We start from the raw sequence: 55131 nt of genomic DNA, 5'->3' as shown, positions 1-55131 counted from the left end.
TGCCAGGTCTCGGTGGTGAAGTCGGCGCTGCGCGCAATGTGCCGGATCGCCGGCACGGGGTAGCGCAGCGCCATCAGCATCTTGCCCTCGACGTTCGCCACGTAGACGCTGTCGAGTTCGGGCGATTGCTGTAGCAGCGTCCACAGGAGCTCTGCCGTGCGTTCGACGTTCTCGCCCGCGGGCGTGAGGCTGGGCGAGCTGCCGATCGCGCCGACCGCCGACTCGGCCTTGGCCAGGAAGGCCAGCACCTTGTCCTCGATGCGGTCGTGGTTCGACTTGTGCGCGGAGGTACCGATCGTCGTCACCAGCCGCTGCGAACCCCAGTAGCCCAGCGTGACCAGCAGCAGCGACTGCGCGAGCGCTACGGCACTGACGATGGACCCGACATCGACCCGGAAGCGACGGGGGCGCCGGGGCGGTGGAATTTCAGCGGAAGAGGGTGACGGAGACGGTGGCAACGGCGTGGTGACGTGCGCGAAAGACGGGCGACCCGCCGCATCCGGAGGCCCGGACGATTCCTTGTACATACAGCTCCCTGACGACAACTCGGAACGGACCCCGGCTCCTCCTCACGAGGTCGTGGTCCGGCGTCCGGAGGGTGTTGCGGGGCCGATCGTGTGCGCCGGCCATCCTGGCAATCCCCCGGATGCGCGCGGGATTTTCGCCTGTATTTGATACATGTGTGCAACTTTGCACGCTTGGTGCGATGTTGCTGCGCCCGAGGGCTTGATTGCGAACGGACGTTCGTTCTATTCAGCGCGCGTCGTGAAAGATCAGGCCCAGCGTGTGGCGCTGTCCGCTGCGCACGCGGCTCACGCCGTGGCGCATCGTCACGCGGTAGCTGCCGCGCGTGCCTGCCACGGGCCGCTGGTTCACCGCGAAGATCACGGCCTCGCCCTGCGCGAGCGACACCACCTCGGCGCGCGACTGCATGCGCGGGCGTTGCTCGGTCAGCACGAACTCGCCGCCCGTGAAGTCTTCGCCGGGCCGGCTCAGCAGCACCGTGAGCTGCAGCGGAAATTGCAGGTCGCCGTACAGGTCCTGGTGCAGGCAGTTGTAGTCGCCCTCGCCGTAGCGCAGCAGCAGCGGGGTGGGGCGCAGCTGGCCCGCCGCATGGCAGCGCGCGAGGTAGGCCGCATGGTCCGGCGGGTAGTCGGCCGGCTGGCCCATCGCGGCGGCCCAGGCATTGGCCAGCGGCGCGAGGCGCTCGTACAGCGCGCTGCGGAACGCGACCAGCTTGGAAGGCAGCGGGTTCGCGAAGTACTGGTACTCGCCCTGGCCGAAGCCGTGGCGCTGCATGACCACGCGGCTGCGAAAGCGCGCGCCCTCGTCGTACATGGCCGTGAGCGCGGCGCATTCCGCGGGCGTGAACAACGCCCCGGTGACGGCACAGCCGCGGGCGGCGAGGTCGGCATCGATGCGGGGCCAGTCGAGGGCGTGGATGCGGGCGGCGACGGAAGAACTCATGCGGGCAGTGTCGCGCGGCGGCGGGATGGGGGCTGGCCGTTTTCGGACGCGGGTTTCGGTGAAGCTGGTCCCGGCTTGAGCGATCATCCCGGAGACCCAGCCCGAAAGCATCCAATGAGCACCCAGAACCCCACCCCCCAAGACACCGCCAGCGACTGGCAACTCCCCTGGACCGGCGGCTGCCGCTGCGGCCAGGTGCGCCTGCGGATCACCGCACCGCCGCTGCTGGCCATGGCCTGCCACTGCACCGGCTGCCAGCGCATGAGCGCCAGTGCGTTCTCGCTGTCGTTGGCGATCCCCGCGCCGGGCTTCGAAGTGGTGTCGGGCGAGCCCGTCATCGGCGGGCTGCACGGCGAGGAGTCGCACCACTTCTTCTGCCCGCACTGCAAGAGCTGGATGTTCACGCGCACCGAGGGCATGGACTATTTCGTCAACCTGCGCGCCACCATGCTCGACCGGCACGAATGGGTCGTGCCCTTTGCGGAAACCTGGACCGACGAGAAGCTGCCCTGGGCCACGACGCCTGCGAAGCACAGCTTCGGCACCTTGCCTGCGATGGACGCCTTTCCGGCGATGATCGAAGCCTATGCGCGGGAAGGCGCCCGGCCCGCGAAGGGCTGATCGCGCCGCGCTGGCCAGTTGCCGGCCCGCGCCTTTCAGAGCGGTGCGATCGGAATGCAGATGTCGCATTCGAACGCGTTCGTCTTCTCGTCGAAGGCCATGTCGGGGGCGTAGTACTCGAACGCGGGCCGGCTGTCGAACTGGAAGCCGCTCGCGGGCAGCCAGTCGCGCATGAGGCGCGTCCATGCGTCGTTGATCTCCTCGGGCAGGCCCTGGAACCGCAGCGCGGCATAGCGTCCGCCCGGCAGCACCGTCTTCTGGAAGCCGCCATCGGGCACGAAATCGTCGGGCACTTCCACGCAAGCGTCGTAGCGCGAGTGCTCGGGCGCGGTGATGCTCGGGTCGTCGTGGCTGATGCCGTAGCGCGCATGCGACCACAGCTTGTGCGCGCCGATCCAGGGCGCGGCCTTCTCGGCCCAGAACGCGCCCACCGGCGCGCCGAACGGGCCGGTGTAGCGCAGGTAGGCGATGGTGACGGGAGAGCGGGTGATCAGCTGGACATTCACGGGTGGCTCCTGATGATGCGCGGCGTTGCGCGTTGGAGATCCATTCTTCGTGAAGCCGTGCAGGGCGATCTGATCAGGATTGCTCTTGCGTGCGGGATCGTCGCAGGGCAGCGCCCAGTCGTGCGATGCACGCCACGCGCTGGGCGCGCTGCCGAAATGCGCGCGGAACGCGCGGGTGAACGCCTCACCCGAACCGAAGCCCACCGACACCGCCGCCTCGAGCACCGACAGGCGCGGCTGTGTCGCGAGCCGCAGCGCGGCCACCTCCACGCGGCGGCGCCGGATGTAGTCGCCCAGCGTCTCGCCGGCCCAGGCCGCGAAGAGGCGATGGAAGTGGTACGCCGAGAAATGCGCCACGTCGGCCAGCGCCGCGAGATCGAGTGCCTCGTCCAGGTGGTCGTCGATGTGCGTCAGCACCTTGTGCATGCGCCATTCGTACTCGGAGCGGCTGTCGCGCGGCATGGCGCGCATTCTCAACCTTGGCGGGCCTGCGCGAGCAACCAATCACTGAACAGCTTCAGCAACGGCCGCTGGTCCGCCCGCTCCGGCGTCACGAGGTAATAACTGCGCTCCGCCGACAGCGCCCGCGGGCAGGCCACCACCAGCTCGCCGCGCGCCAACTCGTCGGCCACCAGCATGGTCGGCATCAGCGCCACGCCCAGGCCGTGCGAGGCGGCGGCGGCGAGGATCGAGAACAGCTCGTAGCGCGGGCCGCCGCGGGCGGTGGGCGCGTCGACCTGCTGCGCGTCGAACCACTGGCGCCAGCCGTCGGGGCGCGTGCTCTGCTGCAGCAGCGGCATCCGCGCGATGGCCGCGGGGGACACGGCCTTGCCGTGGGGCAGCAGCGAAGGGCTGCACACGGGCACCACGTCTTCATGCATGAGCAGCAGCGCGCGCGTGCCGGCCCAGTTCTCGACCTGCGCGGGCGTGCCGGCGTACAGCGCGGCGTCGAACTCCGCGTCGGCGAACAGGAAGGGGCGGGTGCGCGTCTCGATGTGCACCACCACGTCGGGTTGCAGCGCCGCAAAACCGCGCAGGCGCGGCACCAGCCAGCGCGTGGCGAAGGTGGGCACCGCGGCCAGCGACAGCGACCCGCCTTCGCCCTGGTGCGCCATGGCGTCGAGCGTGTCGCGCTCCATGGCTTCCAGGCGGCGGGCGATCTGGCGTGCGTAGGCGGCGCCGCTGGCCGTGAGCGCCACGCCGTGCCGCGTGCGGCGAAACAGCGCCACGCCCAGGAAGGCCTCGAGCGCCCCGACCTGACGCGACACCGCGCTCTGCGTGAGCGCCAGTTCCTGCGCGGCGCGCGTGTAGCTCTCGTGGCGCGCGGCGGCGTCGAAGCACACGAGGGTCTGCAGGGGTGGGATCTTGCGGCGCATGTATGCCGGGAGTGTATGACTGGCGGATTGGTTTCACCAGTAAATCAACAAGATGTATCTCTCAAGATGTGCGCAGGACGCATATCTGGGTGAGGATTCATCGTTTGCGCCGGGCCTCCTGCGTGGCTACGATCGACCGCATTCCCCCTTCTTTTGTTTCTTCTTCCTTTTCCGGAGACATCCACATGGCCGCCAAAGCGCAATTCCACTGGGACGACCCCCTTCTTCTCGACCAGCAACTGACCGACGAAGAACGCATGATCCGCGACGCGGCCAACGCCTACTGCCAGGAGCGCCTGGCGCCGCGCGTCATCGAAGGCTTCCGCACCGGCGAAACCGACCCTGCCATCTTTCGCGAAATGGGCGCGCTCGGCCTGCTCGGCCCGACGATCCCCGAGCAGTACGGCGGCCCCGGCCTGAACTACGTGGCCTACGGCCTGATCGCCCGTGAAGTCGAGCGCGTCGATTCGGGCTACCGCTCGATGGCCAGCGTGCAGAGCTCGCTGGTGATGGTGCCGATCTTCGAATTCGGCACCGAAGCGCAAAAGCAGAAGTTCCTGCCCAAGCTCGCCACCGGCGAATGGATCGGCTGCTTCGGCCTGACCGAGCCCGACCACGGCTCCGACCCCGGCAGCATGGCCACGCGCGCCAAGAAGGTGCCGGGCGGCTACTCGCTCAGCGGCTCGAAGATGTGGATCAGCAACTCGCCCATCGCCGACGTGTTCGTGGTGTGGGCCAAGGAAGTCAGCGAAAGCGGCACCGTCGGCCCGATCCGCGGCTTCGTGCTCGAGAAGGGCATGAAGGGCCTGAGCGCCCCCGCCATCCACGGCAAGGTCGGCCTGCGCGCCAGCATCACCGGTGAAATCGTCATGGACGGCGTGTTCTGCCCCGAAGAAAACGCCTTCCCCGAAGTGCAAGGCCTCAAGGGCCCGTTCACCTGCCTGAACAGCGCCCGCTACGGCATCTCGTGGGGCGCCATCGGTGCCGCCGAAGACTGCTGGCACCGCGCCCGCCAGTACACGCTGGACCGCAAGCAGTTCGGCCGCCCGCTCGCCGCCAACCAGCTCATCCAGAAGAAGCTGGCCGACATGCAGACCGAGATCACGCTGGGCCTGCAAGGCAGCCTGCGCCTGGGCCGCATGAAGGACGAAGGCATCGCCGCGGTCGAGATCACCTCGATCATGAAGCGCAACAACTGCGGCAAGTCGCTGGACATCGCCCGCATGGCGCGCGACATGATGGGCGGCAACGGCATCAGCGACGAGTTCGGCGTGGCACGCCACCTGGTGAACCTCGAAGTCGTGAACACCTACGAAGGCACGCACGACATCCACGCGCTCATCCTCGGTCGTGCCATCACCGGCATCGCAGCTTTCGCCAACTGAACGAACGCATGAGCACCAAGCCCGCAGCACTCGACGGCATCAAGGTCCTCGATCTGTCCCGCGTGCTCGCGGGCCCGTGGTGCACGCAGATCCTTGCGGACCTGGGCGCCGACGTCGTCAAGATCGAACGCCCCGGCGTCGGCGACGACACGCGCACCTGGGGCCCGCCGTTCGTGAAGGACGCGAACGGCCACGACACCGACCAGGCCAGCTACTTCACGTCCTGCAACCGCAACAAGCGTTCGGTCACCATCGACATGGCCACGCCCGAAGGGCAGGCGCTGCTGCAGCAGATGGCGGCGCAGGCCGACATCGTGGTCGAGAACTTCAAGACCGGCGGCCTCAAGCAGTACGGCCTCGACCAGGAAAGCCTGCGTGCGGCCAACCCGCGCCTCATCTACTGCAGCGTGACCGGCTTCGGCCACGACGGCCCCTACGCCGAGCGCGCCGGCTACGACCTGATGATCCAGGCCATGACCGGCATGATGAGCATCACCGGCCGCCCCGACGGCGAGCCTGGCGGTGGCCCGCTGCGCGTGGGCGTGGCGCTCACCGATCTCTTCACGGGCGTGTACGCCAGCACCGCCATCCTCGCGGCGCTGCAGGTGCGCGACCGCACCGGCGAAGGCCAGCACATCGACATGGCGCTGCTCGACGTGGGCATGGCCATCCTCGCCAACCAGGCGAGCGCCTTTCTCAACACCGGCAAGGCGCCGGGCCGCCAGGGCAACACGCACCCGAGCCTCGCGCCCTATCAAGACTTTCCGACGCAGGACGGCGCGATGCTGCTGGCCATCGGCAACAACGGCCAGTTCGCGCGCTTCTGCGAAGCCGCCGGCCACGCCGAATGGGCCGCCGACGAACGCTTTGCGACCAACACGCTGCGCGTGAAACACCGCGGCGTGCTGATCCCGATGATGGAAGAACTCACGCGCACCCGCACCACCGCCGATTGGGTGGCGCTGCTCGAAGACAAGGCCGTGCCCTGCGGCCCCATCAACGACATCGCGCAGGCCTTCGACGACGCGCAGGTCCAGGCGCGCGGCCTGGCCGTCACGCTGCCGCGCGATGCGGGCGACGGCATCGCCAGCATCACCGGCGTGGCGAGCCCGTTGCGCCTCACGGCCACGCCGCCCGTGCTGCGCCGCGCACCGCCCGCGCTCGGGCAGCACACGCAGGAGGTGCTGGCCGAGATGGGCGTCGACGCCTCGCGCTTCGAGGCATTGCGCGCGGCCGGGGTGGTCTGACACACTGGCGGGCATGACGCGCCCGCCTGCTTCGTCTCCTGTTGCTTCCGCTGCCGATGCGGCCCCGTTCGCGGTGCTGCGCATCGACCATGTCGTGCTGCGCGTGCGCGACGCCGCGCGGTCCATGGCCTTCTACTGCGACGTGCTCGGCTGCACGCTCGAGAAGCGCCGCGACGACCTCGGCCTCGTGCACCTGCGCGCCGGCAGCAGCCTCATCGACCTCGTCGCGCACGACGGCAAGCTGGGCCGCCAGGGCGGCGCACTGGCCGGGCGCGAAGGCCGCAACGTCGATCACCTCTGCCTGCGCATCGAGCCTTTCGACGAAGCGGCGATCCGCGCGCGCATGGCGCGGCACGGCGTGCCGGTGCAGGGCGAGGTGCAGAACAACTTCGGGGCCGAGGGCAACGGGCCTTCGATCTACCTCGAAGACCCCGACGGCAACGGCGTGGAGCTGAAGGGCCCTGCGGCCTAAGCGCCGCGCCCCAACACCGCCACCGCGAACACCACCACGCCCAGCGCGAGGTTCAGCGTCACCAGCTGGCGCACGGTGTTCAGCCGCGCGGCCGCCACGGGCCAGGCGCTGTCGTCCACCGCGCGGCGCAGGGCGCGGAACACCGAGGCGCGGATGTAGACGTAAATCGCCGCCATCACGAGCGCGATGCCCATCATGGCCTCGACGCGCCAGTGCACCGCGCGAAAGCCGCCGGTCGCGAGGATCATCGCGAAGCCGCTCACGAACAGCAGCGTGACCGACGCGTCCACCCCGATGAAGAAACGTCGCAGCGTCGCGGCCATCATGCGCAGGCGCAGCGGCGGCTCCAGCGTGGCGACGGCGGCGGGGCGCACCGCGAAGTGCATGACGGCCATGCCGCCGACCCAGAAGGCAGCGCACAGCAGGTGAATGAAGAGGGGAGCGAGGTAGGACATGGGCTCCGATCAGAACACCGAACCGTGCGCGCACGCAACGCAAGCCCCCATGCCCTTCAACCCGTCGCGCCGCGCCCGCGCGTGCTCGCACGGGGCTTGCCGATGCCCGTGCCCGCGATCGAATCGGCATAGCGCGTCATGTCCGCCACCACCTGGCGCAGCAGCGTCGCCGCGGCCGGCGGCAGCAGGCGGCCGTGGCGCGACACGATGTGCGAGCGCCCCTGCGACAGCAGCGGGTTCTTCATCGGCAGCTCGACCAGCGACGGGTGGTCGGCATTGGGCGTGAGCGAGATGCGCGTGCCCAGCGTGTAGCCCAGGCCTGCCGACACGAAGTGGCCCAACGCGCTGAACGAGGTGGTGGTCAGCAGCGCGGGCAGCCGCACGCCCTCACTGATCTCGGCCGCCTCGATGTGCTGGCGCACGCCGAAGTTGCGGTGCAGCGTGGCGCCGGGGTAGGGCAGCAGGTCGGCCAGCTTCAGCGGGCGATCGAGCTGCGCGAGCGGGTGCGAGCCCAGCACCATGGCCTGGATCGGCTGCGCGTGCGACTGGTGCGAGGTGAGCCGCTCGTCCTTCGGCGGCTGGAACAGCATGCCGATGTGGGCGCGCTCCTCGATCACGCGGCGCACGATCTCGTCGGTGCTGGCCACGTCCAGGTTCACCGTGATCTTCGGGTGGCTGGCCATGAAGATGCGCAGGCTGTGCCGCATGAGCCAGTCGACATAGCCTTCGCCGGCCACGATGTCGATGTGGCCGCTCTCGATCTTGCGGATGCTGTCCATCTGCGCCAGCAGGTGCTGCTTCTGCCCCTGCTGCCTTCGCACGTAGCCGGCCAGCAGCTGGCCCGCGTCGGTGGGCACCACGCCGCGTCCGTGGCGCTCCAGCAGCGGCAGGCCGCATTCGGTTTCGAGGATGCCGATGGCGCGGCTCACGGCCGACGGGTCCATGTCGAGCACGTCGGCCGCGCCGCGCACCGAGCCGCTGTCGAGCACCTGCATGAAGTAGCGCACCCGGCGGGTGTCGAGCTTGTCGTCCATGGCGGTCGTCTCCGAGTGTTGCATTCAATGCAACGAATATCCTTATTTGCGGTCATTGATGCAAGAGGCTCGCCGCCTGAAACTCGCCGGCACCCCTCGAAAACGCCCACCCATGACCTCCGCTGCCTCCACGATTGCAGCCGTCGCGCCTTCCAGCGCCGCCGGCAAATTCAAGCTCCTCGTCGTCACCCTGGTCCTCGTGGCCGTGGCCGAACTCATCGGCCCGACGCAGTTCAGCGTCGGCCCCGGCAAGGTGGTGCTGCTGCCGATGCTGTGGGCACTGCTCATGGCCGCCGCCTGGGGCATCGCGCACCGGCGCGTGCCGGGCGTGGTGCGCGTGGCCACGGCGCAGCAGTCGCTGGCCGGCGGCCTGCTCAACGCGGGCCTGCTGCTGTTCGTGGTGAAGCTGGGCCTCACGGTCGGCGCCGCGCTGCCGCAGGTCAAGCAGGCCGGCTGGGCGCTGCTGTTCCAGGAGTTCGGCCATGCGCTGGGCACCCTGGCGCTGGGCCTGCCGCTGGCGCTGCTGCTGGGCATCAAGCGCGAGGCCGTGGGCGCCACCTTCTCGGTGGGCCGCGAGGGCAACCTCGTGATCATCGGCGAGAAGTACGGCATGGCCTCGCCCGAAGGCCGCGGCGTGCTGGCCGAGTACATCACCGGCACCGTGCTGGGCGCGCTCTTCATCGCGGTGCTGGCGGGCTTCATCGCCAGCCTGCACATCTTCGATCCGCGCTCGCTGGCCATGGGCGCCGGCGTGGGCTCGGGCAGCCTGATGGCGGCGGCGCTGGGCGCCATCGCCGCGCAGAGCCCGCCCGAGATGCTGCCGCAGCTCACGGCGATTGCCGCCGCGTCGAACCTGCTGACCACCGTGGCCGGCTTCTACTTCACGCTGTTCCTCTCGCTGCCGCTGTGCTCGTGGCTCTACGGCAAGCTGGAGCCGGTGCTGGGCCGCTTCTCGAAGCATGGCGCACAACAAGGCGCCGCCGTGGACGCAGGCGCGAACGTCTCGAGCGCCGACGTGGCCCACGCCGCGCCGACCTCGCTGCGCGACACGCTGCTGGCCTGGCTGGTGGTGGGCGGCGGCGTGCTCATCGGCAATGCCGTGACCTACAAGGTGCCGGTGCTGGTGTCGCTCGAAGGCGTGCTCGCCGTGGTGGCGATTGCCGGCGCCGTCGAAGCCATCAAGCGCTTCGTGCCGCGCCTGCCGATGGTGCTGGTGCTGTCGGTGGTGGCCACCGTGGTCGGCATCCCGGGCCTGTTCCCCTTCTCTGACGCGCTGATCGCGATCACCGCCAAGCTCAACTTCCTGGCCTTCACCACGCCGGTGCTGGCGCTGGCCGGCTTCTCGGTCGCGAAAGACCTGCCCGTGTTCCGCCGCCTCGGCTGGCGCATCGTGGTGGTGTCGCTCACCGCGACGGCCGGCACCTTCCTCGGCGCGACCTTCATCGCCGAGTTCTTCCACTAGAAATAGAGCTCGCCCCCAGGCTACGCGCACTTCGTGTCGCTTCGCCAACCCCCTACCGGGGGCAACACCAGCGGCCCGGCAAAGCCGGTTCCGCGGTGTTCCCCGAAAAGACCGTTTCGTTTCATCCCACTCCACGAGATACACGCCATGTACCGCGACCCCGAGATTGCCGAAGACACCCGTGCCCGCATGCTCAGCTGGCGCCGCGACATCCACGCTAACCCCGAGACCGCCTTCGAGGAACACCGCACCGCCAACGTGGTGGCCAACGCGCTGATGCTCATGGGCCTGCCCGTGCACCGCGGCCTGGCCGGCACCGGTGTGGTCGGCACGCTGAAGAACGGCGAGGGCCCCAGCATCGCGCTGCGCGCCGACCTCGACGCGCTCAACATGCAGGAGCTCGGCACGCAGGCGCACGCCTCGAAGTGCGTCGGCAAGATGCACGCCTGCGGCCACGACGGCCACACGGCCATGCTGCTGGGCGCGGCCGAGCACCTGTCGCGCCACAAGCCGTTCCAGGGCACGGTGCACTTCGTGTTCCAGCCCGCCGAGGAAAACGAAGGCGGCGGTCGCGTGATGGTGGAAGAGGGCCTGTTCGAGCAGTTCCCGGCCGACGCCGTCTACGGCATGCACAACTTTCCGAGCCTGCCGCGCGGGCGCTTCGCGATCCGCAAGGGCACCATGACGGCCTTTCTCGACACCTTCGAGATCGTCATCACCGGCAAGGGCGCCCACGGCGCCATGCCCGAGACCGGCATCGACTCGGTGGTGATCTCGGCCCAGCTCATCAACGCGCTGCAGACCATCGTGAGCCGGCGCACCGGCGCCACCGACGCGGCCGTGGTCAGCGTCACGCAGATCCACGGCGGCGACACCTGGAACGTCATTCCCGAAACCGTGGTGCTGCGCGGCACCGTGCGCACGCTCGACGCCGCCATCCAGGACAAGACCCAGGCGGCGATGCAGCAGATCTGCGACGGCGTGGCCGCCACGCACGGCGCCAAGGTGGCGCTGGAGTACCGGCGCGGCTACCCCGGCGTGGTCAACACGCCGGCCGAGACCGACGCGGCCATCGCGGCGGCGGCCAGCCTGGTCGACCTTGAGCAGGTGCACACCGACATCCCGCCCGCCATGGGCTCGGAAGACTTCGCCTTCATGCTGCAGAAGCGCCCCGGCGCCTACATCGGCATCGGCGCGGGCGAGGGCCCGAACGACCCGAACGTGCACAACCCGTACTACGACTTCAACGACAACATCCTGCCGCTCGGTGCGGCCTACTGGGTGGCGCTGGTCAAACAGCAGCTTCCGGTCGCATGATGCGCTGATGCTCTCCGCCTTCGACATCTTCAAGATCGGCATCGGGCCGTCCAGCTCGCACACCGTCGGGCCGATGCGCGCGGCGCTGCTGTTCGCGCAATCGCTCGAACGGCGCGGCCTGCTCGCGCAGGTGGCGCGGCTGCACGTCGACCTGTTCGGCTCGCTCGGCGCCACCGGCCATGGCCACGCGACCGACCAGGGCGTGATCCTGGGCCTCTTCGGCGACGCGCCCGACACCGTGCGGCCCGAGACCGTGCAGCCGCGCCTGGACGCGCTGCGCCGCAGCGGCCAGCTCGCGCTGCTGGGCACCACGCCCATCGCCTTCGACCGCGTGCGCGACATCGCCTTTCGCGGCGAAGAATCGCTGCCCGAGCACCCGAACGCGATGCGCTTCACCGCCTCCGCGGCCGACGACGCCGTGCTGGCCGAAGGCACCTACTTCTCGGTCGGCGGCGGCTTCGTCGTCGAGGGCGGGCAGGCCGTGGCGCAAACGGCAGCGGCGGCAGCGGCCGTGCCGCATCCCTTCACGACCGGCGACGAACTCATGGCGCAGTGCCGCGCGCACGGCATCTCCGTGGCCACGCTGGTGCTGCGCAACGAATGCGTGTGGCGGCCCGAGGCCGAGGTGCGCGCGGGCCTGCTGCGCATCTGGGGCGTGATGCAGCAGTGCGTGCAGCGCGGCTTCGGCATCGACAACCCGCTGGCCGCGCAGGCGCTGCCCGGCCCGCTGCGCATGCGCCGCCGCGCGCCCGAGCTGCACCGCGAGCTGCTGGCGCAGGCCGGCGCTGCCGATCCGCTCGCGGCCATGGACTGGGTCAACGCCTTCGCGATGGCGGTGAACGAGGAGAACGCGGCCGGCGGCCGTGTCGTCACCGCGCCCACCAACGGCGCGGCCGGCGTGGTGCCCGCCGTGATGCATTACTACCAGCGCTTCGTGCCGCAGGCCAGCGACGAGGGCATCGTCGACTTCCTGCTCACCGCTGCGGCCATCGGCATGCTCTACAAGACCAACGCCTCGATCTCGGGCGCCGAGGTCGGCTGCCAGGGCGAGGTCGGCGTGGCCTGTTCGATGGCGGCCGGCGCGCTCGCCGCCGTGCTCGGCGCCACGCCCGCGCAGGTCGAGAACGCGGCCGAGATCGGCATGGAACACAACCTGGGCCTGACCTGCGACCCGGTCGGCGGCATGGTGCAGATTCCCTGCGTGGAGCGCAACGCGATGGGCGCCGTGAAGGCCATCAACGCCTCGCGCATGGCGCTGCGCGGCAACGGCAGCCACTACGTCTCGCTCGACGCCGTGATCCGCACCATGAAGCAGACCGGCGAGGACATGAAGTCCACGTACAAGGAGACCTCGCTCGGGGGGCTTGCGGTGAACGTGGTGGAGTGCTGAGGCAGCAAGGCTGGCGTCGCTGCGTCAGAATGCGAAGCTCGTCGCGCCGGGCCCCGCAGCCCCCAGGTTCCCACGTCGTTTCCAAGGCGCACGACTTTCAGGAGTCGAGATGCCCATGGCCGGTCTTCCGCGCAGTCTCTTGCCCGGCGTGTTGCGCACCGCGCTGTCTGCCGTGCTGCTGCTGTGTGCCGCGCGCGCCGTGCCCGCGGCCGGCGTGTTCCCCGCCGCGCAGTGGGCCACCCCGAGCGTGGCTGAACCGAGCCACTGGTCCGAAGCGAAGCTCAAGGTGGCCGATGCGTTTGCCGCATCGATCAAGTCCGACGCCTACCTCGTGATCGACAAGGGCGTGCTCGTGCATGCCTACGGCGACATCGACAAGCCGATGAACCTGGCCTCGGTGCGCAAGAGCGTGCAGAGCGTGCTCTACGGCATTCACGTCGGCCGCGGCGAGATCGACCTGGACCAGACGCTGGGCCAGCTCGGCATCGGCGACAAGGACGGGCTCAGCGACACCGAACGCACGGCCACCGTGCGGCAGCTGCTGCAGCTGCGCTCGGGTGTCTACCATCCGGCCGCCTACGAGACCGCCCAGGCCAAGGCCGAGCGACCGGCCCGGGGCAGCCATGCGCCGGGCGAGTTCTGGTACTACAACAACTGGGACGCCAACGTGCTGGGCACCATCTTCGAACGCCGCACCGGACGCAGCGTCTTCGAGGCGCTGAAGACCGACCTGGCCGAACCGCTGCAGTTCCAGGATTTCCGCTACCCGCAGGACACCGAGTCCCGGCTCGAACGCAGCTCCGAGCACCCGGCCCAAGTGATGCATCTGTCGGCGCGCGACCTGGCCCGCATCGGCCTGCTGATGGCGCGCGACGGCATGTGGCACGACAAGCGCATCGTCCCGGCCGGCTGGGTGACCGAAAGCACCACCTCGTACACGACCGTCGGACCCGGCTGGAGCGGCTATGGCTATCTGTGGTGGGTGCCGCTCAAGGGCTTCCCGTTCTGGCAGCGCGGGCCCAACCAGCTGCTTCTGGCCGTGGGCGCCGGCGGCCAGTTCATGATGGTCGATCGCAAGCGCGACCTCGTCGTGGTGCACCGTGTCGACAACAGCAAGGGCTGGTTCCAACGCAGCGAGGTCCGCACCGACCAGTTCGCCGTGCTCGCGGCACACATCCTCGCGGCTGCACCGGTGGCCTCACCTGCGGCCGCCACCCCTCCCTGAACCCCGAAGGAAAGATGAGGCTCTCATGACCCGCTCCATCGCGCAGAAGCGCGCAGACTTTCGCGCGCTCCACACCCAAGGCTGCTTCGTCATTCCCAACCCCTGGGACACCGGCAGCGCGCGCTACCTCGAAGGCCTGGGCTACCAGGCGCTGGCCACCACCAGCTCAGGCTTCGCGTGGTCGCAGGGCCATGCCGACGGCGCCCTGTCGCGCGACCAGATCCTCGCGCACCTGCGTGAACTCGTGGCCGCCACCGACCTGCCGGTGAACGCCGATTTCGAGAACGGCTTTGCCGCTGACGCACAGGGCGTGGCCGAGAGCGTGCGCCTCGCGGTCGAGACCGGCGTGGCGGGCTTGTCGATCGAGGACTCGACGGGCAACCCCGACGACCCGCTGTTCCCCATCGACGTGGCGGTCGAGCGCCTGCGCGCCGCGCGCCGGGCCATCGACGCGGCGGGCGGCGACACGCTGCTCGTGGGCCGCGCCGAGAACTTCTTTGCCAACCGCCCCGACCTGGACGACGCCATCGCACGCCTGCGTGCGTACGCCGAGGCCGGCGCCGACTGCCTCTACGCGCCCGGCATCAAGACGCGCGAGCAGATCGCCGCCGTGGTGGCTGCTGTCGCGCCCAAGCCGGTCAACCTGCTGGTCGGCGCGACCAGCGATCTCACGATGGCGGACATCGCCGCGCTCGGCGTGCGCCGCGTGAGCGTGGGCGGCGGCATGGCGCGCGCGGCCTGGGGCGGTTTCATCCGCGCCGCGCGCACGCTGGCCGAAGAGGGCCGCTTCGACGGCTTTGCCGATGCCACGCCGGGCACCGAGCTGAACGCCTTCTTCCGCCCGTTCGCTGACTAGCTCCAACGTCGTGGATGCGCTGCTCGCCGAGATCCGCGCCTGCCGCGCATGCGAGGCGCACCTGCCGCTCGGGCCGCGCCCGATCGTGCAGGCCAGTGCGAGCGCGCGGCTGCTGATCGTCGGCCAGGCGCCCAGCCTCACGGTGCACCAGACCGGCGTGCCGTGGAACGACAAGAGCGGCGACCAGCTGCGCCGCTGGCTCGGCATCGACCGCGAGGTGTTCTACGACGCGACGCGCATCGCGATCGTGCCCATGGGCTACTGCTACCCAGGGCGCGGCAAGAGCGGCGACCTGCCGCCGCGCAAGGAATGCGCGCCGCTGTGGCACGACCGCCTGCTGGCGCAGATGCCGCACATCGCGCTGACCTTGCTCATCGGCCAGTACGCGCAGCGCCACTTCCTCGGCAAGGCCGCGCGCGGCGGCGTGACGGAAACCGTCGAGGCCTTTGCGGACTACGCGCCGCGCTTCGTCCCGCTGCCGCATCCGTCGCCGCGCAACACCGCGTGGTTCCAGCACCATCCGTGGTTCGAGCGCGACGTGTTGCCGGTGCTGCGCGAGCGCGTGCAGCAGGCGCTCAGCGCGCCTTCTTTCTAGGGGCCGACGGCCGCCGCGGCGGCTTCGCTTCGAGCACCAGCTCGGCCGGCAGCGCATCGTTCCACGACTCGGTGAAGTAGGCGCGGTCGCTCGGCACCAGCTGCGGCAGCACCTCGCGCAGCAGGCCCAGCGAGTGCTCGGCCGCCTTCAGGTCGCCCGCATGCGCCGCGTACCACGCGTGCTCGAACAGCAGGCTGCCCTGCTGCAGTCCGGGGTAGCGGCGTCGCCCGGCCTGGTGGTCGGCCAGCCGCGCCTGCGCCACGTCGACCCAGCGTACGGGCCAGTTCGCGGTGTCGAAGGCGTCGGCGAGCGGGCCTGCGAGCTTCGACATGGCGGCCGGGTCGAGCGGCTTCTGCGCGCGGAACTGCGCGAGCGTGGGTTGCGCGTCGGGCCGGCAGTGGCCGCGCGCGATGCGCATCAGGTAGATCGCGTTCCATGCCGAGCGGCCCTGGCCGTCGGTGTGGCCGCACAGCCATTCGCTGAAGGCGATCCACTGCACCGCGCGGCGCGTGGTGTCGGCCCGGTGGCCGTCGTGCGCGAGCGCCGGCAGGTCGCCCAGGCCCACGCGGTCGAACAGCCACGCGGCCATGCCCATGTTGGCCGCCACGTGCTGGGCGGCATCGAAGGAGTGCGACTCGAAGGCCGCCGCCAGTGCCTCGCCGAAGCGCTGCAGCGACTCTTCGGCGAGTGCGGCGGCGGCCGGGCGGTCGTCGGCGGCCAGTGCAAGAGCGCGCGAGCGGCAGGCCAGCGCCCACAGGTTGCACCACTCGAAGCGCACGTCGGGGTGGTGGCGCAGCACCAGCGCGCGCGCCGGGTCTTGCGCCATGCCGCCCAGCAGCGACTGCGCCAGCGGCAGGTCGCGCGCGGTGTAGGCGCACCAGGCCGAGACGATGCACTCCATCGCGCCCAGGTAGTCGTTGCCCGCCACGTGGTGCGCGAGCCGCTGTTTCTTGAGCGCCTGCAGCCGCCGGCGCGCCTGTTCGTTGTCGCCGAGCCGGCGCCACAGCATGGCCTCGTTGAGCGTGACCAGCGCGCGCTGGAAGTCGCTCGCGGCCAGCGTGCCGGCCAGGCGGATGGCTTCGAGCGCGCTGCCGTTGCCGTTTCCGCCCGCCACCGGCGACATCAGCCGGCCCTGGCGCGCGGCCTGCTGCGAGGCGACCAGCTGCTTCCAGAAAGCGGCGTCCTGCAGGTGCACGGCGTCGGGCGGCGTGATCGTGCCGACGGCCTGCGCCTTGCGGGCGCGCAGGCCGAGGAACGACGCCACCTCGGCGGCGGTGGCCGGTCGGTTGTCCACGAGCAGGCGCAGGCGCTTCGCTTCAGAAGCCGGCAACCAGAACGGCCCCTGGCTGCGCCGTTCGGCGTTGAGAAAGCGCGGCTCGCGCTGCAGGTCTTCGCCCCAGCCGACCTCCAGGCCCCAGGCCTTGAAGTCGCGAAACGCGCGGCTCACGACCATGCGCAGCGTGCTGGCGTCGGACACCTCGCCGCGCAGGTCGGCCAGCCGCACGACACCGCTGCCGCCGCCGTGGGCATGGGCGTGTTGCATGCGCACCAGCAGCCACAGCGACTGGAAGGCCGCACGCCGTCCGTCGACGGACTGCGGCGAGGTGAGTTCGATGGAAAGAAGGGCAGGGGAGGCGGTGGAGGGCACGCCCCGGATTGAACCTCAAATCGCCCGCGGCTTCCTGAAGAAACCGCAGGCGGGGGCCAGCGGGTCAGTAGCGGCTGCGGTCGACCAGCTCGGGCACTTCGCTGCGGCCGATGCCCAGGTCGCGCAGGTCGTGGTCGCTCATGCCGGCCAGCAGCAGCGCGTCGTCGCGGGCGCGGCGGCGTGTCACGGCGCGGCGGCGCCAGTCGTGCAGGGCATGCAGCAGGCGTTGATGAAAAGACGGTGGCTTCGGCGCGGTCACGGTGGGCTCCTGGTAGGGGAGCGCTCATCTTCCGGCGGCGCGTGATATTGTGGAAGTTGAGATTTCTGACACCTTCAATCAGCATTCCTGATGCGACAGCTCAACCTCGACCAACTGCGCACCCTCATCGCCATCGCCGACCTGGGCACCTTCTCGGCGGCGGCGCAGGCGCTGCACCTGGCGCAGCCCACCGTGAGCCTGCACATCAGCGAGCTCGAATCGCGCCTGGGCGCGCAGCTGGTGGTGCGCGGCAACCGCCGCGTCACGCCCACCGCGGCCGGCGCGGCGCTGGTCGAGCGCGGGCGCAAGCTGCTGCGCGACACCGACGAGGCGGTCGAGGCCGTCAAGCGCCAGGCCGAGGGCCGCACGGGCCGCGTGCGGCTGGGCACCTCCACCGGCGTGGTGGTCGACCTGCTGCCGCAGGTGCTCGAGGCGCTGGGCGTGGGCCATGCGGGCATCGACGTCGAGGTCAGCATCCTCGGCTCGGCCGAGGCGATGGCGCGGCTGGCGGCGGGCACGCTCGACATCGGCCTGGTGGCGATGCCGCAGCCGCCGCAGCGCGAGCTGGTGGTCACGCCGTGGCGCACGCAGCCCATGATGGCCTTCGTGCCGCCGCGCTGGAAGGCGCCCAAGCGCGCCACGCCGGCCTGGCTGGCGACGCAGCCGCTGATCTTCAACGACGCGACCACGCACATGTACCGGCTGTCGATGGAGTGGTTCGCCGCGGCCGGCTTTGCGCCGCGCGCGCGCATCGAGCTCAACTACGACGCGGCGATCCGCAGCCTGGTGGCGGCGGGCTATGGCGCGGCGCTGCTGCCGCTGCAGCAAACCACCGACGCGGCGCTCAACGAGCGCATGCAGATCGTGCCGGTCACGCCGAAGCTCACGCGCCGCCTGGGCATCGCGCACCGCCCGCACGCCACGCTCGACGGCGCCACGCAGAGCGTGCTGAAGGTGCTGACGGCGTTCCGCCAGCTTTGAATTCGTTCAGCCCGGCCCGGGCTTGGGGCCGCGCGTGCCCAGCGAGAGGATCTCGTTGGCGTTGACGATGGCCGCGGCGATGTCTTCCATGGTGGTGCGCTTGCTCATGGCCTGTTCGCGGATCAGGTCGTGGGCCTGGCCTTCCGACACGTCATGCGTCTTCATGAGGATGCTCTTGGCCTCGGCCAGCTGGCGCACGCCGAGCAGCTTGGCTTCGGTCTTGCGCAGGCGCCGCGCGAGCGAGCGGCTTTCCTTGTGGGCCTCGCGCGCGACCACCAGCGCCGACAGCAGGCCGAACGAGCGCACCGGCGACGGCAGCACGGCCTTGGCGCGGATCTCGAGCACGGCCTCGACGATGGTCGGGTTCTCGTAGGTCACGACGGCGATGACGGCGGGCGCATCTTCGCTCTGGGTCCACTCGAAACGCAGGTTGATGAAGTCGGGCTGCACGGCCATGAAGGCCACGTCGATGCCCTCGGGCAGGTGCTGCACGGGCGGCCAGAAGGCCTGCACCTGGCAGCCGATGCGCTGCAGTTGCTGGGTGAGCTGTCGGCCGTCTGCGTCGTCGGGGTGGATCACCGCGATCTTCAGCAGCCGCAGCTCCTTGAGCTGCGGTGGCGTCACCCGCAGGGTGTGTCGCTTGGGGGCTGTGCTGTCCACGGTCAGGTCTTTCGTGGGACGCACCCTGACGCCTCGCCTGCAACGCGGAAAAAGCAGCGCGACCTCATCCTAGAGCTCCAGCGCATCGAGCCGCGCCGTCCAGTCGCCCAGCGAGTGGGTGACGAGGTACGGGTCCGGGTACACCGGGCGCGTCGCCTGGCGCACGATGGTGAACTGCCCGTGCGCGTCGACGCGGCCGATGCGCGGGTACAGGCAGGTGTGGTGGTTGGTCGGGTCGATCTTCACGCGGCCCTGCGGCGCATCGAACTCGCTGCCCAGGATGTGCGGCAGGATCTCCGCGATGCCATCGGTGCCCGCCTGCCGGAAGGCGTTGGCGAAGATGTGCATCTGGAAGTACGACGCCTCCCAGCACAGGTTGGGCACGCAGCCGTCGCCGAAGCGCGCGCGCAGCCGCGCCAGGCAGCGCTGGTTGGCGGGCGAATCGATCGACTGGAAATACGGCGCCGCCGTGAAATGGCCCGTGGCCACGCCGGGGCCCATCTGCGAGATCTCGGCCTCCGAGGTGGTCAGGCTCGAGATGGGCATCGTCTTCGGGTCGAAGCCTGCTTCGGCATACGCGCGGTACAGGCTCGCGGTGGAATCGCCCACCACCGTCGAGAAGATGAAGTCGGGCCGCTTGTCGCGGATGTCGTCCATGATCGCGCGGTAGTCCTTTTCGGTGGCGTCCAGCGCCACGTAGCGCTCGCCGAGCTTTTCGCTGCCGGGGCGCTGCATCACCAGTTCGCCCATGATGCGGTTCGACTCGTAGGGGTAGATGTAGTCGGAGCCGATCAGGTACACGCGCGCGCCGAAGTTCGTGGTCATGAACTCGGCCAGCTGCACGCTGTTCTGGTTGGGCGCCGCGCCCGTGTAGATCACGTTGCCGGAGTACTCGAAGCCTTCGTACAGCGTGGGGTAGAACAGCAGCTTGTTCCACTTCTCGATCACCGGGATCACGGCCTTGCGGCTGCTCGACATGTAGCAGCCGAAGAGCACGTTGACGCGGTCCTGCACGATCAGCCGCTCGGCCAGCTGGGCGTAGCGCACGGGGTTCGATTGCGGGTCGTAGCGCACGGCCACGAGCTCGCGGCCATCGACGCCGCCGGCCGCGTTGATCTCCTCGATGGCCAGCAGCGCGCCTTGCAGCTGCGACAGGCCGATGGTCGAGGTGACGCCGGTCTCGGAATACAGAATGCCGACGCGAAGAGGGTCCCTGTCAGCCACTGGGGTGTCTCCTGGATGTGTGGGCCCTCATTGTGTGCTCCTCCCTGGCTTTCTTCATGCGGTCGGTCAATGGGCGGCGGCCAGCCGCGTGCTCATGCGGGCCAGCCGTGCGGGCAGGCTGCGCGCGTCGTCGGCGATGCAATAGTTGCGCCAGCCGAAGATGCGCCGCACGTACGCATCGGCCGCGCCGTCCACCGCGATGCAGGCGCTGCGCACGCCGGCGTCGCGCGCCTCGGCCACGGCCTGGCGGGCGTCTTCGATCAGGTACTTCGGGTCGTGCACGTCGATGTCCGAGGGCGCGCCGTCGGTCACCAGCAGGATCGCGCGCGGCCCCGCCGGCTCGGCCTGCAGGTGCGAGGCCGCATGGCGCAGCGCGGCGCCCATGCGCGTCGAGTAGCGCCCGCGCACCGCGCCGATCATGGCGCGCGAGGGCGCGGCCAGCGGCTGGCCGAATTCGAGCAGGCGGTAGTAGTACACCTCGGCGCGCGTGTTCGACGAGAAGCCGTGGATGGCGAGGCGGTCGATGCCGCGCGCGTTCGAGGCAGCGAGCAGCAGCGCGGCCTGCTTCTCGAGGTCGAGCAGCGAGACCGCACCATCGCCGTGGCCCGCGTCGTTGGCCGACTCCGACAGGTCGAGCAGCACCAGCACGCTCGACGGGCGCGGCCCTTTGCCCGGGCGCATGAACAGCCGCGCATCGGGCCGCAGGCGCAGGCGGCGATCGACCAGCACCTCGATGGCCGCGTTCAGGTCGATGTCGTCGCCTTCCCACTGGCGGCGCAGGCGGTGCGTGCGGTCGAGGTGGCGCGCGCGGGGCAGGGCGAGCGGCACGATGCGCTCATGGCCCGCCGCTCCCGAAGTACCCGCCGCGCCCAGGCCCTGCCACGCGGGCAGCTTCTCGATCACCGTGCACCAGTCAGGTCGCAGGCGCTCCTGCGTGCGGTCCCATTCGGGGTAGGTGTAGCGGCCGAGTTCCATGTCGGCGATGCCTTCGGGTGGCGCGTCGTTGCCTTCGTTCGGTGCATCGGACGAAGGTGGCGGTGGCCGCACGCCCGTCTGCCGCAACGCGATGGCGTCGTCGGGCGGCGTCTCGGCCTCGCCGAAGTCCCACAGGTAGCTGTTGTCGTCGCGCCAGGGCGCGGGCACGGCGTAGTCCTGCGGCTCGAAGCGCACGCGCATCTGGCCCAGGTCGTTGGCGAGGATCGAGGCGACGGCACGGAAGGCGTCGTAGTCCTCCAGCCCCGCGCGCGCGACGGTCTCGTCGAACAGGCGGCGCGCCTTGTTCACCCAGTGGTTGTCGTCGGGCGCCTCGGTGCGCAGCAGCACGCGGTCCATGCGCGCGACCAGCGCGGCAAAGCGCAGGTCGAGCGGATCGGGCGCGGGCGGCAGCGCGGCGACGAACCAGCCGTGCAGGCCGGGAAAGTCGCGGCACAGCAGCCGCTCGACGCGCGCATCTTCAAGGGCCGAGACCACCGCGATGCCCATCGGCTTGAGCGTGCGCGCCGGCCGCGCAGGCGTCGAGTGGCGCAGGTGCGCGACCGCATGCGCCACCATCGCGCGGTGCAGGCGCACGGCCTCGTCGCCCTCGGGCAGCAGCAGCCGGCGGCCCGTGAGCACCGCGCGTGCGCCGGCCAGCGGCTGCACGTCGACATCGACGCCGGCCAGCCCGCGCGCCAGCAGCGAGAGGGCGCCGAACCCGTCGTTCATCCGAACTGCGCCTCGACAAAGCCCTGCAGCGCGCTCGCCATGTCGGGGTCGTCGGTGAGGGCACGCGTCATCGTCATGTCGCAGCTGTCGCGCGGCGACACGCCGTCGCGGATCAGCACGCCCGCGTAGATCAGCATGCGCGTGGACACGCCCTCGTCGAGCCCGCGGTGCTTGAGCTCGCGCGAGCAGTGCGCAATGGCCACCAGCTTCGCGGCGAGCGCGGGGTCGACGCCGGCCTCGTGCGCGACGATCTCCGCTTCGAGCGCGCTGTCGGGGTAGTCGAACTCCAGCGCCGCGAAGCGCTGGCGCGTCGAGGGCTTCATGTCCTTGGCGCTGCTCTGGTAGCCGGGGTTGTACGACACCACCAGCTGGAAGTCGGGGTGCGCGTGCACCAGCTCGCCCTTCTTGTCCAGCGGCAGGATGCGGCGTGCGTCGGTCAGCGGGTGGATCACCACGGTGGTGTCCTGCCGCGCCTCCACCACCTCGTCGAGGTAGCAGATGCCGCCGTGGCGCACCGCGAGCGTCAGCGGCCCGTCGTGCCAGGCCGTGCCGTTCGCGTCGAGCAGGTAGCGGCCCACGAGGTCCGATGCCGTCATGTCCTCGTTGCACGCCAGCGTGACCAGCGGCCGCCCGAGCGACCACGCCATGTGCTCCACGAAGCGCGTCTTGCCGCAGCCCGTCGGCCCTTTCAGGATCAGCGGCATGCGGTGGCGGTAGGCGTGCCGGTACAGCGCCACCTCGTGGCCCGCGGGCCGGTAGAAGGGCTCGGTCTCGATGCGGTAGGCGGCGAGCGGATCGTGCACGGGAGCGTTCATGGCGTGGCGAGCAGTTCCTGCAGGGCGTTGTCGATGAAGCGGGTGTCGACCGGGCTGCTGCCGCCGCCCGCGAAGTGGCCCCACACGCCGGGGATCGGGCGGCACTCGGCGTTCGGCATGTGCGACACCTCCCATGCGTTGTCGGCCACGGGAAAGTACAGGTCGCGCTCGGCCGGCATCACGATCGCGCGCGCCTGGATGGCGCCCAGCGCCTTCTTGAAGTCGCCCTTGAACACCGGGTTGTCGCTGATGTCGCCGTGCTGCCACGACCACAGCATCGCCAGCAGGTTGTTGGCGTCCTTCTTCAGGAAGAAGCCTTCCCAATAGCCGACCAGGAAGTCCTCGAGCGAGCTGAAGCCCAGTTCGCGCCACAGCTGCTGCATGTAGAAGGGCTGCGACAGGCCCCAGCCTGCGTACACGCGGCCCACCGCGCGCAGCCCGCGCGTCGGCGGCGCGGTGTACCAGCCGCCGTTCCAGGCCGCGTCGGCCGTGAGCGCGGCCTTCACGCCTTCGAGGAACACGATGTTGTGCGGCGCCGTCTTCGCCGAACCGCAGAAGGGTGCGATGCGCTTCACCATCTCGGGGTAGAGGCATCCCCACTGGTTGGTCTGCTGCGCACCCATCGACCAGCCCACCACCAGCGCGAGCTGTTCGATGCCGAACTGCTCGGTCACCAGCCGGTGCTGCAGCGTCACGTTGTCGTAGAGCGTGACGTCCGGAAAGCGCGCGAGGTTGTAGGGCTCGGGCGTGTTGCTCGGCGAGGACGAGAGGCCATTGCCCAGCATGTTGGGCACGATGATGAAGTACTTCGCCGGGTCCAGCGCCATGCCGGGGCCGATGAGCCATTCGTTGTCGGTGTGCTGGCCCGAGTACCAGGTCGGGTAGACGATGGCGTTGCTCTTCTGTGCGTTGAGCGTGCCGTAGGTCTTGTAGGCGAGCTTCGCGCCGCGCAGGGTGGCCCCCCGCTGCAGCGCGACATCGCCGAGTTCGAAGATGTCGTGGTCCATGGGGCGGCGCTTCAGCGGTGCTTGGCCGGTTCGTTCGGGATGCCCTCGATCGGGCATTCGGGCGTGCCGACGGTGGTGCGCGTGAACGACTCCACCCTCTCGCGCGTGCCCTCGGGGTCGTTGATCCACTGCGTGTAGAAGTTGTAGGGGCAGGCCGCCACGCCCTTGTCGCCGTCGCCCGAGTTGATGGTGCCGGTGTAGCCGCGGTGCACCAGCTTGAACAGGTGGTTCTGCGACTGGCCGTTCTTGCGCGCGTCGCGGATCAGGCCCATCGACAGCTCGGCGTAGTTGATGCCCATCTCTTCCTCGCCGCATTCGCCGAGCGTGCGGCCGTCGAAGCCGATGAGCGCGGAGTGGCCGAAGTACGAGTACACGCCGTCGAAGCCGGCCGCGTTGGCCACCGCCACGTAGGTGTTGTTCATGAAGGCCATGGCCTTGGAGACCATGATCTGCTGCTCCTTGGCCGGGTACATGTAGCCCTGGCAGCGGATAATGAGCTCGGCCCCGCGCATCGCGCAGTCGCGCCAGATCTCGGGGTAGTTGCCGTCGTCGCAGATGATCAGGCTCATCTTCATGCCCTTGGGGCCTTCGCTCACGTAGGTGCAGTCGCCCGGGTACCAACCCTCGATGGGGACCCACGGCATGATCTTGCGGTACTTCTGGACGATCTCGCCCTGGTTGTTCATGAGGATCAGCGTGTTGTAGGGCGCCTTGTTCGGGTGCTCCTCGTGGCGCTCGCCGGTGAGCGAGAACACGCCCCACACGTTGGCGCGGCGGCACGCGTCCGCGAAGATCGCGGTCTCCTCGCCGGGGATGGCCGAGGCGGTGTCGTACATCTCCTTGGCGTCGTACATGATCCCGTGCGTGGAGTACTCGGGAAAGATCACCAGGTCCATGCCCGGCAGGCCTTTCTTCATGCCGACCAGCATCTCGCCGATCTTGCGTGCGTTGTCCAGCACCTCGGCCCTGGTGTGCAGGCGGGGCATCTTGTAGTTGACGACCGCGACGCCGACGCAATCGTTGCTGCTCGAAATATCACCATGTCTCATGACGCTGCTCCTGAAGGGGTGGTTGAAGAAAAAGAGAAAGGGCTACACGGTCAGGAAGGACCTGACCTTGTCCTGGTCGAGGCTCGCGCGCGCTTCGTCATGCACGATGCGGCCCCGGTCGATGACGAGAAAGCGGTCGGCGAGGTCGAGCGCGAAGCTCAGCACCTGCTCCGACACCACGACGGCGAAGCCGCGTTCGGCGCGCAGCACGTTCAGCGTCTGCGCGATCTCCTTGATGATCGAAGGCTGGATGCCCTCGGTGGGCTCGTCGAGGATCAGCACCTTCGGCTCCGAGATGAGCGCGCGCGCAATCGCCAGCATCTGCTGCTGGCCGCCCGAGAGGTTGCCGGCCTTGCGCTGCTTCATGTCCTTGAGCACGGGGAAGAAGGTGTAGAGGTACTCGGGCACCGTGCGGTGGCCCGACCGGGCGGCGCCCGACAGGATGTTCTGCTCCACCGTGAGGAACGGGAACACCATGCGCCCCTGCGGCACGAAGGCCAGGCCCTGCGCCACGCGCTGGTAGCTGGGCAGCGTCGTGAGCTCGGTGCCGCCCAGGCGGATGTGACCACCGCGCGCGGGCAAGAGGCCGATGAGCGACTTCAGCAAGGTGGTCTTGCCCATGCCGTTGCGGCCCATGATGGCGACCGCCTCGTCGGGTGCGACGCGCAGCGACACATCGCGGATGACGTGCGACTCGCCGTACGCCACGTTGAGTTCGGAGACTTCGAGCATGTGAATTTCTCCTTCTTCTCAATGGCCGAGGTACACGTCGATCACGCGCGGGTCGGCCTGCACCTCGGCCGCCGTGCCTTCGCTCAGCAACTTGCCCTGGTGCAGCACCGTGACGCGGTGCGCGATGCGCTTGACGAAGTCCATGTCGTGCTCGATCACGACCACCGACTTGCCGGCCGAGATGCGCCGCAGCAGGTCGCCGGTCTGTTCGCGCTCGCGCGGGCTCATGCCGGCGACGGGCTCGTCGAGCAGCAGCAGCTCGGGCTCCTGCATCAGCAGCATCCCGATCTCGAGCCACTGCTTCTGCCCGTGGCTGAGCTGCCCGGCGCGGTGGCCCAGGCGATCGGCCAGGAAGACCTGCTCGGCCATCGCATCGATGCGCGCACGCACCACGGGCGTGCGGCGAAAGGTCAGCGACTGCAGCAGGCCGTGCATGCGCGGCAGCGAGATCTCGAAGTTCTCCAGCACCGTGAGGTCTTCGTAGACCGAGGGCGTCTGGAACTTGCGGCCCACGCCGGCGCGCACGATCTCGTACTCGTTCAGGCGACCGAGGTCCTGGCCGTTGAAGAGCACGCGGCCCGCGCTGGGCTTGGTCTTGCCGCAGACCATGTCGAGCAGCGTGGTCTTGCCGGCGCCGTTCGGGCCGATGATCACGCGCAGCTCGTTGCGCTCGACCGAGAGGCTCAGCCCGTCCACGGCCTTGAAGCCGTCGAAGGACACGGTGAGGTCCTCGATGCGCAGGATCTGCTCGCTCGACGGCGGCACCGCCGAGGCGGCCTGCGGCAGCCCGCCGTTGGGCATCGTCATCGTGGCGTTCATGGCGCCACCTCCACACCCCGACGGCGCATGAGCCTCTCGCCCAGCCCCGCGAGCCCGTTCGGCATCGCCCACACCACGAGGATGAACACCGCACCCAGCACGTACAGCCAGCCTTCGGGGAAGGTCTCCGACAGGTACGACTTGAGAAAGCCGATGAGCAGCGCACCGATCACCGCGCCCGGGATCGACAGCCGCCCGCCGACCGCCGCGTAGATCACCATCTCGACCGAGGCCACGACGCCGATCACGCCCGGCGCGATGAGCCCCACCTGCAGGCTGTAGAACGCACCGCCGATGGCCGACAGCACGGCGGCCACCGCGAACACGAAGGCCTTCATGTGCGCCGTGTTGTAGCCGCTGAAGCGCACGCGGTCTTCCTTGTCGCGGATGGCGATCAGCAGCTTGCCGAAGCGGCTGCGCACGATGGCGAGCGACACCACCATCACGAGCGCGATGGCCGCCACCTCGACGAAGTACATCGTGCGCTTGGCTTCATCGCCCGCGATGTCCCAGCCCAGCAGCGTGCGGAAATCGGTGATGCCGTTGGCACCGCCGGTGTCGCCCTGCTGGCCGACCACCACCACCGTGAGCGTGAGCGCCAGCGACAGCGTGACGATCGCGAAGTACACGCCGCTCACGCGCCGCTTGAAGATCGCGTACGAGAACACATAGGCCAGCACGGCGGGAATCACGAGGATGCCCACGACCGTCCAGCCCAGCGAGTGGAAGGGCTGCCACCACGCGGGCAGCTGTTCGACGCTGCTCCACACCATGAAGTCCGGCAGCTCGGGCGCCGAGGCTTCGAGCTTGAGGAACATGGCCATCATGTAGCCGCCCAGGCCGAAGAACATGCCCTGGCCCAGGCTCAGCACGCCGCCGTAGCCCCAGGTGAGCACCACGCCCACCGCGACGAACGCGAAGGCCAGGTACTTGCTCACGAGGTTCAGGCGGAACGCATCGAGCGTGAGCGGAAGCACCACCGCCAGCAGCACCAGCACCGCCGCCATCGCGCCGAGGTCGCGCTTGCGTTGAGGAGAAAGACCGTGCATGCCTCAGCTCCTCGACCGCGTGGCGAACAGGCCGTTGGGCCGGAAGTACAGCACCGCGATCACCAGCAGCAGGATCGTGGCCTTGGCCATCGAGCCGCTCATGAGGTACTCGAGCCAGGTCTGCGACTGCGCGATGGCAAAGCCCGAGAGCGCGGTGCCGACGAGGCTCTGCACGCCGCCGAACACCACCACGATGAACGAGTCGACGATGTACAGCTGGCCCGTGCCGGGGTTGGTCGAACCGATCATGGTGAACACCGCACCCGCGATGCCCGCCAGGCCCGAGCCCAGCGCGAAGGTCATCGCGTCGACGCGGTGCGTGTCGATGCCCACCGCGCCGGCGATGGCACGGTTCTGCGTCACCGCGCGCACCTTCAGCCCCCAGGGCGTGCGGTACAGCAGCAGGTACACGCCGACCGCCACCAGGGCCGTGAGCCCGACGATGAAGATGCGGTTCAGCGGCAGCTGGATGCCCGCCGTCGGCTCCCACGCCCCCGCCAGCCACGAGGCCAGCGGCACGCTCACTTCCTGCGCGCCGAAGATCGAGCGGTAGGCCTGCTGCAGCATGAGACTCAGGCCCCAGGTGGCCAGCAGGGTGTCCAGCGGGCGGTCGTAGAAGAAGCGGATGAAGCCCCGCTCCAGCACATAGCCGAACGCGAAGGTCACGGCGAACGCGAAAGGAATCGCGGCGAACAGGTACAGGTCCATGAAGCCCGGCGCGTAGTGCGCGAAGAAGCGCGCCGCCAAGTAGGTCATGTAGGCGCCCAGCGCCATCAGCTCGCCGTGCGCCATGTTGATGACGCCCATCAGGCCGAACACGATGGCCAGCCCGATGGCCATGAGCAGCAGGATGGTGAACAGGCTCACGCCGTTGAACACCTGCATCACCGCGATGTCGAAGTTCATCGCGTTCAGACCTTCGGGAAGGGGTTGGGCTCGACCAGCTGCGGCGATTCCCACACGATGTCGAACTGCCCGTCGGGTCGCGCACGGCCCACGCGCACCTTCTTCCACACGTGGTGGTTGGTGGCGTGGATGCGCACCGTGCCTTCGGGCGCCTCGATCTCCACGCCCGCGGCGGCGGCCGTGACCTTGTCGACGTCGAAGGACTTGGCCTTTTCCACCGCCAGCTTCCACAGGTACACGCTGTTGTAGGCCACCTCCATCGGGTCGCCGATCACGCGGTCCTGCCCGTACTTGGCCTTGAAGGCCTTCACGAACTTCTCGTTGGCCGGCGACTTGATGCTCTGGAAGTAGCCCATGCAGGCGTAGTAGCCGGCGGCGTTGTCCTTGCCGATGCCGTCGATCTCGTTCTCGGACACCACGGTCGAGAGCAGCACCTGCTTGGCGCCGTCCAGGCCCGCCGCGCGCAGCTGCTTGTAGAAGGCCACGTTGGAGCCGCCCACCACCGTGCTGTAGATGCAGTCGGGCTTGGCGGCCTTGATCTTGTTGATGATCGACGAGAACTCGGTGTGGCCCAGCGGTGCGTACTCTTCGCCGAGCACCTTGCCGCCGGCCTTCGCGATGGCGGGCTTGGCGATCTTGTTGCAGGTGCGGGGATAGATGTAGTCGGAGCCGACGAGGAAGAAGTTCTTGCCCTTCTCGCGCGCCATCCACTCCACGGCCGCGATCACCGACTGCGTGGCTTCCTGCGAGGGGTAGAACACGCGCTTGTCCTGCTCCTGGCCCTCGTAGTAGGTGGGGTAGAACAGCAGGCCCTTGGCCTGGTTGAGCACCGGCAGCAGCGCCTTGCGCGAGGCCGAGGTGTAGCAGCCGATGATGGCCGCGACCTTGTCGCGCTCCAGCAGCTTGCGCGCCTTCTCGGCGAACACCGAGTTCTCGCTCGCGCCGTCTTCGACCACGGCCTCGATCTTCTTGCCCATCACGCCGCCGGCGGCGTTGATCTCCTCGATGGCCAGCTTCTCGGCATCGACCAGCGAAGCCTCGGCGATGGCGATGGTGCCCGAGAGCGAGTGCAGCAGGCCGAGCTTCACGGTGGCGCCGTCCTGCGCGCGGGCCAGGCCGGCCACGCCGCCGGCGGCGCCCAGCACGATCATGGAGCCGCCCGTCTTCACGATCTGGCGGCGGTTGAAAGCGTTCGTCATGTCAAATTCCTTTGCTTTGGTTTTGTGCGAGTCATCAGGAACATCCGACCTTCGGAAGCCGTGCGTTGGGTGTCTCCTCCCGCCGCGCGGCCCCTGCAAACGAGCGCTGTGCTGCCAGTGCGTTTTCTTCGGGCAAAGCTGCGCCACCGGATGACGCGCATCCGTTTGAAAAAGGCGTTGTTGCGACCGAAAAAACAAAAAAGCCCGAACCGGTGGTGAAACCGATTCGGGCTTAATTGCCCGACACCTCGCTGGCAGCACTGGCAGCGGGCGTCGTATGACTGGGAACGATTGCTCGTTGGGGCGGATTCTTCTCAACTCACCCCGGCGTGAACATACGCTTTTTCGCTAATTGGCGAAAGGGCGGCGCGTGTGCTATTCGCGCGCAGCGCCTGAGCACATCAGCTGCGCGGGCGTGCGTAGTCCGACTCGATCCACGCGGTCGCGCTCGACGTCGTGAGCCGGAACGCGGGCGACACGTTCACGCTCGCCAGTTCCGAATCGTCGGCATCGTCATACGCCGTGAGCGTGGCCGAGGGGTTGTCTTCGTCGGGCACGATCGACAGCGCCACGCGCACGCGTTGGTCGTTGCGCGCGGTGACCGTCACGCTCTTGTTGAGCGTGGCGTGCAGTTGCTGCTCGTGGCGGCGGATCACCTCGGCGGCGGTCTTCACCAGCGTGTGGAAGGCGGGGGTGTCCAGCGGCTTGGGGTTCTTCTTGTCGCGGCCCATGGTCCAGGGGCCGACGAGCGCGGGCTCGGGGTCGCCGTGGCGGGTCATCTCGACGGCCCAGCCGTCGTCTTCCTCGTTCTTGATGATGCGGGCGGTCCAGAGGTCGTCGCGCCAGAGGCGGGGTTCCTGCAGGGGGAGGTGGTCGGGGGAATCGGTCGTCGTCGTCATTCAGGGAGAAGCTTTGGGTCTTGCGCGGGGCATTGTCGCCCGGGGCGCGGGCGTGGAAGCCGCGCCAACGTACTGTTGCAAGCCCTCGACCAGCGCATCGAAGGCCACGCGGCAGCGCGGGCTGTGGCGCAGGTCCTCGTGCATCGTGACCCAGGTGTCGAGCTTCAGCGAGAGCGCGCGCGGCAGCAGGCGCACCAGCTCGGCGTCGCGCTTGGCCAGGCCCACCTGGCACACGCCGATGCCCGCGCCCGCGCGGATGAGGGCCAGCTGCGCGAGGTCGCTGTCGGTGCGCAGCGCAAAGGCGTCGCGCGTGAAGCCCGTGACCGACTTGAAGGACTTGATCGCCTCGCGCACGAAGGCCGAGGGCTGGTCGTAGCCGATGAGCGCGTGCGCCGCCAGGTCGTCGGGCGTGCGCGGCGTGCCGTGGCGCGCGAGGTAGCTGCTGTGCGCGTGGAAGCCCAGCTCGATGTTCCCGATGCGGCGCGCCACCAGCTGCGCCTGCCGGGGCCGCACCATGCGCACGGCGATGTCGGCCTCGCGCCGCAGCAGGTCCTGCACGCGGTTGGTCGCCACCAGCTCGACCTTCAGCGCCGGGTGCGCTTCGCGCAGCTGCGCCACGACGGGCGGCAGCACCTCCACCGCGACCACCTCGCTGACCGACACCCGCACCACGCCGCGCACCCCGTCGCCCTGGCTGCTGGCCGCGCGCTGCAGCGAGGCGGCGGTGCTTTCCATGGCCTCGGCGTGCGTGCGCAGCGCCAGCGCCACCTCGGTGGGCAGCAGGCCCACCTGCGAGCGCGTGAAGAGCACCACGCCCAGCGCTTCTTCGAGCGCCGCCACGTGGCGACCGACGGTGGGTTGCGTGATGCCGAGCGCGCGCGCCGCACCCGAGAGCGAACCCTCGCGCAGCACGCCGAGGAAGGAGCGGTACAGCTCCCAGCTGATGTTCCAGGTCATACGGAAATGTATGGCTGGTGGTACATGTTCGGCAATTCCATTCGAACCCCATCCTGCCCAGAATTCACCCATCGATCACTGTTCAGGAGCATTTCATGGCACGCAACGACAACACGGTTCTGGTGCTCGGCGCCACGGGCGGCATCGGCGGCGAGGTGGCCCGCCAGCTGTGCGATGCGGGCTGGGAGGTGCGCGCCCTGAAGCGCGGCGCGGTCGAAGGAAAGCGCGAGGGCATCACCTGGCTGGCCGGCGACGCGATGGACGCGCAGGCCGTGCGGCGGGCCGCGAAGGGCTGCGCGGTCATCGTGCATGCGGTCAACCCGCCGGGTTATCGCGGCTGGTCGGAGCTGGTGCTGCCGATGCTCGACAGCACCCTGGCCGCCGCGAAGGCCGAGGGCGCGACCGTCGTGCTGCCCGGCACGGTCTACAACTTCGGCCCCGATGCCTTCCCGCTGCTGGCCGAAGACTCGCCGCAGCACCCGCTCACCGCCAAGGGCGCGATCCGCGTCGAGATGGAACGACGCCTCGAAGACGCCAGCCGCGAGGGCGCGCGCGTGCTGATCGTGCGCGCCGGCGACTTCTTCGGCCCGAAGGCCGGCAACAACTGGTTCTCGCAGGGGCTGGTGAAGGCGGGCCAACCCGTTCGGACCGTCAGCTGCCCCGGCGACCCCGGTGTGGGCCATCAGTGGTCGTACCTGCCGGACGTGGCCCGCACCATGGTCGAGCTGCTCGCGCGGCGCGACCGGCTCGCGCCCTTCGCGCGCTTTCACATGGCCGGCCACTGGGACGCCGACGGCACGCGCATGAGCGATGCGATCCGCAAGGTGGTGGCCCGGCGCACCGGCGCCCAGGTGCGCGTGTCGGCCTTTCCCTGGTGGCTGCTGGCGCTGGCCTCGCCCTTCGTCGTCACTTTTCGCGAACTGCGCGAGATGCGCTACCTGTGGCGCACGCCCGTGGGCATGGACAACGCGAAGCTGGTGGCTTTTCTGGGACGCGAGCCGCACACGCCGCTCGAAGAAGCCGTGGAGGCCGCGCTCGACGGCATGGGCTGCCTGCCCGTGGCGCCGGTGGCCGTCGCGGCCTGAACGCGCGTCAGAACACCGACAGGCCGGTGCGCGCCACGAACATCTCCAGCGCCTTCATGCCCAGCAGCGAATTGCCGGTGGCATCGAGCGCCGGCGACCACACGCACAGCGTGAGCTGGTCGGGCACCACCGCGACGATGCCGCCGCCCACGCCGCTCTTGCAGGGCAGGCCGATCGAAAAGGCCACGTCGCCGGCCGCGTCGTAGGTGCCGCAGGTGAGCATGAGCGAGTTGATGCGGCGCGTCTGCCGCTCGCCCGTGACCTCGGGCTCGCCGGGAATCGGGTGCGCGCCGTCGCGGCACAGGAAGGCAGCGGCGCGCGCGAGCTGGCGGCAGCTCATGCGCAGGGCGCACTGGTGGAAGTAGGTGTCGAGCACCTCGGCCACGTCGTTGTCGATCTTGCCGAAGCTCTTCATGAAGTTGGCCAGCGCGACGTTGCGAAAGCCCGTGTCGGCCTCCGACTGCGCCACCTCGCCATCGAAGTCGATGCGCTCGCCGCACAGGCTGCTCATGAGCGCGAGGATGTCGGCCTTGGCGCTGCCGCCCCTGGCCTTGGCCTGGCTCACGAGCCGGTCGGCCACCGCGATGGCGCCGGCATTGATGAAGGGGTTGCGCGGCTTGCCCTGCTCGTTCTCCAGCTGCACCAGCGAGTTGAACGGGTTGCCCGAGGGCTCGCGCCCGATGCGCTCCCACAGCGCGTCGCCCATGCGCTGCATGGCGAGCGTGAGCGTGAAGAGCTTGGACACGCTTTGAATGGAGAAGGGCGTCTCGAAGTCGCCCGCGCCGGCTTCCTCGCCGTCGCAGGTGCGCAGCGCGATGCCGAACTGCCGCGCATCGACACGCGCCAGCGCGGGGATGTAGCTGGCCACGGTGCCGCCCTGGCCGAGCTGCAGGCGCAGGGTGGCGACGATCTCGTCGAGGACAGGCTGGAACCGGTGGAGTTTCTTGCTCATGCCGGGCGTTGTACCGCAGGCCGCCGGTTCACCAGCACGATGCCCAGCGCCACGCCGATCAGCGCCACCACCAGCTGCAGCGTGAGCGGCTCCTTCAGCAGCGCCACGCCGAAGATCAGCGCGAACAGCGGCGTGAGAAAGGTGAAGGACGACATCTGCGTGGCCGGGTAGTGCCGCAGCAGCCACATCCACGTGAGGTAGCTGGCGAAGGCGCCGACCACCGTCTGCAGGCCGATGGAGGTCCAGGCCCAGGCGGAGTACGAGAAGCCCCAGGTTTCGCCCAGCGCGAGCGACAGCAGGGGGCACACGGCGGCGGTCACGGCGACTTGGTAGAAGAGCGTTTTCTCGGCGCTGGCCGTGGCCAGGCGCGTGGTGCGCAGCGTGAGCGTGGTCAGGCCCCAGAGCATGCCGGCCGCCAGCGCCATGCCGTCGCCGATGAGCTGCGACGAACTCATGTGGCCGAAGCCTTCGCTGAAGGCCAGCACCACGCCCGCGAAGGCGATGAACAGGCCCAGCCACTGGAAGCCGCGCAGCCGCTCGGCCGGCACCCAGCGCGGCAGCAGCAGCGAGACCCAGAACGGGGCCGTGTAGAGGAACACCGTGAGCCGCGAGGCGCTGGTGTGCTGCAGCCCCAGGTAGATGCCGGCGAACTCGCCCGCGAACAGCAGGCCGGCCAGCAGCCCGGGCCACAGCGTGCCGTCGCGCTCGAACAGCGGCACGCGCCGCACCACGCACCACAGCCAGAGGAGCACGACCGCGCCGACCATGCGCACCGTGGCCTGCCACAGCGGCGGCACCTCGGTCACGGTGGTCTTGATGAGGATCTGCTGCAGGCCCCAGAACGCGCAGCAGACGATGAGCAGGCCGATGGCCAGGGAGTCGAGGTGGGTCTTGCGCTGGATCATTCGCGGTCAGTCGGTGGCGGCACGGGCGGCAAAGACGGCGAACAGCCGCCGAATTCATCCGATGATCGTAGCGCGCCGGCGCCAAAGCCGTGCGCCAGCGCTCAGTGCCCGGCCGGCGGGTAGGGCGGCTTGCCGCGCGTGCCCACCATCAGGTCGGGCACCACGGTCTCGACGTCGGCCACGGTGCGCGCCGCGCGTTCGAGCTTGCGGGCCAGCGCCGCGTCGGGCACGCAGCCCTGCAGGTAGACCCAGCGGCGCTGCACCGTGACCCACACGCTGCTGCGGCGCACGCCCGGCACCGCGCGCAGCGCGGCGCGCACCTTGGGCGCGAGCGGCTTGTCGTAGCGGTAGGCGTTGCTGTCGGTGCACTTGCCGGCGAGCCAGCAGCTGGTGCCTCGCTCCAGCCGCGAATGGGTCTGCGCGCGGCGCTCCTCGGCGGTGTAGTAGGGGCCCTGCGGCATGGGGCAGGCCGGCAGGCCCGCGGTGACCTGGAAGAAGGGGTCGTCGAACCAGTTCTGCCGCAGCGGCGATGGCTCAGGCGTGCCCTGCGCCGTGGCGATCCGCGCGGCGAGCAGCAGGACGGCCAGCAGCGCGGGGTGTTTCACAACGGGTGCTCGGTGTAGAAGCGCCCGCCGTGGAACAGCAGCGGCGAGGCGTCGGGGTCGTGCGTGCAGCGCTCCACCTCGCCCACGAAGATCACGTGGTCGCCTTCGTCGTAGCGGCTGCGGTTGAAGCACTCGAAGCTGGCCGCCGCACCCTGCAGCACCGGCGCGCCGCCCAGGCCGTCGGTATAGGCCACGTCGGCCCAGCGGTCGATGTTCTTGGTGGCGAAGCGCTCCGCCAGCGCCTTCTGGTTGGCAGCAAGGATATTGACCGCGTAGTGCGAGCCGGCGCGCAGCGCCGACATCGACGCCGCCGCGCGCGCCAGGCTCCACAGCACCAGCGGCGGCGCGAGCGACACCGAGTTGAACGAGTTGGCCGTGAGGCCGACCAGGCTGCCGTCGGCCGCGCGCGCGGTGACGATGGTCACGCCGGTGGCGAACATGCCGAGTGCCTTGCGGAATTCGCCGGGCGAGAAGGTGGGGGGCTGGGCCCGGCGGGAAGTGGTCACGGGAGAACTGACGACGAGGCGGTGAGCGGCGGAGGAGGGGCCATTTTGGCTCAGGCCCCGGCGGGCTGCTTGGCGGGGCCGAGCAACTCGGTCACCAGCCGGGTATAGACCGTGGCGGCGGCCGAGGGCGTGCGGCCCGCCAGCGTCACCAGGCTGTAGTGGGTGCGCATGCGCGACAGGCCCGCCACCGGCAGCGGCGCGAGCGCGGCGGTCTCGGGCGCGAGGCCGGGCGCGTGGGGCGCGAGGATCACCGCGTGGGCCGTGAGCGCGAGGTGCCGCAGCGTGTCGGCATCGTCGCAGGTCACGTTGAACACGCCGCGGTCGGTGCGGCGGATCTGCCGGTCGAAATGCGCGGCCACCTCGGCCGGCAGGTTGGGGCCGGCCACCGGGTAGTCCATGAGCTGCTCGAGCGTGACCGGCGCCGGCTGCTTGAGCAGCGGATGCCGGGGCCGCACGAAGAAGGACACCGGCACGTTGGGCAGCCGCGCCAGCTTCAGGCCGGGCTGCTTCTTCAGGTCGCGGGTGTCGGCGATGAACAGGTCGATCTGGCGCCGGTGCAGGCGCTCGCTGAGGGTGGGGGTGTCGGCCACTTCCATGCGCATCAGCAGCTGCGGGTGGCGCTGCGTCATGAGCGAGAGCGCCGCGCGCCCCAGCAGGCCGGCTGCGAACGGGCCCAGGCCGACGTTGAGGCTGCCGAGCGTGAGGCCTTCGAGCTGCTGCACCTCGCGCTGGATCTGCCGCGCGTCGGCGACCAGCTCGCGGGCCCGCGCCAGCACCAGCTCGCCGGCCTGCGTGAAGCGCACGGTGCCGTAGGCGCGGTCGACCAGGCGCGCCTTCAGCGCCTGCTCCAGCGCGTCGATGCTGCGCGAGAGCGCGGGCTGCGACAGGTGCACGGCCTGCGCGGCACGCCCGAAGCTGCCTTGCTCGGCGAGGGCGATCAGGTGCTGGAGGTGGCGCAGCTGCATTTTGCGTTTTGGTTCAAAAGCAAGCGCACATTTTGCATTTGCCAAGGGGTTGGGCGCTTCCGAAAATCGGCCGCTGCCTTCCCGTGCTTTCGTCGTCCGACAGACCCAACCCCGAGACATCGATGACCCGCATTGCTCCTGCCGCTTCTTTCGCGCCCCGCCGTTTCTCTCTGGCCCTCGTCGCCTGGGCCTGCGCCTTCGCCGCCACCGCACAGCCGGTGATCGCGCCCAAGGCGGCCGAGCCCGTCACGCTGAAGGCCAACGCCGACATGGCGAAGGCGCTGCCCTTTGCGAACAAACAGGACTTCGAGGACGCGATGCGCGGCTTCATCGGCACCGTGCCCGACGCGCTGGTGAGCGGCAGCGGCCCGCGCCCGGTCTGGAACATGAAGCCCTACGACTTCCTGAAGGCGAACGAGGCGGCCGACACGGTCAACCCGAGCCTGTGGCGGCAGGCGCAGCTCAATGCGATTCACGGGCTGTTCAAGGTGACCGACCGTGTCTACCAGGTGCGCGGCTTCGACCTGGCGAACGTCACCATCGTCGAAGGCGACACCTCGCTGATCGTGATCGACCCGCTGCTGGCCGCCGAGACCGCGCGCGCCGCGCTCGAGCTGTACTACCAGCACCGCCCGAAGAAGCCGGTCGGCACGGTGATCTACACGCACGGCCACGCCGACCACTTCGGCGGCGTGAAGGGCGTGGTCAGCGAGGCCGATGTGGCCGCGGGCAAGGTGCAGGTGATCGCGCCTTCGGGCTTCATGGAGTCGGCGGTGGCCGAGAACATCCTGGCGGGCAACGCGATGAACCGGCGCTCGCAGTACCAGTTCGGCACGTTGCTGCCGCCGGGCGCGCGCGGGCAGGTCGACACCGGCCTGGGCAAGGCGCTGGCGCGTGGCAGCGTGACGCTGATCGCGCCCACCTCGACCGTCGAGAAGACCACCGAGGAGCGCACCATCGACGGCGTGCAGATCGTGTTCCAGCTGGTGCCGGGCTCGGAGGCGCCGTCCGAGATGCTCATGTACCTGCCGCAGTTCCGCGTGCTCAACATGGCCGAGGACGTGACGCACAACATGCACAACCTGTACACGATCCGCGGTGCCGAAGTGCGCGATGGCAACCTGTGGGCCAAGTACATCGACGAGGCCCGCGTGGCCTTCGGTGACAGGACCGACGTGCTCATCGCGCAGCACCACTGGCCCACCACGGGGCGCGAACGCATCGTCGACCTGCTGAAGAAGCAGCGCGACATGTACAAGTTCATCAACGACCAGTCGCTGCGCCTGCTGAACCACGGCTACACGGCGTCCGAGATCGCCGAGACGCTGCGCATGCCCGCGAGCCTGGAGCAGGAGTGGTCCACGCGCGGCTACTACGGCACGCTGCGCCACAACGCGAAGGCGGTCTACCAGAAGTACCTGGGCTGGTACGACGCCAACCCGGCCAACCTGAACCCGCTCCCGCCGGTGGCGCAAGCGAAGAAGACGGTCGAGTACATGGGCGGGGCCGACGCGGTGGTGGCGCGCGCCCGCGAAGATTTCAAGAAGGGCGAGTAGCGCTGGGTGGCCAGCGCGATGAGCCAGGTGGTGTACGCCGACCCGGCGAACCGCGCGGCACGCGAACTCGGCGCCGATGCGCTGGAGCAGCTGGGCTACCAGTCGGAGGCGGGCACCTGGCGCAGCGCCTACCTGGTGGGCGCGATGGAACTGCGCAACGGCGTGCCGAAGATCCCGGGCGGCAGCAGCGCTAACGGCGACACGCTGAAGGCGGTGAGCAACGAGCTCTTCTTCGACTTCCTCGGCGTGCGGCTCGATGCGGCCAAGGCCGAGGGCAAGACGATGGTCGTCAACTGGAACTTCACCGATTCGAACCAGAAGTTCGTGCTGACGCTGGAGAACTCGGCGCTCACGCACGTGAAGAACCAGCAGGCGGCCGGCGCGGACGCGACTGTCACATTGAGCCGGGCGACGCTCGATGCGATCACCTTGAAGCAGACGACCTTTCCGCAGGCCGTGCAGTCGGGGCTCGTGAAGATCGACGGCAACCGGGCGAAGCTGGGCGAGCTGTTCGGGATGCTCGACAACTTCGACCTGATGTTTCCGGTGGTCGAGCCCCGCAAGTAAGCGGGCTCAGCCGAAGAACCAGTAGCAGACCGCGATCGCAGCCACCACCCCCGCCAGCTCCGCCAGCAAGGCACAGGCCACGGTGTGCCGGGCGCGCTGGATGCCCACCGCGCCGAAGTACACCGCCAGCACGTAGAACGTGGTTTCGGTGCTGCCCTGGATGGTGGCGGCCACCAGCGCGGGGAAGCTGTCGACGCCCTGGGTCTTCATGGTCTCGATGAGCATCGCGCGGGCCGCGCTGCCCGAGAAGGGCTTGACGAGCGCCGTGGGCATGGCGTCGACAAAGCGCGCGTCCCAGCCGCCCGCCTGCACCAGCCAGCGCAGGCCGTCGAGCGCGAAATCGAGCGCGCCCGAGGCGCGCAGCACGCCCACCGCGCACAGCATCGCGACGAGGTAGGGCAGCAGGTGCTTCGCGATGTCGAAGCCTTCCTTCGCGCCTTCGACGAAAGCCTCGTAGACCTTCACGCGCCGGATCGCGCCGGCCGCCAGGAACACGATGATCACGCCGAACAGCGTGAGGTTGCCCAGCAGCGACGACAGCGAAGCGATGGCCGCCGCCGACAGCGTGCCCAGGAGCGCCATGAAGCCGCCCAGCAGCAGCGCGCCCGGCACCAGGTAGGCCAGCACCACCGGGTCCCACAGCCGCAGGCGCTGCACCACCGCCACCGACAGCAGGCCCACCAGCGTCGAGGCGCTCGTGGCCAGCAGGATCGGCAGGAACACCAGCGTCGGGTCGCTGGCACCCTGCTGCGCCCGGTACATGAAGATGGTGACGGGAAGCAAGGTCAGTGACGAGGCGTTGAGCACCAGGAACAGGATCTGCGCGTTGGTGGCCGTCACGGGGTCGGGGTTCAGGCGCTGCAGTTCGCGCATGGCCTTCAGGCCGATCGGCGTGGCGGCGTTGTCCAGCCCCAGCGCGTTGGCCGCGAAGTTCATCGTGATGAGCCCCAGCGCCGGATGCCCCGCCGGCACGCCCGGCATCAGCCGCCGGAACAGCGGCCCGAGCAGGCGCGCGAGCCATCCGACGAGGCCGGCGGTTTCGGCGATGCGCAGGAAGCCCAGCCACAGCGTGAGCGTGCCGAACAGCAGCACCATCACCTCGACGGCCAGCCGCGCCATCGCGAACAGGCTTTCGACCAGCGCCGCGAACACGGTCGGGTCGCCGCCGACGAGCCACCGTCCCAGCGCTGCGAGCGCCGCCATCCCGAAGAACCCCAGCCACAACCCATTGAGCACGCGTTTTTTCCTTCTTTTCGTTGGCTGCCGTGTGTGCCGTTGATCATAGGGCGGCATGCCGCCCCGGCCGGGCTCTGCGGCGCTACAGTGCGACCCATGGCCGCCGCCCTGTTCCGCCTCCGTCGCTTCGTCGCCCTGGTGTCGAGCGGGCTGGCCCTCGCCTGGCTTGCGGGCTGCGCCAGCCTGCCGCCGCCGCAGCCGCACCCGGTGCTCACGAACGCGATCACCGACGTGGCCGACACCGACCTGGGCCGGCTGGCCGCCCAGGACGCGCCGCAGGGCGGGGCGGCGGGGCTGTCGGGCTTCCGGCTGCTGCCCGAGGCGGCGTTCGCGTTCGACGCGCGCATCTCGCTGGCGCGGCATGCGCAGAAGTCGCTCGACGTGCAGTACTACCTGATCAGCAACGACGACGTCGGTCTGCTGTTCCTCAAGGAGCTGCGCGAGGCCGCCGCGCGCGGCGTGCGCGTGCGGCTGCTGGTGGACGACCTGTACACGGCGGGCGAGGACGAGGTGTTCAGCAGCCTCTCGGCCTTCCCGAACATCGAGGTGCGGCTGTTCAACCCGCTGCCCTCGCGCGCCGGCTCGCTGCCCGCGCGGCTGCTGTTCTCGCTGGGCGACTTCGGGCGCATCAACCACCGCATGCACAACAAGCTGCTGGTGGCCGACAACAGCTTCGCCGTCTCGGGCGGGCGCAACATCGCCAACGAGTACTTCATGCGCAGCACGGCGGCGAACTTCATCGACATGGACGTGCTCTCCAGCGGGCCGATCGTGCGCCGCATGTCCGAGGGCTTCGACCGCTACTGGAACAGCGAGCACGCCTGGCCCATCGAGCGCATCGCGCCGCGGCGCCTGCCGATGGAAGAAGCCCAGCGGCGCTTCGACACCCTGGCGCGCGCGGCCGTGCCCGACGTGCCCATGCGCCAGCGCGACATCCTGAACAAGTCGCCGCTCGGCGAGCAGCTCACCACCGGCCGCATCGACCGCTACTGGGCCCCGGCCACGCTGTTCGTGGACGACCCCGACAAGATCACGCGCAAGGCCGAGGCGGCCTACGGCGGCAGTGTGACCGAGGGCGCGCTCGGCGTGATCCAGGCGGCGAAGCACGAAGTGAAGATCGGCTCGCCGTACTTCATTCCGGGCGCGCGCGGCATGGCGATGATGAAGGCGACCATCGAGCGCGGCGGGCGCATCACGGTGGTCACCAATTCGCTGGGCGCCACCGACGAACCGCTGGCCTATGCGGGCTACGAGCGCTACCGCGCCGACATGCTGAAGATCGGCGTCACCATCTACGAGATCGCGCCCACGCTCACCGGGCGTTCGGGGCGCTTCGGCGACTTCGGCAAGTCGATCAGCCGGCTGCACGCCAAGCTGGCCATCGTGGACGACCAGCGCTTCTTCGTCGGCTCGATGAACCTCGACCACCGCTCGGCCGCCGTCAACACCGAGATGGGGCTGGTGATCGACAGCCCACGGCTGGTGCAGGACTACGACAAGCTGATGAACGGCGAGCGCGTCAACCTGGGCTACCGGCTGCGGCTCGCGCCGGGCGGGCGGCGCGTGCAGTGGCTCGAATACGACGACGCCGGCGGCGACATCGTGCACGAGGACGAACCGGGGGAATTCCTCTGGCTGCGCTTCAAGAACTGGCTGCTTTTACCCATCGTGGGCGAGGAGCTGCTCTAGGGTTTGTCATGACCGATCCAGTGAGGTGCGTTACATTTCTGTTTGAAATGTGAACTTTTGTCACCGACTATTGGAGGCTTTGATCATGACCGTCCCCGTGCCGCGCGAGTCGACCGCGCCGCTTTCCACCAGCCGCCGCCGCGCTCTTTCCGGGCTGGCCGCCACGACGGCCGCCGCGGCCGGCGTCGGGCTGGGATTTCCGGCGTTCGCGCAGAACCGTGCGATCCGCATCGGGACGACCTTCGACAACAGCAGCGTCGAAAAGGCCAACGGCCAGGGGCTGTACCAGGGCTCCAGCGCGTTCTTCAACGCGCTGAACAAGGCCGGCGGCATCCACGGCAGCAAGGTCGAACTGGTGATGGCCGACGACACCTTCAAGCCCGAAGTGGCCAAGGCCAACGCGCTGGCCTTCGAAAAAGACGGCTCGGTGCTCGCGCTGGTACACCCGCTGGGCACGCGCCAGACCGCCGAGGTGATGGACGCGGTGCCCGGCATGGCCGTGGTCGGCCCGATCACCGGCACCATCGCGCTGCGCAAGAAGACCTCGCCCAACACTTTCTGGGTGCGCGCCAACTACGACCAGGAGGTCGACAAGCTGGTGAGCACGGCCGCCGTGCTGGGCCAGACCCGCATCGGCCTCGTGCATTCGAACGACCCGCTGGGCCAGTCGGTGCTGGCGGCGTTCAAGAACGCGCTGGCCAAGGCCAAGCTGGAGCCGGCGGTGATCGCCACCACGCCCAACACCACGAGCATGGAAGTGGGCCCGGCCGCCGAGGCCATCGCCAAGGCCAAGCCGCAGGTGGTGGTGGTCGGCCTGGCCGGCACGGCGCCTGTGTTCCTGAAGGCACTGCGCGGCGCGGGCAACAGCAGCTCGGCCTACGGCCTGTCGATCACGGCCAGCGCACTGTCGGCCATGGGCGACCTGGCACGCGGCCTGGGCTTCGTGATCGTGGTGCCGTCGCCGTACTCGACCAAGTTCGAGATCGTGCGCCGCTACCAGGCCGACATGGTGGCCAACGGCACCAAGGACTTCTCGCTGACCAGCCTGGAGGGCTACATGAACGCCGCCGTGCTGGCCGAGGGCCTGCGCCGCGCCGGCCCCGCGCCGACGCGCGCCGCCGTGCTCGGCGGCATGGCGAGCATCGAGAACTTCGACCTGGGCGGCGTGAAGATCAACTACGGCCGCTCGAACCGCGAAGGCGGCCAGTTCGTGGACGTGGCCGTGATCGGCAGCCGCGGGCAGATGCTGAGCTGATGCGGTCGAGGCGTACCGCGCGCTGCGGCGCACGGTAGCGCCTGCCGGTACGCCGGCGCACGCGCGGCCCTGTCGCGGGCCGGCGTGCTTACAGTGCGGCCATGACCCTCGAACTCATCCTGGGCCTCGGCCTGCTGGCCCTGGTGCTGCTGGACCTGGCCCTGTTCTTCCTCGTGCGCTGGGCCGTGCTGCGCGAGCACCTCGGCCCGCTGGTGGCCAGCCTCGTCTACGGCCTGTGCCTGGCCGTGCTGCCGTACTTCGTGTGGTGGGGCCTGGGCACCCACGTGCTGTTCGGCAAGGACACGACCTTCCTGGCGCCCGTGGTGGACGTCGGCCTGGCCTTCATCCTCTACACCTGCGTGTGGCTGTCGTGGGGCGTGAGCCTCATCGCCGGCGGACTGGCGTCGTGGCGTTTTTTCGTGGGGGCCCGGCGGATCGGCCTGGCCTGACGGCTCAGCCGGCTGGCGCCTCGGCGATGCCGACGCCCAGCAAGCCTTCGAGCAGCTCCTTGTCGGACGCCAGCGCCGCGCTCGGGCCGGCATGCACGACGGTGCCGCGCTCCAGCACGATCGCCTGGTGCGTCATGTCCAGGGCCAGCACCGGGTGCTGCTCCACCACGATCGATGCCAGGCCTTCCGATTCGCACAGGCGCCGGATGGCTGCCGCCAGCTCTTCCACGATGATCGGCGCGAGGCCTTCCATGGGCTCGTCGAGCAGCAGCAGCTTCGGGTTGGTCATGAGTGCGCGGCCGATGGCCAGCATCTGCTGCTCGCCGCCCGAGAGCTGGTTGCCGTAGTTGCCGCGCCGCTCGCGCAGGCGCGGAAAGAATTCATAAACCCGTTGCAAGGTCCAACTGCCGGGGCGGGCGATCACCGTGAGGTTTTCTTCCACCGTGAGCGAGGGGAACACTTCGCGCTCCTGCGGCACCCAGCCCAGCCCGGCGCGCACGCGCTGGTGCGCGGGCCAGCGCGTGATGTCGGCGCCTTGCCAGCGGATCGCGCCTTGCATCACGCGGGTGTTGCCCATCAGCGTTTCGAGCAGCGTGGTCTTGCCCACGCCGTTGCGCCCGAGGATGGCCAGGCTTTCGCCGGGCCGCAGCGAGAAATCGAGGCGGTCGAGGACCACGGCGTTGCCGTAGCCGGCGGTGACGCGGTCGAAGGCGAGGGCGGCGGTTGCGGTGTCAGCCATGGTGGTGCGAGCTTCCCAGGTAGACCTCGCGCACGCGCGGGTCGGCGCCGATCTCGGCGGGCGTGCCTTCGGTGAGGATGCGTCCGCCCACCAGCACCGAGATGCGGCGCGCGAAGCGGAACACGAGCTTCATGTCGTGCTCGATGAAGAGCACGCTGATGTCGGCCGGCAGCGCCGCGATGGCTTCGAAGAGTTCGCCGCTCTCGTCCTCCGGCACGCCGGCGGCGGGCTCGTCGAGCAGCAGGATGCGGGGCTTGGCGGCGAGCGCCAGCGCGATCTCGAGCAGTCGCTGCTTGCCGTAGGCCAGCTCGGCCACGGGCACGTCGGCCAGGGCGTCGAGCTTCAGCGTGGCCAGCAGCGCGTGCGCTTCGTCGAACACGGCGGTGCAGCCCTTGAGCGGCCGCCACCAGGTGGCGCCCAGGCCTTCGCGCTCGCTGATGGCGAGCACCACCGACAAGAGCGGCGTGAGGCTGGGGAACAGCGTGTTGATCTGGAAGGTGCGCGCCAGCCCCATGTGGGCGCGCTTGTCGCCGGGCAGGCGCGTGATGTCGCGCGGGCCCAGGTGGATCTGGCCGCTGGTGGGCTTGAACACGCCCGTGAGCAGGTTGATGAGCGTGGTCTTGCCGGCGCCGTTGGGGCCGATCAGCGCCTGCCGCGCACCGGGCTCGAGCGACAGGTTGACGTCGCTCACGGCCTGGAAGGCGCCGAAGCGGATGCCCAGGTTCTGCGTGCGCAGCGCGTGCGTGGTGGTTGCGGTGGTGGAGCTCATCGCGCCTTCTCCGTGCGCACCACGCGCGAGAGCGCGCCCATGATCCCGCCGCGTCCGAGCATGACGGCCGCGATCAGGAAGATGCCGAGCCAGAACATCCAGTACTGCGGGTTCATGTCGGCGAACCAGTCGTGCACCAGCATGTAGACGATGGCGCCGATGAGCCCGCCGTACAGCCGCCCGGTGCCGCCTAGCACGAGGATGATCAGCACTTCGGCCGAGCGGTTGAAGCTGATCGATTCGATGCCGACGAACTGCGTGGTCTGCGCCAGCAGCGCGCCCGCCACGCCGGCCACGGCGGCCGACATCGCATAGGCCATGCGCAGGCGCGCTTCCACCGGCGAGCCGATGGCCGTCATGCGCTTGCGGCTGTCGTGGATGCCGCGCAGCGCCAGGCCGAAGGGCGAGCGCAGCACCAGCCGCACCAGCAGGAACATCGCGAGCACCACGCCGAAGGCATAGCCGAACGCGGTCTTGCCGTAGAGGTCGAAGTCGAACAGGCCGAGCACCGGCGCGATCACCACGCCCTGCAGCCCGTCGGTGCCGCCCGTGATGCCCGAGAGCCGGTTGGCCAGCTCGAACAGCAGCACGCACACGCCGATGGTGATCATCAGCCGCGTGAGGTCGGCGCCGCGCACCACGAGGTAGCTCAGCACGTAGCCCAGCAGGCCGCACACGGCGAGCGCGAACGCCAGGCCGGTGAAGGGCTCGCTCCAGCCGTACTTGGCGAGCAGGCCGGCCGCATAGGCGCCCGCGCCGAAGAAGGCGGCGTGGCCCACGGTGAGGATGCCCGCGTAGCCCAGCGCCATGTCCAGCGACACGGCAAAGAGCCCGAAGATCATGATCTGGCTCATCAGCGTGAGCTTGTCGGGCAAGAGGAAGAAGCTCGAGGCGAGTGCGAGCCAGAAGGCGATTTCGGCCACGCGCAATTGCGCGGGGGACAGGCTCAGCGGCTTCATGCGAGCCCCTTCTTGGCGACGATGCCGTTCGGGCGCACCAGCAGCATGACGATCATGAACACGTAGATGAGAAAGGCGCCCGTTTCAGGCAGGTAGTACTTGCCCGCCACGTCGACGATGCCGACCAGCAGCGCCGCGATGAAGGGCCCGGTGACGGTGCCCGCACCGCCCACGCACACCACCATCAAAAAGTAGACGAGGTACTTGAGCGGGAACGACGGCTCCAGCCCCAGCATGCCCAGGCTCAGCGCGCCGCCCAGGCCCGCCAGGCCGCAGCCCAGCGAGAAGGTCAGGAAGAACAGGCGCTGCACGTGGATGCCCGTGCCGCCGGCCACGCGCTGGTTGTCGACCGCGGCGCGCACCATCGCGCCGTAGCGCGTCTTGCCCAGGCCCAGCAGCAGCGCGACCAGCACGGCCACGCCGCAGCCGATGAGGAACAGGCGGTAGCGGCCCACTTCGAGGCCGAGCAGCGACACCTGGCCCTCGAGCGCCTTCGGCAGCGTGAAGGGCTGCATCGTCGGGCCGAAGAAGTAGGTGAAGGCGGCGATCGAGACGAACACCACGCCGATCGACAGCAGCACCTGGTCCAGCGGGTGCGCGCGGTACAGCCGCCGGTAGAACACGAACTCCAGCACCGCGCCCACCAGCGCTGCGGCCACGAAGGCCGCCGCCAGCGAGAGCCCGAAGCCCAGGCCCCATTGGTTCATGAGCACGCTGGCCGCGTAGCCGCCCACCATCGCGAAACTGCCGTGCGCGAGGTTGACGAAATTCATGAGTCCCATCGTGATGGACAGGCCCACGCCGATGAGAAACAGGAGCATGCCGTAGGCCACTCCATCGAAGATCACGATGCCCATGAATTTCTTGCTTGCTGCGTGCTGGCTGGCGTTGGCTTACTTGGGAGCGGCTTCCTTGGCCGGGTCCTTGACGCGCTCGAACTTGTCGAACTCCACGTTCACCAGCTGGCCGTTGGCGCGCTCGGTCTTGCGGATGTAGACGGTCTGCACGATGTCGCGCGTGGCGGCGTCGATCTCGATCGGGCCGCGCGGGCTCTCGAAGCTCAGGCCCTTGAGCGCGTCCATGAACTTGTCGCCGCCAGTGTCGCCCTTGGTCTTGGCCAGCGCCAGGTCGATGGCAGCCATGGTGTCGTAGGCGGTCACGGCGAAGTAGCTGGGGCGCAGCTTGGCACCGTTGTCGGCGGCGAAGTCCTTCACGAACTTCTGGTTCTTGGGCGAGTTGTGCGCGAACGAGTAGTGGTGGCTGGTGACCAGGCCCAGCGCCACGTCGCCGGTGGCGTCCAGGTAGCTGTCGTCGGTGGCTTCGCCGGTGGCGAAGAGCTTGATGCCGGCTTGCTCCATGCCGCGCTCCTTCCACACCTTGAGGAAGGCCGGCGGCATCACGCCCGAGGGGAAGAAGAAGAACACGGCCTGGGGCTTGGCGTCCTTGATGCGCTGCACGTAGGCCGAGAAGTCGGGGTTGTTCATCGGCGTGCGCACCTCGCCCGAGACCTTGCCGCCGCCGGCGGTGAAGGCCTTCTTGAACGCGGTCTCGGCATCGACGCCCGAGGCGTAGTCGGCGACCACGGTGTAGGCGTCCTTCACGCCCTGCTTGAGCATGTAGCGCGCCATCGGGTCGGTGACCTGCTGCACGGTGAACGACAGGCGTGCCACGTAGGGCGAGCTGGTGGTGATGGCCGAGGAGGCGGCGTTCATCACCAGCGTGGGGATCTTGGCCTGCGTGGCGATGGCGCCCACGGCGTAGGCGTTGGGGCTGAAGTCCAGGCCGGTGAGCACGTTCACCTTGTCGCGCACGATGAGTTCCTGCGCGATGCGCTTGGCGGCGTCGGGCGCGGGGCCGGCGGTGTCCTTCTTGATGATCTCGACGGTGCGCCCGCCCACCTTGCCGCCGTGCTCCTTCAGGTACAGCGCGATGCCGGCGTCGAACTGGCGGCCGTAGTCGGCGTAGGGGCCGGAGTAGGTCGCGATGAGGCCGATGCGCAGCGGCTCGCTGGTCTGTGCCTGGGCCGCACCCGCCATGCCGAGGCCGGCGAGCAGCAGGGTCGAGAGGAGGGTTCGCTTGGTCATCGTCGTCGTCATGAAAAAACGCCTTTCAGTGGGAGTGGAATGCGCCGCGCGGGCGCCGCTGGCTTGTAACCGGATGTTTGGCAGCGGGCGATGATGCCCGACGCGTTGGTCAGACCTGTGTATCGGGCACACGCACCGTGAGGCCATCGAGGGCGGCGCTCACGCTGAGCTGGCAACTCAGGCGCGAACCGGGCCGGCGCTCGGACGCGACGGCATCGAGCAGCGCGCTTTCCATGTCGTCGGGCGGCGGCAGCAGTTCGAGGAACGCGTCGTCGACGTAGACGTGGCAGGTCGCGCACGAGCAGCAGCCGCCGCACTCGGCGTCGATGCCGCGCACGTTGCCGCGGATGGCGGTCTCCATCACGCTGGCGCCGACCTTGGCGTCGACCTCGCGCGTGGTGCCGTCCTTGAGGATGTAGTGGATCGTGGGCATTGAAGGGTTCAAAACATGTCGAAGTACTCGCGGTGTTCCCACTCGCTGACTTCGAGGTTGAAGCGGGCGATTTCCGCTTCCTTGATGTGGCACAGGTAGTCGACGAAGGTCTTGCCCATCTGCGCGTTGAGCATCTCGTCGCGGCGCAGGCAGGCGAGGGCGTCGCCGAGCGATCGCGGCAGTTGCTCCGCCGGTGTTTCGTAGGGCGCATCGGCCGAGGGGCCGGGGTCGGTCTGGTGGCGGATGCCGTCCAGGCCCGAGAACAGCTGCGACGCGAGGTACAGGTACGGGTTGGCCGTCGGCTCGCCCACGCGGTTCTCGATGCGCGAGGCGTTCTGGCCCGGGCCGCCGAGCACGCGCAGCATCGCGCCGCGGTTGTCGCGTGCCCAGATCGCGCGGTCGGGCGCGAGCGAGAAGGGGCGGTAGCGGCGGTAGCCGTTGATCGTCGGGCTGGCCAGTGCCGCCGCGCCGCAGGCGTGCGCCTTCAGGCCGCCGAGGTAGTGCATGCCGATCTCGCTCAGGTCGCGCCCGCCGGGCTCGGGCATGAAGGCGTTCACGCCGTCGCTCTTGCGGCGCAGCGACTGGTGCAGGTGCCACCCGCTGGACATCACGTTGGGGATCTTCGGGCGGCACATGAAGGTGGCATGCAGGCCCGCGCGCTGGCAGATCTGCTTGATGGCGCTGCGCAGCAGCACCATGGTGTCGGCGGGCGTCACGCCGGCCGTGGGGCCGAAGGTGAGCTCGAACTGGCTCGGGCCGAACTCGATCTCCAGCGAGCGCAGCGGCAGGCCCAGCGCCACGAGCTGCGAGCGCAGCAGCTCCATGAGGCCGTCGACGCGGTCGTAGCGCAGCTCGGTGAGGTACTGGTGGCCGTGCGACAGCAGCGACACGCGCGGCGGTTCGCCGGGCTGGCCCGAGTCGGGCAGGCCCATGCGCGCGTCTTCGAGCTTGAAGACGTGGAACTCGACCTCGAGGCCGGCGATGAAGTCCAGCCCCAACTCGTCGAGCTGCGCCACCGCGCGCTGCAGGATCTGCCGCGTGGCGAAGGGGCAGGGCCGGCCGTCGGCCATGTAGGCGTCGCACAGGATCCAGCCGGTGCGCGGCGCCCAGGGCAGCACCTTGAAGGTGGCGGGGTCGGCCACGATGGTGAAGTCGGCGCCGCCCTGCAGGCCCTCGATGGCGAAGCCGCCGCCCTGCGTGAACACGGGGAACACGGTCTTGTGCGAGGTGTCCTTGGCCAGCAGGGTGGAGGTGAGGTTCACGCCCTCCCACAGGGCCGAGCGCGCCTCGCCCGCGACCAGGGTCTTGCCGCGCAGCAGGCCGTGCTGGTCGGGCCAGGCGAAGCGGACGGTGTCCACCTCGCCGCTGTCGATGCGGCGCACGAGTTCGCGCGCCTGCGCATGCTGGTCGGCCGACCAGAGACCGAAGCGGTCGACGAAGGTGTGGCTGTTCATGGCGCGTGCTCAGGCAGCGGCAGCGGCCAGGCGCGCGGACGCCCAGTCGGACTTCAGGCGGCGCGCGCGGTCGGCGTCCTGCCAGTAGGCCTCGGTGGCGGCTTCATCGACCACCTTGCCGATGCCGTCGATCGACGGCGGGCCGGTCATGGCGCTGGCCTGCGCGGCGTCGATGAGCATCGGCGCGGTTTCGCCGGCGAGCGTGGCCTCGATGGCCTTCACCAGCACGCGGCGGTAGGCAATGATGCCCTTGTCGGTGCTGCCCAGGTGCTCGCGCGTGCGGTCCTGGATGGCGCCCTGCGATTCCACCGCCCACTGGTCGTGCACGTTGATGTCGTCGCCCATGCCGGTGTAGGTCTCGGTCAGCTGCTCCTCGATGCTGTAGCCGTAGTTGTTGCGCTTGTTCTTGCGCGAGGTGTAGTCGGGCAGCTCGTACAGCTTCAGGCGCTGGTCGCGCATCTGCTGTTTGTCGACCGGGCCGGTGAAGCTCGTGAACACGGCATACCAGTAGCAGTGCGTGTCGTCCACGGGCACGTGCCACTGCGAGATCGTCATCTCGGCGCTCATCGGGATCACGAAGGCCTGCGGGAACACCACGTTGGTCACGCGCACGTGGGTGGTGTCTTCGGAGAGCTTGCGCAGCGCCTTCAGGCGGAAGCCGTAGTCGGTGGGCTCCACGCTGATGTCGGGGCGGTCGTACTCGCGCAGCACCTTGGTGATGGGCATGTCGGAGTCGGCCGAGGCGCCGCGGAACTGCTTGCCGTAGCTCCCGGAGGTGTCTTCGTCCTCGAAGAAGCGGTGCAGGTACGAGGCGTGCGCGGGGTCGATGCCCACCTCGAGCGCCTGCAGCCAGTTGCATTCGAAGAGGCCCTTGAACGCGAAGGTGTGGGTGTCGGGCGCGACGAAGCAGTCGAAGTCGGGGAAGGCCGGGGGCTCGCCCTCGCCGATGTACGCGAAGACGATGCCGGCCTTCTCGACCACCGGGTAGGCCGACTGCTTGATGCGGCTGCACAGCTTGCTGGTGGCGGGCTCGGCCGGGGTCTCCAGGCAGTTGCCCTTGGCGTCGAACAGCCAGCCGTGGAAGGCGCAGCGGATGCCGCCGTTTTCCAGCCGGCCGAAGGCCAGGTCGGCACCGCGGTGCGGGCAGTCGCGGTCGAGCATGCCGAGCTGGCCGCTCTCGTCGCGGAACAGCACGAAGTCCTGGCCCATGAGCTTCACGGGCTTGACCGGGCGCGGGCCCGCCAGTTCGTCGGCCAGGGCCACCGGCTGCCAGTAGCGGCGCAGCAGCTTGCCGGCGGGGGCGCCGGGTCCGACGCGGGTGATGAAATCGTTTTGCTCGGCGCTGATCATCGTGCGGGCTCCATCGAGAGGTCTTTGTCAGAAGGCCTGCAGGCATTGCATGCAGTTGTATGCATTGTCTTGGTGATTTTTGACAAAGGTCAAACTTTCATCGGCCGATTCGCCCTGTTTTGGGGCTTGAAGCGGCCATATATAGGGTTAACTCTGAGGTGATTGTGTGTTTTTGACACACTTCTGTTTGCAGTGCATGCAACAACCGCGCCCGTTTGGCTATGCTGCGTGCAGCGGCGGGCGGGTCTCCTAGAATTCGCCCATTCATCCCTCTCCTTGTTGCCCTGGCGCCTCCCGATGGACTCCCAACAATCCCGCGTGCTCGTGCAACTGCGCGACCTGATCCTCAAGGGCGAATTCGTGCCCGGAGAGCGGCTGGCCGAGATCCCGCTGGCCGAGAAGCTCGGGGCCTCGCGCACGCCGGTGCGCCTGGCGCTGGCCAGCCTCGAGCACGAAGGCCTCATCGAGCAGTCGCCCAGCGGCGGCTACCAGATGCGCCGCTTCACCTCGCAGGAAGTGGCCGACGCCATCCGCGTGCGCGGCGTGATCGAGGGCTTTGCCGCCCGCCTGCTGGCGGAAGACGGCGTGTCGCGCCAGCTGCTGCGCGACCTGAAGGACTGCCTGGAAGACGGCGATCGCGCCGTCAACAAGCCCAGCATGGAGATCGACGACTACGCCGCCTACGTCGAGATGAACGACCGCTTCCACCGGCTGATCCTCGAAGGCTGCGGCAACTTGGCGCTCAAGCGCGTGATGGACATGCTCGGCGGCCAGCCCTTTGCCGCGCCCAGCGCGATGCTGCCCATGCAGTCATCGATGGAGGAGGGCCAGCAGTGGATGCGCCAGGCGCACCGCACGCACCACGCGATGGTGCAGGCCATCGAGCGCGGCCAGGGCTCGCGCGCCCAGGCGCTCGGCGAGGAACACGTCGAGATTGCGCGCATGAACCTCGACTACGCGCTGGAGCGGCCCGAGCTCGCGGCCGAACTCATGCCGGGCATCCGGCTCGTGGCCAAGGGGCGCACCGCCTGAGCGGCGAAACGGCCGGTCAGCGGATCTCGATCAGCAGCTGGGGCTGGTAGCCCTCTTGCTCGCCGTTGCTGCGGTAGCCCAGCGGATTGGCGACCACGCGGCAGCCGTCCTTCACATAGTCGAACGGGCAATGCAGGTGGCCGTGCAGCCACAGCTGCGCGTGCGGCAGCAGCTCGTCGAGCGAATTGCAGAAACCCGCGGTGCCGGGCGTGAGCCCGTAGCGGGGGTCGGCGCTGGCGAGGCTGGGCGCGAAATGGGTGATGGCCACCGTCGTGCCGTCGTAGGGCTGGGCCAGCGCGTCACGCAACCAAGCCTGGCAGGTGAGCGCTTGCTCTCTCATTTCGGCCGACATGAAGGGCTTGCCGTTGCGCGTGCCGGCCATCTTCTCGAGGTAAAAGTCGGCCGCGCGCATCGCCTTGCCGCGCTTCTTGAGCGCCTCGGCGAGGCCGTCGCGGGGCTCGACCAGCGCGTCGAAATCGGCCCACAGCGTGGTGCCGATGAAGCGGATGCCCTCGATGACCAGCGTCTCGCGCTCCAGCCAGAGGATGCCGAGCTCGTCGCACAGCGCCCGCAGGCGCGCATGCGTCGCGTCGAAATCGAGGTTGTCGTACTCGTGGTTGCCCGGCACGTAGACCACCGGCGTCGGCCAGCCCTTGCGCGGCGAGAAGCGGCCCAGGCCGAAATCGGTGTCCGTCAGGCGGGAGCCTTCCTGGTAGGAGCCGATGTCGCCCCCGAGCACGAGCAGGTCGGCGCCCGGGATGGGGTCGGCATGAAAGTTGGGGTGGGATTCCAGGTGGAGGTCGGAGAGCAGTTGCAGCTTCATCGTCGGGTCAGTCTAGGTGAATCGCACTATGCGCGAGATGCATAACCTGGGGCTTGCTTTACTAGGGATTACCCTTAATCTACATCCATCGTTAATCAACCCCGTCGCAGCCACAAGCCGCGCACCGTCATGTTCAGTCTTCTTGCCCAAGTGGCCCGTTTCTTCCGTTCGTCGCCGAGCCAGACCCCCGCCAGCCACGCCGCTGCGCTGATGGAAAGCGCCGACAGCCGTGCCGGTCGCGGTGCGCACCACGCGCAGGAGCTGCGTGCGGCGGCTTCCGCCTGGCTCAGCGTCGTCAGGTAATTCGCTGACGCGCGCCGCCCCGTGCGGCGCACCCGGGATCCAAGGGCAGGTCACGCCTGCCCGTGGACCGAGCCCGCGAACGCCGCGGCCGCCGAGCGCAACAGTGCCGTGCGCAGCCACTCGTGCGAATGCCCATGCTGGGCGCGCCGGTGCCAGATGGCATCCACGTGCACCGGCGGCTGGTCGAAGGGCAGGTCCCGCACCACCAGCTGATTCTCGATGCCCGTCACGCTCACGAAGTGACGCGGCAGCACCGCCAGCAGGTCCGAATTCGCGACCACGCGCCCGGCGGTGAAGAACTGGTTCACCGTCACCGCGATCCGCCGCTCGCGCCCCATGGCGCCCAGCGTCTGGTCGATGAAGCCGTACGGCCGCCCCGAAAAGCTCACGAGCAGGTGCCGCGCCGTGCAGTAGCTGTCGAGCGTCAGCGGTGCGCTGGCCAGCGGATGGCCGCGTCGCATCACACAGACATACTGGCCCAGGTAGAGCCGCTGGGTCTCGAATGGCACCCCCACCCCCGATTGCCCGCGCGCCGCCAGGCTCGCGATCACGGCGGGAAAGTAGCCGATCGCCATGTCGACTTCTTCGTGCTCCAGCATGCGGCGCGGGTCGCGCGTGGTCAGCGGCAGCACGCGCAGCGAGATGGCCGGGGCTTCTTCTTCCGCAATCTTCACCAGGCCCGGCATGAGTTCGGCGGCCGTGGCATCGGCCATGGCCAGCAGGAAGGTCGTGTCGGCGGTGCCGGCATCGAACTCGCCGGGCGCCAGCGTGTGCTGCAGCTGGCGCAAGGCGTCGCGCACCGTCGGCCAGAGGGCTTGCGCGCGCGGCGTGGGTTCCACGCCCGCACCGGAACGCCGCACCAGCTCGTCGCCCAACAGCTCGCGCAGGCGGCGCAGCGAGTTGCTCACGGCCGGCTGGGTGATCGCGAGGTTGCGGGCGGCGCGCGTGAGGTTGCGCTCTGCCATCACTTCGTCGAAGACGCGCAGCAGGTTGAGGTCGAATGTGCGGAAATTGACGTCCATCAGCGATATGAATGATAAACATCAGAAAGATAAAGTGGCGGAACACTCGGGTAATCCCTAATATCGGGTCATCGGCCTTGTTCGCCACCACTGATTACCACTTATCCCCAGGAGGGATGCATCATGACCAGCTTTGTCCACGTTGACCAACCCACCGAACATCCCGGCGTCCGTCGCGCCGAAATTCTCTTCGGCCAGATCCAGGCCGCCCGTGCCGGCGCCCATGGCGCCCGTCCGCTGATCGCACTGTTCGTGCTGGCCCTCGCGGCCGCCGTGCTCGTGGTCGCCGACAAGATCGTTTCCAACTGGGACGAAGGCGCGCTGCTCGCCGCATGGACCGTGTTCTGTGTCGCGGCCATCGCCTTGTTCGCGCTCTTCGTCGGCTCGGTGCGCAAGAGCAGCCTGGCCACCCTGTGGCGCGAAGCTGCAGAGCGCCGTGCGCAAGCGCATGCAGACGCCCGCTTCCTGGCGACCGCCCAGAGCGATCCGCGCATCATGCAAGAGCTGCAAGCCGCGGTGTGGCGTCAGCAGTCGGACGACGTCGTGTCGGCTGAAGCCGTCGCCAAGGTCGACGCACTGGCTCGCATGAACCGTCGTTCGCAAGAAGTGCGCATGCCCACTCTGTACGAAGCGATGCGCCGCATGAACAGCTCGCGCTATTACTAAGCAAGGCTGGGCCGGGCGCTGAGTGGCCGGCTGTAGCTGAGTTGGTTCAAAGGCCCGTCAGACGTATGTCCGACGGGCCTTTTTCATTGGGGGCTGAGCCGATTGCAGGTTGGTGAATGTCTCTGCTGCCATGGAGGCGCTGCGGGAGCTGCTCGATGGCGCCCTGGTTGGGGGAGCGTACGCCTCTATATATAAGGGGGCGGATGGAGTCGCTCCTGGGGAGAGCCGTGAGATCAAGCGGTGCCTGAAGACGCGGCAAGCTGTGGAGCGGTCTCACTGCAAGATTCTTTTCATCTCGTGTTGGCTTCGGTGCCCAAAATGACATACACTGGCAGGCTTCGCTGCTGAATACCTCTGGTGTTCGAAGCGACTGGTGCTCTCAGGAGCGTTGGTTGTGGGTGGTGAAGAAAG

Annotated in this window: 55 protein-coding genes and 1 pseudogene (1 of these 56 only partly in view); 19 read left to right on the top strand and 37 right to left on the bottom strand. The window is 69.1% G+C overall.

Features of this window, described 5'->3' with window-relative positions; genetic code table 11:
• Both AC07OX_RS29505 and AC07OX_RS29500 read right to left on the bottom strand, forming a co-directional pair.
• On the bottom strand, window positions 1–527 hold the beginning of the coding sequence (locus AC07OX_RS29505; protein ID WP_492683197.1) for an adenylate/guanylate cyclase domain-containing protein. Its footprint begins 1438 nt before the window's first position; the window shows 527 of its 1965 coding nt (coding positions 1–527); it begins with the start codon at window positions 525–527; its stop codon lies off the left edge, out of view.
• A gap of 226 nt (window positions 528–753) precedes the next feature.
• Window positions 754–1467: a 2OG-Fe(II) oxygenase gene (locus tag AC07OX_RS29500; protein WP_369630815.1), complete on the bottom strand. Its 714-nt coding sequence runs from the start codon at window positions 1465–1467 to the stop codon at window positions 754–756.
• Between the two features lie 114 nt (window positions 1468–1581).
• Here AC07OX_RS29500 and AC07OX_RS29495 point away from each other — a divergent pair, with 114 nt between their 5' ends.
• Window positions 1582–2088, top strand: a complete 507-nt coding sequence (locus AC07OX_RS29495) for a GFA family protein (protein ID WP_495263073.1) — start codon at window positions 1582–1584, stop codon at window positions 2086–2088.
• A 35-nt stretch (window positions 2089–2123) separates the two neighbouring features.
• Here AC07OX_RS29495 and AC07OX_RS29490 read toward each other — a convergent pair whose 3' ends face one another.
• Both AC07OX_RS29490 and AC07OX_RS29485 read right to left on the bottom strand, forming a co-directional pair.
• A complete protein-coding gene (locus AC07OX_RS29490) occupies window positions 2124–3056 on the bottom strand; it encodes an AraC family transcriptional regulator (protein ID WP_495263074.1) in 933 nt (310 codons plus the stop codon).
• A gap of 11 nt (window positions 3057–3067) precedes the next feature.
• On the bottom strand, window positions 3068–3970 hold the full coding sequence (locus tag AC07OX_RS29485) for a LysR substrate-binding domain-containing protein (RefSeq protein ID WP_495263075.1): 903 nt from the start codon (window positions 3968–3970) through the stop codon (window positions 3068–3070).
• A gap of 185 nt (window positions 3971–4155) precedes the next feature.
• On the opposite strand from AC07OX_RS29485, the gene AC07OX_RS29480 reads away from it, so the two are divergent.
• Genes AC07OX_RS29480 through AC07OX_RS29470 form a run of 3 tightly spaced genes read left to right on the top strand, consistent with a single transcriptional unit; the run spans window position 4156 to window position 7074 of the window.
• Complete coding sequence (locus tag AC07OX_RS29480; RefSeq protein WP_093057036.1) at window positions 4156–5355, top strand: acyl-CoA dehydrogenase; 1200 nt, start codon at window positions 4156–4158, stop codon at window positions 5353–5355.
• A gap of 8 nt (window positions 5356–5363) precedes the next feature.
• On the top strand, window positions 5364–6602 hold the full coding sequence (locus AC07OX_RS29475; RefSeq protein WP_492683189.1) for a CaiB/BaiF CoA transferase family protein: 1239 nt from the start codon (window positions 5364–5366) through the stop codon (window positions 6600–6602).
• A 13-nt stretch (window positions 6603–6615) separates the two neighbouring features.
• The gene (locus AC07OX_RS29470; protein ID WP_495263076.1) at window positions 6616–7074 is read left to right on the top strand and encodes a VOC family protein; all 459 of its coding nucleotides are present in this window, start codon (window positions 6616–6618) and stop codon (window positions 7072–7074) included.
• On the opposite strand, the gene AC07OX_RS29465 is transcribed toward AC07OX_RS29470, so the two are convergent.
• Complete coding sequence (locus tag AC07OX_RS29465) at window positions 7071–7529, bottom strand: CopD family protein (RefSeq protein ID WP_495263077.1); 459 nt, start codon at window positions 7527–7529, stop codon at window positions 7071–7073. The genes AC07OX_RS29470 and AC07OX_RS29465 overlap by 4 nt on opposite strands.
• Window positions 7530–7585: 56 nt before the next feature.
• Entirely contained in the window at window positions 7586–8563 is a 978-nt protein-coding gene (locus tag AC07OX_RS29460; RefSeq protein ID WP_495263078.1) for a LysR family transcriptional regulator, read from the bottom strand.
• A gap of 112 nt (window positions 8564–8675) precedes the next feature.
• Here AC07OX_RS29460 and AC07OX_RS29455 point away from each other — a divergent pair, with 112 nt between their 5' ends.
• The 6 genes from AC07OX_RS29455 (at window position 8676) to AC07OX_RS29430 (ending at window position 15408) form a co-directional block, all read left to right on the top strand.
• A complete protein-coding gene (locus AC07OX_RS29455) occupies window positions 8676–10025 on the top strand; it encodes a DUF3100 domain-containing protein (protein WP_095948491.1) in 1350 nt (449 codons plus the stop codon).
• A 147-nt stretch (window positions 10026–10172) separates the two neighbouring features.
• Complete coding sequence (locus AC07OX_RS29450) at window positions 10173–11342, top strand: M20 aminoacylase family protein (protein WP_369645805.1); 1170 nt, start codon at window positions 10173–10175, stop codon at window positions 11340–11342.
• A 4-nt stretch (window positions 11343–11346) separates the two neighbouring features.
• Window positions 11347–12732, top strand: coding sequence for an L-serine ammonia-lyase (locus tag AC07OX_RS29445; RefSeq protein ID WP_495263107.1), 1386 nt, complete (start codon window positions 11347–11349; stop codon window positions 12730–12732).
• A 115-nt stretch (window positions 12733–12847) separates the two neighbouring features.
• The gene (locus AC07OX_RS29440) at window positions 12848–13957 is read left to right on the top strand and encodes a serine hydrolase domain-containing protein (RefSeq protein ID WP_495263079.1); all 1110 of its coding nucleotides are present in this window, start codon (window positions 12848–12850) and stop codon (window positions 13955–13957) included.
• A gap of 25 nt (window positions 13958–13982) precedes the next feature.
• Window positions 13983–14813 (top strand): isocitrate lyase/PEP mutase family protein, encoded by an 831-nt coding sequence (locus tag AC07OX_RS29435; protein ID WP_495263080.1) that lies wholly within the window; start codon window positions 13983–13985, stop codon window positions 14811–14813.
• A gap of 10 nt (window positions 14814–14823) precedes the next feature.
• Window positions 14824–15408 (top strand): uracil-DNA glycosylase family protein, encoded by a 585-nt coding sequence (locus tag AC07OX_RS29430; protein WP_495263081.1) that lies wholly within the window; start codon window positions 14824–14826, stop codon window positions 15406–15408.
• Here AC07OX_RS29430 and AC07OX_RS29425 read toward each other — a convergent pair.
• Entirely contained in the window at window positions 15389–17056 is a 1668-nt protein-coding gene (locus AC07OX_RS29425; protein ID WP_495263082.1) for a hypothetical protein, read from the bottom strand. The genes AC07OX_RS29430 and AC07OX_RS29425 overlap by 20 nt on opposite strands.
• A gap of 64 nt (window positions 17057–17120) precedes the next feature.
• Window positions 17121–17315: a DUF1127 domain-containing protein gene (locus AC07OX_RS29420; RefSeq protein WP_495263083.1), complete on the bottom strand. Its 195-nt coding sequence runs from the start codon at window positions 17313–17315 to the stop codon at window positions 17121–17123.
• 90 nt (window positions 17316–17405) lie between these two features.
• On the opposite strand from AC07OX_RS29420, the gene AC07OX_RS29415 reads away from it, so the two are divergent.
• On the top strand, window positions 17406–18296 hold the full coding sequence (locus AC07OX_RS29415; protein WP_095948497.1) for a LysR family transcriptional regulator: 891 nt from the start codon (window positions 17406–17408) through the stop codon (window positions 18294–18296).
• A gap of 6 nt (window positions 18297–18302) precedes the next feature.
• Here the strand turns inward: AC07OX_RS29415 and AC07OX_RS29410 are convergent, their stop codons facing one another.
• The 13 genes from AC07OX_RS29410 to AC07OX_RS29350 form a co-directional block, all read right to left on the bottom strand.
• Window positions 18303–18956 carry an ANTAR domain-containing response regulator gene (locus AC07OX_RS29410; RefSeq protein WP_095948498.1) on the bottom strand — a complete coding sequence of 218 codons (654 nt, stop codon included), beginning with the start codon at window positions 18954–18956 and terminating at the stop codon, window positions 18303–18305.
• Between the two features lie 69 nt (window positions 18957–19025).
• Complete coding sequence (locus AC07OX_RS29405; RefSeq protein WP_062470403.1) at window positions 19026–20180, bottom strand: transporter substrate-binding domain-containing protein; 1155 nt, start codon at window positions 20178–20180, stop codon at window positions 19026–19028.
• 66 nt (window positions 20181–20246) lie between these two features.
• Entirely contained in the window at window positions 20247–21884 is a 1638-nt protein-coding gene (locus AC07OX_RS29400) for a nitric oxide reductase activation protein NorD (RefSeq protein WP_495263084.1), read from the bottom strand.
• A complete protein-coding gene (locus AC07OX_RS29395; protein ID WP_495263085.1) occupies window positions 21881–22699 on the bottom strand; it encodes a CbbQ/NirQ/NorQ/GpvN family protein in 819 nt (272 codons plus the stop codon). Before AC07OX_RS29395 ends, AC07OX_RS29400 begins: the two co-directional genes overlap by 4 nt.
• Entirely contained in the window at window positions 22696–23706 is a 1011-nt protein-coding gene (locus AC07OX_RS29390; RefSeq protein ID WP_495263086.1) for an alpha/beta fold hydrolase, read from the bottom strand. The genes AC07OX_RS29395 and AC07OX_RS29390 overlap by 4 nt, the downstream gene beginning before the upstream one ends.
• An 11-nt stretch (window positions 23707–23717) precedes the next feature.
• A complete protein-coding gene (locus AC07OX_RS29385) occupies window positions 23718–24755 on the bottom strand; it encodes an aliphatic amidase (protein WP_495263087.1) in 1038 nt (345 codons plus the stop codon).
• Between the two features lie 42 nt (window positions 24756–24797).
• Window positions 24798–25487 (bottom strand): urea ABC transporter ATP-binding subunit UrtE, encoded by a 690-nt coding sequence (gene urtE / locus AC07OX_RS29380; protein ID WP_495263088.1) that lies wholly within the window; start codon window positions 25485–25487, stop codon window positions 24798–24800.
• An 18-nt stretch (window positions 25488–25505) separates the two neighbouring features.
• A complete protein-coding gene (gene urtD, locus AC07OX_RS29375) occupies window positions 25506–26288 on the bottom strand; it encodes an urea ABC transporter ATP-binding protein UrtD (RefSeq protein ID WP_492742541.1) in 783 nt (260 codons plus the stop codon).
• A 14-nt stretch (window positions 26289–26302) separates the two neighbouring features.
• Window positions 26303–27355, bottom strand: a complete 1053-nt coding sequence (urtC, locus tag AC07OX_RS29370; protein WP_495263089.1) for an urea ABC transporter permease subunit UrtC — start codon at window positions 27353–27355, stop codon at window positions 26303–26305.
• A 3-nt stretch (window positions 27356–27358) separates the two neighbouring features.
• Complete coding sequence (gene urtB, locus AC07OX_RS29365; RefSeq protein WP_495263090.1) at window positions 27359–28261, bottom strand: urea ABC transporter permease subunit UrtB; 903 nt, start codon at window positions 28259–28261, stop codon at window positions 27359–27361.
• Window positions 28262–28266: 5 nt separating this feature from the next.
• Window positions 28267–29460: an urea ABC transporter substrate-binding protein gene (gene urtA, locus AC07OX_RS29360; RefSeq protein WP_369645816.1), complete on the bottom strand. Its 1194-nt coding sequence runs from the start codon at window positions 29458–29460 to the stop codon at window positions 28267–28269.
• A gap of 401 nt (window positions 29461–29861) precedes the next feature.
• Window positions 29862–30359, bottom strand: a complete 498-nt coding sequence (locus tag AC07OX_RS29355) for a hypothetical protein (protein ID WP_495263091.1) — start codon at window positions 30357–30359, stop codon at window positions 29862–29864.
• On the bottom strand, window positions 30360–31316 hold the full coding sequence (locus AC07OX_RS29350; RefSeq protein WP_495263092.1) for a LysR family transcriptional regulator: 957 nt from the start codon (window positions 31314–31316) through the stop codon (window positions 30360–30362).
• A gap of 95 nt (window positions 31317–31411) precedes the next feature.
• Between AC07OX_RS29350 and AC07OX_RS29345 the strand changes: the two genes are divergently transcribed.
• The gene (locus AC07OX_RS29345; RefSeq protein WP_495263093.1) at window positions 31412–32401 is read left to right on the top strand and encodes an NAD-dependent epimerase/dehydratase family protein; all 990 of its coding nucleotides are present in this window, start codon (window positions 31412–31414) and stop codon (window positions 32399–32401) included.
• 7 nt (window positions 32402–32408) lie between these two features.
• Here the strand turns inward: AC07OX_RS29345 and AC07OX_RS29340 are convergent, their stop codons facing one another.
• From AC07OX_RS29340 to AC07OX_RS29320, 5 genes are all read right to left on the bottom strand, one after another.
• Window positions 32409–33353, bottom strand: coding sequence for a glutaminase (locus AC07OX_RS29340; RefSeq protein ID WP_495263094.1), 945 nt, complete (start codon window positions 33351–33353; stop codon window positions 32409–32411).
• Window positions 33350–34258, bottom strand: coding sequence for a DMT family transporter (locus AC07OX_RS29335; protein ID WP_492742529.1), 909 nt, complete (start codon window positions 34256–34258; stop codon window positions 33350–33352). The genes AC07OX_RS29340 and AC07OX_RS29335 overlap by 4 nt, the downstream gene beginning before the upstream one ends.
• Before the next feature lie 101 nt (window positions 34259–34359).
• Window positions 34360–34863, bottom strand: a complete 504-nt coding sequence (locus AC07OX_RS29330) for a BON domain-containing protein (protein ID WP_495263095.1) — start codon at window positions 34861–34863, stop codon at window positions 34360–34362.
• On the bottom strand, window positions 34860–35369 hold the full coding sequence (locus AC07OX_RS29325; protein WP_139703538.1) for a flavin reductase family protein: 510 nt from the start codon (window positions 35367–35369) through the stop codon (window positions 34860–34862). Before AC07OX_RS29325 ends, AC07OX_RS29330 begins: the two co-directional genes overlap by 4 nt.
• A gap of 50 nt (window positions 35370–35419) precedes the next feature.
• Window positions 35420–36334: a LysR family transcriptional regulator gene (locus AC07OX_RS29320; RefSeq protein WP_495263096.1), complete on the bottom strand. Its 915-nt coding sequence runs from the start codon at window positions 36332–36334 to the stop codon at window positions 35420–35422.
• 122 nt (window positions 36335–36456) lie between these two features.
• On the opposite strand from AC07OX_RS29320, the pseudogene AC07OX_RS29315 reads away from it, so the two are divergent.
• Window positions 36457–38457: pseudogene (locus AC07OX_RS29315) on the top strand (alkyl/aryl-sulfatase).
• A 6-nt stretch (window positions 38458–38463) separates the two neighbouring features.
• Here the strand turns inward: AC07OX_RS29315 and AC07OX_RS29310 are convergent.
• The gene (locus tag AC07OX_RS29310) at window positions 38464–39693 is read right to left on the bottom strand and encodes a nucleoside recognition domain-containing protein (RefSeq protein WP_062470462.1); all 1230 of its coding nucleotides are present in this window, start codon (window positions 39691–39693) and stop codon (window positions 38464–38466) included.
• A gap of 96 nt (window positions 39694–39789) precedes the next feature.
• On the opposite strand from AC07OX_RS29310, the gene AC07OX_RS29305 reads away from it, so the two are divergent.
• The 3 genes from AC07OX_RS29305 (at window position 39790) to AC07OX_RS29295 (ending at window position 43086) form a co-directional block, all read left to right on the top strand.
• On the top strand, window positions 39790–41382 hold the full coding sequence (locus AC07OX_RS29305) for a phospholipase D family protein (RefSeq protein WP_495263097.1): 1593 nt from the start codon (window positions 39790–39792) through the stop codon (window positions 41380–41382).
• Between the two features lie 85 nt (window positions 41383–41467).
• Entirely contained in the window at window positions 41468–42637 is a 1170-nt protein-coding gene (locus tag AC07OX_RS29300; protein WP_495263098.1) for an ABC transporter substrate-binding protein, read from the top strand.
• 101 nt (window positions 42638–42738) lie between these two features.
• The gene (locus tag AC07OX_RS29295) at window positions 42739–43086 is read left to right on the top strand and encodes a hypothetical protein (RefSeq protein ID WP_495263099.1); all 348 of its coding nucleotides are present in this window, start codon (window positions 42739–42741) and stop codon (window positions 43084–43086) included.
• Window positions 43087–43090: 4 nt separating this feature from the next.
• Here AC07OX_RS29295 and AC07OX_RS29290 read toward each other — a convergent pair whose 3' ends face one another.
• From AC07OX_RS29290 to AC07OX_RS29255, 8 genes are all read right to left on the bottom strand, one after another.
• Complete coding sequence (locus tag AC07OX_RS29290) at window positions 43091–43825, bottom strand: ABC transporter ATP-binding protein (RefSeq protein WP_495263100.1); 735 nt, start codon at window positions 43823–43825, stop codon at window positions 43091–43093.
• Window positions 43818–44594 (bottom strand): ABC transporter ATP-binding protein, encoded by a 777-nt coding sequence (locus AC07OX_RS29285; RefSeq protein ID WP_495263101.1) that lies wholly within the window; start codon window positions 44592–44594, stop codon window positions 43818–43820. The genes AC07OX_RS29290 and AC07OX_RS29285 overlap by 8 nt, the downstream gene beginning before the upstream one ends.
• On the bottom strand, window positions 44591–45553 hold the full coding sequence (locus AC07OX_RS29280; protein WP_495263102.1) for a branched-chain amino acid ABC transporter permease: 963 nt from the start codon (window positions 45551–45553) through the stop codon (window positions 44591–44593). Before AC07OX_RS29280 ends, AC07OX_RS29285 begins: the two co-directional genes overlap by 4 nt.
• Entirely contained in the window at window positions 45550–46410 is an 861-nt protein-coding gene (locus AC07OX_RS29275) for a branched-chain amino acid ABC transporter permease (protein ID WP_192194390.1), read from the bottom strand. Before AC07OX_RS29275 ends, AC07OX_RS29280 begins: the two co-directional genes overlap by 4 nt.
• Before the next feature lie 36 nt (window positions 46411–46446).
• Window positions 46447–47649: an ABC transporter substrate-binding protein gene (locus AC07OX_RS29270; protein ID WP_495263103.1), complete on the bottom strand. Its 1203-nt coding sequence runs from the start codon at window positions 47647–47649 to the stop codon at window positions 46447–46449.
• A gap of 97 nt (window positions 47650–47746) precedes the next feature.
• A complete protein-coding gene (locus AC07OX_RS29265) occupies window positions 47747–48070 on the bottom strand; it encodes a 2Fe-2S iron-sulfur cluster-binding protein (RefSeq protein ID WP_062470484.1) in 324 nt (107 codons plus the stop codon).
• 8 nt (window positions 48071–48078) lie between these two features.
• Window positions 48079–49524, bottom strand: coding sequence for a glutamine synthetase family protein (locus AC07OX_RS29260; RefSeq protein ID WP_495263104.1), 1446 nt, complete (start codon window positions 49522–49524; stop codon window positions 48079–48081).
• A gap of 9 nt (window positions 49525–49533) precedes the next feature.
• Window positions 49534–50874, bottom strand: coding sequence for an aromatic ring-hydroxylating dioxygenase subunit alpha (locus AC07OX_RS29255; protein WP_495263105.1), 1341 nt, complete (start codon window positions 50872–50874; stop codon window positions 49534–49536).
• Between the two features lie 297 nt (window positions 50875–51171).
• Between AC07OX_RS29255 and AC07OX_RS29250 the strand changes: the two genes are divergently transcribed.
• The gene (locus tag AC07OX_RS29250; RefSeq protein WP_062470492.1) at window positions 51172–51906 is read left to right on the top strand and encodes a GntR family transcriptional regulator; all 735 of its coding nucleotides are present in this window, start codon (window positions 51172–51174) and stop codon (window positions 51904–51906) included.
• A 16-nt stretch (window positions 51907–51922) separates the two neighbouring features.
• On the opposite strand, the gene AC07OX_RS29245 is transcribed toward AC07OX_RS29250, so the two are convergent.
• Window positions 51923–52729 carry a metallophosphoesterase gene (locus tag AC07OX_RS29245; RefSeq protein ID WP_095743129.1) on the bottom strand — a complete coding sequence of 269 codons (807 nt, stop codon included), beginning with the start codon at window positions 52727–52729 and terminating at the stop codon, window positions 51923–51925.
• A gap of 129 nt (window positions 52730–52858) precedes the next feature.
• Between AC07OX_RS29245 and AC07OX_RS29240 the strand changes: the two genes are divergently transcribed.
• Complete coding sequence (locus AC07OX_RS29240) at window positions 52859–53032, top strand: hypothetical protein (RefSeq protein ID WP_167394953.1); 174 nt, start codon at window positions 52859–52861, stop codon at window positions 53030–53032.
• 50 nt (window positions 53033–53082) lie between these two features.
• On the opposite strand, the gene AC07OX_RS29235 is transcribed toward AC07OX_RS29240, so the two are convergent.
• Window positions 53083–54054, bottom strand: coding sequence for a LysR family transcriptional regulator (locus AC07OX_RS29235; RefSeq protein ID WP_062470498.1), 972 nt, complete (start codon window positions 54052–54054; stop codon window positions 53083–53085).
• 123 nt (window positions 54055–54177) lie between these two features.
• Between AC07OX_RS29235 and AC07OX_RS29230 the strand changes: the two genes are divergently transcribed.
• Window positions 54178–54720, top strand: a complete 543-nt coding sequence (locus AC07OX_RS29230; RefSeq protein ID WP_495263106.1) for a hypothetical protein — start codon at window positions 54178–54180, stop codon at window positions 54718–54720.
• Window positions 54721–55131 lie beyond the last annotated feature (411 nt).

It is taken from the genome of Variovorax sp. GW821-FHT09D07 (assembly GCF_059416345.1).
This window is presented reverse-complemented; position numbering and strand designations above follow the sequence as displayed.

What these genes read in the sequence shown, in the direction of transcription:
- AC07OX_RS29500 (WP_369630815.1), bottom strand. Translation starts at nt 1,467, where the DNA reads ATGAGTTCTTCCGTCGCCGCCCGCATCCACGCCCTCGACTGGCCCCGC.
- AC07OX_RS29495 (WP_495263073.1), top strand. Translation starts at nt 1,582, where the DNA reads ATGAGCACCCAGAACCCCACCCCCCAAGACACCGCCAGCGACTGGCAA.
- AC07OX_RS29490 (WP_495263074.1), bottom strand. Translation starts at nt 3,056, where the DNA reads ATGCCGCGCGACAGCCGCTCCGAGTACGAATGGCGCATGCACAAGGTG.
- AC07OX_RS29485 (WP_495263075.1), bottom strand. Translation starts at nt 3,970, where the DNA reads ATGCGCCGCAAGATCCCACCCCTGCAGACCCTCGTGTGCTTCGACGCC.
- AC07OX_RS29480 (WP_093057036.1), top strand. Translation starts at nt 4,156, where the DNA reads ATGGCCGCCAAAGCGCAATTCCACTGGGACGACCCCCTTCTTCTCGAC.
- AC07OX_RS29475 (WP_492683189.1), top strand. Translation starts at nt 5,364, where the DNA reads ATGAGCACCAAGCCCGCAGCACTCGACGGCATCAAGGTCCTCGATCTG.
- AC07OX_RS29470 (WP_495263076.1), top strand. Translation starts at nt 6,616, where the DNA reads ATGACGCGCCCGCCTGCTTCGTCTCCTGTTGCTTCCGCTGCCGATGCG.
- AC07OX_RS29465 (WP_495263077.1), bottom strand. Translation starts at nt 7,529, where the DNA reads ATGTCCTACCTCGCTCCCCTCTTCATTCACCTGCTGTGCGCTGCCTTC.
- AC07OX_RS29460 (WP_495263078.1), bottom strand. Translation starts at nt 8,563, where the DNA reads ATGGACGACAAGCTCGACACCCGCCGGGTGCGCTACTTCATGCAGGTG.
- AC07OX_RS29455 (WP_095948491.1), top strand. Translation starts at nt 8,676, where the DNA reads ATGACCTCCGCTGCCTCCACGATTGCAGCCGTCGCGCCTTCCAGCGCC.
- AC07OX_RS29450 (WP_369645805.1), top strand. Translation starts at nt 10,173, where the DNA reads ATGTACCGCGACCCCGAGATTGCCGAAGACACCCGTGCCCGCATGCTC.
- AC07OX_RS29440 (WP_495263079.1), top strand. Translation starts at nt 12,848, where the DNA reads ATGGCCGGTCTTCCGCGCAGTCTCTTGCCCGGCGTGTTGCGCACCGCG.
- AC07OX_RS29435 (WP_495263080.1), top strand. Translation starts at nt 13,983, where the DNA reads ATGACCCGCTCCATCGCGCAGAAGCGCGCAGACTTTCGCGCGCTCCAC.
- AC07OX_RS29415 (WP_095948497.1), top strand. Translation starts at nt 17,406, where the DNA reads ATGCGACAGCTCAACCTCGACCAACTGCGCACCCTCATCGCCATCGCC.
- AC07OX_RS29400 (WP_495263084.1), bottom strand. Translation starts at nt 21,884, where the DNA reads ATGAACGACGGGTTCGGCGCCCTCTCGCTGCTGGCGCGCGGGCTGGCC.
- AC07OX_RS29395 (WP_495263085.1), bottom strand. Translation starts at nt 22,699, where the DNA reads ATGAACGCTCCCGTGCACGATCCGCTCGCCGCCTACCGCATCGAGACC.
- AC07OX_RS29390 (WP_495263086.1), bottom strand. Translation starts at nt 23,706, where the DNA reads ATGGACCACGACATCTTCGAACTCGGCGATGTCGCGCTGCAGCGGGGG.
- AC07OX_RS29385 (WP_495263087.1), bottom strand. Translation starts at nt 24,755, where the DNA reads ATGAGACATGGTGATATTTCGAGCAGCAACGATTGCGTCGGCGTCGCG.
- urtE (WP_495263088.1), bottom strand. Translation starts at nt 25,487, where the DNA reads ATGCTCGAAGTCTCCGAACTCAACGTGGCGTACGGCGAGTCGCACGTC.
- urtD (WP_492742541.1), bottom strand. Translation starts at nt 26,288, where the DNA reads ATGCCCAACGGCGGGCTGCCGCAGGCCGCCTCGGCGGTGCCGCCGTCG.
- urtC (WP_495263089.1), bottom strand. Translation starts at nt 27,355, where the DNA reads ATGCACGGTCTTTCTCCTCAACGCAAGCGCGACCTCGGCGCGATGGCG.
- urtB (WP_495263090.1), bottom strand. Translation starts at nt 28,261, where the DNA reads ATGAACTTCGACATCGCGGTGATGCAGGTGTTCAACGGCGTGAGCCTG.
- urtA (WP_369645816.1), bottom strand. Translation starts at nt 29,460, where the DNA reads ATGACGAACGCTTTCAACCGCCGCCAGATCGTGAAGACGGGCGGCTCC.
- AC07OX_RS29355 (WP_495263091.1), bottom strand. Translation starts at nt 30,359, where the DNA reads ATGACGACGACGACCGATTCCCCCGACCACCTCCCCCTGCAGGAACCC.
- AC07OX_RS29350 (WP_495263092.1), bottom strand. Translation starts at nt 31,316, where the DNA reads ATGACCTGGAACATCAGCTGGGAGCTGTACCGCTCCTTCCTCGGCGTG.
- AC07OX_RS29345 (WP_495263093.1), top strand. Translation starts at nt 31,412, where the DNA reads ATGGCACGCAACGACAACACGGTTCTGGTGCTCGGCGCCACGGGCGGC.
- AC07OX_RS29340 (WP_495263094.1), bottom strand. Translation starts at nt 33,353, where the DNA reads ATGAGCAAGAAACTCCACCGGTTCCAGCCTGTCCTCGACGAGATCGTC.
- AC07OX_RS29335 (WP_492742529.1), bottom strand. Translation starts at nt 34,258, where the DNA reads ATGATCCAGCGCAAGACCCACCTCGACTCCCTGGCCATCGGCCTGCTC.
- AC07OX_RS29320 (WP_495263096.1), bottom strand. Translation starts at nt 36,334, where the DNA reads ATGCAGCTGCGCCACCTCCAGCACCTGATCGCCCTCGCCGAGCAAGGC.
- AC07OX_RS29305 (WP_495263097.1), top strand. Translation starts at nt 39,790, where the DNA reads ATGGCCGCCGCCCTGTTCCGCCTCCGTCGCTTCGTCGCCCTGGTGTCG.
- AC07OX_RS29300 (WP_495263098.1), top strand. Translation starts at nt 41,468, where the DNA reads ATGACCGTCCCCGTGCCGCGCGAGTCGACCGCGCCGCTTTCCACCAGC.
- AC07OX_RS29295 (WP_495263099.1), top strand. Translation starts at nt 42,739, where the DNA reads ATGACCCTCGAACTCATCCTGGGCCTCGGCCTGCTGGCCCTGGTGCTG.
- AC07OX_RS29290 (WP_495263100.1), bottom strand. Translation starts at nt 43,825, where the DNA reads ATGGCTGACACCGCAACCGCCGCCCTCGCCTTCGACCGCGTCACCGCC.
- AC07OX_RS29285 (WP_495263101.1), bottom strand. Translation starts at nt 44,594, where the DNA reads ATGAGCTCCACCACCGCAACCACCACGCACGCGCTGCGCACGCAGAAC.
- AC07OX_RS29280 (WP_495263102.1), bottom strand. Translation starts at nt 45,553, where the DNA reads ATGAAGCCGCTGAGCCTGTCCCCCGCGCAATTGCGCGTGGCCGAAATC.
- AC07OX_RS29275 (WP_192194390.1), bottom strand. Translation starts at nt 46,410, where the DNA reads ATGGGCATCGTGATCTTCGATGGAGTGGCCTACGGCATGCTCCTGTTT.
- AC07OX_RS29270 (WP_495263103.1), bottom strand. Translation starts at nt 47,649, where the DNA reads ATGACGACGACGATGACCAAGCGAACCCTCCTCTCGACCCTGCTGCTC.
- AC07OX_RS29265 (WP_062470484.1), bottom strand. Translation starts at nt 48,070, where the DNA reads ATGCCCACGATCCACTACATCCTCAAGGACGGCACCACGCGCGAGGTC.
- AC07OX_RS29260 (WP_495263104.1), bottom strand. Translation starts at nt 49,524, where the DNA reads ATGAACAGCCACACCTTCGTCGACCGCTTCGGTCTCTGGTCGGCCGAC.
- AC07OX_RS29255 (WP_495263105.1), bottom strand. Translation starts at nt 50,874, where the DNA reads ATGATCAGCGCCGAGCAAAACGATTTCATCACCCGCGTCGGACCCGGC.
- AC07OX_RS29250 (WP_062470492.1), top strand. Translation starts at nt 51,172, where the DNA reads ATGGACTCCCAACAATCCCGCGTGCTCGTGCAACTGCGCGACCTGATC.
- AC07OX_RS29245 (WP_095743129.1), bottom strand. Translation starts at nt 52,729, where the DNA reads ATGAAGCTGCAACTGCTCTCCGACCTCCACCTGGAATCCCACCCCAAC.
- AC07OX_RS29240 (WP_167394953.1), top strand. Translation starts at nt 52,859, where the DNA reads ATGTTCAGTCTTCTTGCCCAAGTGGCCCGTTTCTTCCGTTCGTCGCCG.
- AC07OX_RS29235 (WP_062470498.1), bottom strand. Translation starts at nt 54,054, where the DNA reads ATGGACGTCAATTTCCGCACATTCGACCTCAACCTGCTGCGCGTCTTC.
- AC07OX_RS29230 (WP_495263106.1), top strand. Translation starts at nt 54,178, where the DNA reads ATGACCAGCTTTGTCCACGTTGACCAACCCACCGAACATCCCGGCGTC.